At 68.8% G+C, this 55,725-nt stretch carries 54 protein-coding genes and 1 tRNA gene (2 of these 55 running past the window's edge); 25 read left to right on the top strand and 30 right to left on the bottom strand.

The annotated features are described in order from the left end of the window. On the top strand, positions 1–500 hold the 3' end of the coding sequence (locus WAE60_RS12945) for a cadherin domain-containing protein (protein ID WP_337686888.1). The gene continues 3,562 nt to the left of window position 1, outside the view; the window shows 500 of its 4,062 coding nt (coding positions 3,563–4,062); its start codon lies beyond the left edge, outside the window; its stop codon occupies positions 498–500. A 73-nt stretch (positions 501–573) separates the two neighbouring features. Here the strand turns inward: WAE60_RS12945 and WAE60_RS12940 are convergent, their stop codons facing one another. Further along, on the bottom strand, positions 574–1,104 hold the full coding sequence (locus WAE60_RS12940; RefSeq protein WP_029910899.1) for a hypothetical protein: 531 nt from the start codon (positions 1,102–1,104) through the stop codon (positions 574–576). A gap of 215 nt (positions 1,105–1,319) precedes the next feature. On the opposite strand from WAE60_RS12940, the gene WAE60_RS12935 reads away from it, so the two are divergent. Continuing rightward, a complete protein-coding gene (locus WAE60_RS12935; RefSeq protein WP_337686887.1) occupies positions 1,320–2,186 on the top strand; it encodes a hypothetical protein in 867 nt (288 codons plus the stop codon). A gap of 85 nt (positions 2,187–2,271) precedes the next feature. Here the strand turns inward: WAE60_RS12935 and WAE60_RS12930 are convergent, their stop codons facing one another. The 10 genes from WAE60_RS12930 to WAE60_RS12885 all read right to left on the bottom strand — a co-directional run bounded on the left by WAE60_RS12930 (position 2,272) and on the right by WAE60_RS12885 (position 10,495). Then, the gene (locus WAE60_RS12930) at positions 2,272–2,532 is read right to left on the bottom strand and encodes an ATP synthase F1 subunit epsilon (RefSeq protein ID WP_029910888.1); all 261 of its coding nucleotides are present in this window, start codon (positions 2,530–2,532) and stop codon (positions 2,272–2,274) included. Next, a complete protein-coding gene (locus tag WAE60_RS12925; RefSeq protein WP_029910885.1) occupies positions 2,532–2,780 on the bottom strand; it encodes a hypothetical protein in 249 nt (82 codons plus the stop codon). Before WAE60_RS12925 ends, WAE60_RS12930 begins: the two co-directional genes overlap by 1 nt. After that, positions 2,780–4,402, bottom strand: coding sequence for a F0F1 ATP synthase subunit beta (gene atpD, locus WAE60_RS12920; protein WP_337686883.1), 1,623 nt, complete (start codon positions 4,400–4,402; stop codon positions 2,780–2,782). Before atpD ends, WAE60_RS12925 begins: the two co-directional genes overlap by 1 nt. A gap of 55 nt (positions 4,403–4,457) precedes the next feature. Beyond that, positions 4,458–5,333 carry a F0F1 ATP synthase subunit gamma gene (locus tag WAE60_RS12915; RefSeq protein ID WP_337686882.1) on the bottom strand — a complete coding sequence of 292 codons (876 nt, stop codon included), beginning with the start codon at positions 5,331–5,333 and terminating at the stop codon, positions 4,458–4,460. A gap of 7 nt (positions 5,334–5,340) precedes the next feature. Next, positions 5,341–5,949 (bottom strand): pseudaminic acid biosynthesis-associated methylase, encoded by a 609-nt coding sequence (locus tag WAE60_RS12910; protein WP_231499433.1) that lies wholly within the window; start codon positions 5,947–5,949, stop codon positions 5,341–5,343. Between the two features lie 28 nt (positions 5,950–5,977). Beyond that, a complete protein-coding gene (gene atpA, locus WAE60_RS12905) occupies positions 5,978–7,510 on the bottom strand; it encodes a F0F1 ATP synthase subunit alpha (protein WP_029910875.1) in 1,533 nt (510 codons plus the stop codon). A gap of 48 nt (positions 7,511–7,558) precedes the next feature. Further along, complete coding sequence (locus WAE60_RS12900; RefSeq protein ID WP_337686879.1) at positions 7,559–8,113, bottom strand: F0F1 ATP synthase subunit delta; 555 nt, start codon at positions 8,111–8,113, stop codon at positions 7,559–7,561. Positions 8,114–8,324: 211 nt separating this feature from the next. Continuing rightward, positions 8,325–8,567, bottom strand: a complete 243-nt coding sequence (locus WAE60_RS12895) for a PaaI family thioesterase (RefSeq protein ID WP_029910869.1) — start codon at positions 8,565–8,567, stop codon at positions 8,325–8,327. A 133-nt stretch (positions 8,568–8,700) separates the two neighbouring features. Beyond that, complete coding sequence (locus WAE60_RS12890; RefSeq protein ID WP_029910866.1) at positions 8,701–9,036, bottom strand: hypothetical protein; 336 nt, start codon at positions 9,034–9,036, stop codon at positions 8,701–8,703. A 268-nt stretch (positions 9,037–9,304) separates the two neighbouring features. After that, entirely contained in the window at positions 9,305–10,495 is a 1,191-nt protein-coding gene (locus tag WAE60_RS12885) for an FAD-dependent oxidoreductase (protein ID WP_337686878.1), read from the bottom strand. 147 nt (positions 10,496–10,642) lie between these two features. Here WAE60_RS12885 and WAE60_RS12880 point away from each other — a divergent pair, with 147 nt between their 5' ends. Next, the gene (locus tag WAE60_RS12880) at positions 10,643–11,941 is read left to right on the top strand and encodes an acyl-CoA dehydrogenase family protein (RefSeq protein WP_337686877.1); all 1,299 of its coding nucleotides are present in this window, start codon (positions 10,643–10,645) and stop codon (positions 11,939–11,941) included. A 3-nt stretch (positions 11,942–11,944) separates the two neighbouring features. On the opposite strand, the gene WAE60_RS12875 is transcribed toward WAE60_RS12880, so the two are convergent. Then, positions 11,945–12,898 carry a DUF1254 domain-containing protein gene (locus WAE60_RS12875; protein WP_337686876.1) on the bottom strand — a complete coding sequence of 318 codons (954 nt, stop codon included), beginning with the start codon at positions 12,896–12,898 and terminating at the stop codon, positions 11,945–11,947. A gap of 266 nt (positions 12,899–13,164) precedes the next feature. Here WAE60_RS12875 and WAE60_RS12870 point away from each other — a divergent pair, with 266 nt between their 5' ends. The 4 genes from WAE60_RS12870 (at position 13,165) to WAE60_RS12855 (ending at position 15,948) form a co-directional block, all read left to right on the top strand. After that, positions 13,165–13,809: a LemA family protein gene (locus tag WAE60_RS12870; protein WP_337686874.1), complete on the top strand. Its 645-nt coding sequence runs from the start codon at positions 13,165–13,167 to the stop codon at positions 13,807–13,809. 168 nt (positions 13,810–13,977) lie between these two features. After that, positions 13,978–14,772, top strand: coding sequence for a TPM domain-containing protein (locus tag WAE60_RS12865; RefSeq protein WP_337686873.1), 795 nt, complete (start codon positions 13,978–13,980; stop codon positions 14,770–14,772). Continuing rightward, positions 14,772–15,467: a TPM domain-containing protein gene (locus WAE60_RS12860; RefSeq protein ID WP_029910848.1), complete on the top strand. Its 696-nt coding sequence runs from the start codon at positions 14,772–14,774 to the stop codon at positions 15,465–15,467. The genes WAE60_RS12865 and WAE60_RS12860 overlap by 1 nt, the downstream gene beginning before the upstream one ends. Before the next feature lie 64 nt (positions 15,468–15,531). After that, on the top strand, positions 15,532–15,948 hold the full coding sequence (locus tag WAE60_RS12855; RefSeq protein WP_337686870.1) for a DUF4440 domain-containing protein: 417 nt from the start codon (positions 15,532–15,534) through the stop codon (positions 15,946–15,948). A 109-nt stretch (positions 15,949–16,057) separates the two neighbouring features. On the opposite strand, the gene WAE60_RS12850 is transcribed toward WAE60_RS12855, so the two are convergent. Next, positions 16,058–18,445, bottom strand: a complete 2,388-nt coding sequence (locus WAE60_RS12850; RefSeq protein WP_337686869.1) for a TonB-dependent receptor — start codon at positions 18,443–18,445, stop codon at positions 16,058–16,060. Positions 18,446–18,781: 336 nt separating this feature from the next. Between WAE60_RS12850 and WAE60_RS12845 the strand changes: the two genes are divergently transcribed. From WAE60_RS12845 to WAE60_RS12835, 3 genes are all read left to right on the top strand, one after another. Continuing rightward, complete coding sequence (locus tag WAE60_RS12845) at positions 18,782–19,969, top strand: acetyl-CoA C-acyltransferase (protein ID WP_029910840.1); 1,188 nt, start codon at positions 18,782–18,784, stop codon at positions 19,967–19,969. 458 nt (positions 19,970–20,427) lie between these two features. Beyond that, positions 20,428–21,522, top strand: coding sequence for a glycosyltransferase family 4 protein (locus WAE60_RS12840; protein WP_337686867.1), 1,095 nt, complete (start codon positions 20,428–20,430; stop codon positions 21,520–21,522). Further along, entirely contained in the window at positions 21,522–22,655 is a 1,134-nt protein-coding gene (locus WAE60_RS12835; protein WP_337686865.1) for a glycosyltransferase, read from the top strand. The genes WAE60_RS12840 and WAE60_RS12835 overlap by 1 nt, the downstream gene beginning before the upstream one ends. Here WAE60_RS12835 and WAE60_RS12830 read toward each other — a convergent pair. Continuing rightward, the gene (locus tag WAE60_RS12830) at positions 22,622–23,209 is read right to left on the bottom strand and encodes an acyltransferase (RefSeq protein WP_337686864.1); all 588 of its coding nucleotides are present in this window, start codon (positions 23,207–23,209) and stop codon (positions 22,622–22,624) included. The two genes, WAE60_RS12835 and WAE60_RS12830, sit on opposite strands and share 34 nt — an antisense overlap. A gap of 258 nt (positions 23,210–23,467) precedes the next feature. Between WAE60_RS12830 and WAE60_RS12825 the strand changes: the two genes are divergently transcribed. Together WAE60_RS12825 and WAE60_RS12820 are read left to right on the top strand one after the other, a co-directional pair. After that, positions 23,468–25,525 (top strand): acyltransferase family protein, encoded by a 2,058-nt coding sequence (locus WAE60_RS12825; RefSeq protein ID WP_337686862.1) that lies wholly within the window; start codon positions 23,468–23,470, stop codon positions 25,523–25,525. Between the two features lie 30 nt (positions 25,526–25,555). Further along, complete coding sequence (locus WAE60_RS12820; RefSeq protein WP_337686860.1) at positions 25,556–27,016, top strand: lipopolysaccharide biosynthesis protein; 1,461 nt, start codon at positions 25,556–25,558, stop codon at positions 27,014–27,016. Between the two features lie 39 nt (positions 27,017–27,055). Here WAE60_RS12820 and WAE60_RS12815 read toward each other — a convergent pair whose 3' ends face one another. From WAE60_RS12815 to WAE60_RS12795, 5 genes are all read right to left on the bottom strand, one after another. Next, a complete protein-coding gene (locus WAE60_RS12815) occupies positions 27,056–28,195 on the bottom strand; it encodes a glycosyltransferase (RefSeq protein WP_337686858.1) in 1,140 nt (379 codons plus the stop codon). Between the two features lie 18 nt (positions 28,196–28,213). Continuing rightward, positions 28,214–29,593: a hypothetical protein gene (locus WAE60_RS12810; RefSeq protein ID WP_029910820.1), complete on the bottom strand. Its 1,380-nt coding sequence runs from the start codon at positions 29,591–29,593 to the stop codon at positions 28,214–28,216. 136 nt (positions 29,594–29,729) lie between these two features. Next, positions 29,730–30,524 carry a rhamnogalacturonan acetylesterase gene (locus WAE60_RS12805; RefSeq protein WP_337686855.1) on the bottom strand — a complete coding sequence of 265 codons (795 nt, stop codon included), beginning with the start codon at positions 30,522–30,524 and terminating at the stop codon, positions 29,730–29,732. After that, entirely contained in the window at positions 30,508–31,659 is a 1,152-nt protein-coding gene (locus WAE60_RS12800) for a hypothetical protein (RefSeq protein ID WP_029910815.1), read from the bottom strand. The genes WAE60_RS12805 and WAE60_RS12800 overlap by 17 nt, the downstream gene beginning before the upstream one ends. A gap of 19 nt (positions 31,660–31,678) precedes the next feature. Beyond that, on the bottom strand, positions 31,679–33,226 hold the full coding sequence (locus WAE60_RS12795) for an MBOAT family O-acyltransferase (RefSeq protein ID WP_337686853.1): 1,548 nt from the start codon (positions 33,224–33,226) through the stop codon (positions 31,679–31,681). Positions 33,227–33,563: 337 nt separating this feature from the next. On the opposite strand from WAE60_RS12795, the gene WAE60_RS12790 reads away from it, so the two are divergent. Next, positions 33,564–34,382: a hypothetical protein gene (locus tag WAE60_RS12790; protein WP_029910811.1), complete on the top strand. Its 819-nt coding sequence runs from the start codon at positions 33,564–33,566 to the stop codon at positions 34,380–34,382. A 1-nt stretch (position 34,383) separates the two neighbouring features. Here WAE60_RS12790 and WAE60_RS12785 read toward each other — a convergent pair whose 3' ends face one another. Continuing rightward, positions 34,384–35,367, bottom strand: coding sequence for an NAD-dependent epimerase/dehydratase family protein (locus tag WAE60_RS12785; RefSeq protein ID WP_337686852.1), 984 nt, complete (start codon positions 35,365–35,367; stop codon positions 34,384–34,386). Continuing rightward, complete coding sequence (locus WAE60_RS12780; RefSeq protein WP_337686850.1) at positions 35,364–36,674, bottom strand: UDP-glucose/GDP-mannose dehydrogenase family protein; 1,311 nt, start codon at positions 36,672–36,674, stop codon at positions 35,364–35,366. The genes WAE60_RS12785 and WAE60_RS12780 overlap by 4 nt, the downstream gene beginning before the upstream one ends. A 377-nt stretch (positions 36,675–37,051) precedes the next feature. Here WAE60_RS12780 and WAE60_RS12775 point away from each other — a divergent pair, with 377 nt between their 5' ends. Next, positions 37,052–37,192: a hypothetical protein gene (locus tag WAE60_RS12775; RefSeq protein ID WP_197026671.1), complete on the top strand. Its 141-nt coding sequence runs from the start codon at positions 37,052–37,054 to the stop codon at positions 37,190–37,192. Between the two features lie 8 nt (positions 37,193–37,200). Here the strand turns inward: WAE60_RS12775 and WAE60_RS12770 are convergent, their stop codons facing one another. Next, positions 37,201–37,650 (bottom strand): hypothetical protein, encoded by a 450-nt coding sequence (locus WAE60_RS12770; protein ID WP_337686848.1) that lies wholly within the window; start codon positions 37,648–37,650, stop codon positions 37,201–37,203. Between the two features lie 45 nt (positions 37,651–37,695). On the opposite strand from WAE60_RS12770, the gene WAE60_RS12765 reads away from it, so the two are divergent. From WAE60_RS12765 to vsr, 4 genes are all read left to right on the top strand, one after another. Further along, positions 37,696–38,841, top strand: a complete 1,146-nt coding sequence (locus WAE60_RS12765) for a DNA cytosine methyltransferase (protein WP_337686846.1) — start codon at positions 37,696–37,698, stop codon at positions 38,839–38,841. A 63-nt stretch (positions 38,842–38,904) separates the two neighbouring features. After that, positions 38,905–39,891 (top strand): cysteine synthase A, encoded by a 987-nt coding sequence (gene cysK, locus WAE60_RS12760; protein WP_029910796.1) that lies wholly within the window; start codon positions 38,905–38,907, stop codon positions 39,889–39,891. A gap of 26 nt (positions 39,892–39,917) precedes the next feature. Further along, the gene (locus tag WAE60_RS12755) at positions 39,918–41,120 is read left to right on the top strand and encodes an NAD(P)/FAD-dependent oxidoreductase (RefSeq protein WP_051695379.1); all 1,203 of its coding nucleotides are present in this window, start codon (positions 39,918–39,920) and stop codon (positions 41,118–41,120) included. Further along, positions 41,117–41,554 (top strand): DNA mismatch endonuclease Vsr, encoded by a 438-nt coding sequence (vsr, locus tag WAE60_RS12750; protein ID WP_337686841.1) that lies wholly within the window; start codon positions 41,117–41,119, stop codon positions 41,552–41,554. The genes WAE60_RS12755 and vsr overlap by 4 nt, the downstream gene beginning before the upstream one ends. Positions 41,555–41,665: 111 nt before the next feature. Here the strand turns inward: vsr and WAE60_RS12745 are convergent, their stop codons facing one another. The 3 genes from WAE60_RS12745 to WAE60_RS12735 all read right to left on the bottom strand — a co-directional run bounded on the left by WAE60_RS12745 (position 41,666) and on the right by WAE60_RS12735 (position 44,246). Further along, on the bottom strand, positions 41,666–43,312 hold the full coding sequence (locus WAE60_RS12745) for an ATP-binding protein (RefSeq protein WP_337686897.1): 1,647 nt from the start codon (positions 43,310–43,312) through the stop codon (positions 41,666–41,668). 297 nt (positions 43,313–43,609) lie between these two features. After that, entirely contained in the window at positions 43,610–43,912 is a 303-nt protein-coding gene (locus WAE60_RS12740) for a DUF167 family protein (protein WP_029910780.1), read from the bottom strand. Between the two features lie 4 nt (positions 43,913–43,916). Next, the gene (locus tag WAE60_RS12735) at positions 43,917–44,246 is read right to left on the bottom strand and encodes a YggT family protein (protein WP_029910775.1); all 330 of its coding nucleotides are present in this window, start codon (positions 44,244–44,246) and stop codon (positions 43,917–43,919) included. 124 nt (positions 44,247–44,370) lie between these two features. On the opposite strand from WAE60_RS12735, the gene WAE60_RS12730 reads away from it, so the two are divergent. The 4 genes from WAE60_RS12730 (at position 44,371) to WAE60_RS12715 (ending at position 47,726) form a co-directional block, all read left to right on the top strand. Next, a tRNA-Ala gene (locus tag WAE60_RS12730) sits at positions 44,371–44,446 on the top strand. Between the two features lie 140 nt (positions 44,447–44,586). Next, positions 44,587–46,803: a penicillin acylase family protein gene (locus tag WAE60_RS12725; protein ID WP_337686839.1), complete on the top strand. Its 2,217-nt coding sequence runs from the start codon at positions 44,587–44,589 to the stop codon at positions 46,801–46,803. 60 nt (positions 46,804–46,863) lie between these two features. Then, a complete protein-coding gene (locus WAE60_RS12720; RefSeq protein WP_337686838.1) occupies positions 46,864–47,316 on the top strand; it encodes a hypothetical protein in 453 nt (150 codons plus the stop codon). A gap of 23 nt (positions 47,317–47,339) precedes the next feature. Further along, positions 47,340–47,726 (top strand): hypothetical protein, encoded by a 387-nt coding sequence (locus tag WAE60_RS12715; RefSeq protein WP_029910765.1) that lies wholly within the window; start codon positions 47,340–47,342, stop codon positions 47,724–47,726. Between the two features lie 13 nt (positions 47,727–47,739). Here the strand turns inward: WAE60_RS12715 and WAE60_RS12710 are convergent, their stop codons facing one another. Next, the gene (locus WAE60_RS12710) at positions 47,740–48,498 is read right to left on the bottom strand and encodes a hypothetical protein (protein WP_029910762.1); all 759 of its coding nucleotides are present in this window, start codon (positions 48,496–48,498) and stop codon (positions 47,740–47,742) included. Positions 48,499–48,726: 228 nt separating this feature from the next. Here WAE60_RS12710 and WAE60_RS12705 point away from each other — a divergent pair, with 228 nt between their 5' ends. Next, complete coding sequence (locus tag WAE60_RS12705) at positions 48,727–49,677, top strand: hypothetical protein (protein ID WP_029910760.1); 951 nt, start codon at positions 48,727–48,729, stop codon at positions 49,675–49,677. 54 nt (positions 49,678–49,731) lie between these two features. Here WAE60_RS12705 and WAE60_RS12700 read toward each other — a convergent pair whose 3' ends face one another. The 3 genes from WAE60_RS12700 to WAE60_RS12690 form a co-directional block, all read right to left on the bottom strand. After that, complete coding sequence (locus WAE60_RS12700) at positions 49,732–50,961, bottom strand: argininosuccinate synthase (protein WP_029910758.1); 1,230 nt, start codon at positions 50,959–50,961, stop codon at positions 49,732–49,734. 128 nt (positions 50,962–51,089) lie between these two features. Continuing rightward, positions 51,090–51,452, bottom strand: coding sequence for a DUF1648 domain-containing protein (locus tag WAE60_RS12695; protein WP_029910756.1), 363 nt, complete (start codon positions 51,450–51,452; stop codon positions 51,090–51,092). A 3-nt stretch (positions 51,453–51,455) separates the two neighbouring features. Next, positions 51,456–53,414, bottom strand: a complete 1,959-nt coding sequence (locus tag WAE60_RS12690) for a potassium transporter Kup (RefSeq protein ID WP_337686835.1) — start codon at positions 53,412–53,414, stop codon at positions 51,456–51,458. A gap of 171 nt (positions 53,415–53,585) precedes the next feature. On the opposite strand from WAE60_RS12690, the gene WAE60_RS12685 reads away from it, so the two are divergent. Continuing rightward, on the top strand, positions 53,586–54,023 hold the full coding sequence (locus tag WAE60_RS12685) for an Rrf2 family transcriptional regulator (RefSeq protein WP_029910754.1): 438 nt from the start codon (positions 53,586–53,588) through the stop codon (positions 54,021–54,023). 127 nt (positions 54,024–54,150) lie between these two features. Here the strand turns inward: WAE60_RS12685 and WAE60_RS12680 are convergent, their stop codons facing one another. Then, complete coding sequence (locus tag WAE60_RS12680) at positions 54,151–55,362, bottom strand: MFS transporter (RefSeq protein ID WP_337686834.1); 1,212 nt, start codon at positions 55,360–55,362, stop codon at positions 54,151–54,153. A gap of 320 nt (positions 55,363–55,682) precedes the next feature. Here WAE60_RS12680 and WAE60_RS12675 point away from each other — a divergent pair, with 320 nt between their 5' ends. Next, positions 55,683–55,725, top strand: partial view of a flavodoxin family protein gene (locus WAE60_RS12675; protein WP_337686832.1) — the 5' end (the start) only. The gene runs 563 nt beyond the window's last position; the window shows 43 of its 606 coding nt (coding positions 1–43); the start codon lies at positions 55,683–55,685; its stop codon lies off the right edge, out of view.

Genomic DNA, 55,725 nt, shown 5'->3' with positions numbered 1-55,725 from the left:
CGGCCGAGAGCGCCAACGGCACCAGCCACACCGGCATGGGCTTCACCGATGGGGCCGACACCTTCGACTTCTCGGCCATCGCCGTGTCGGGCATCACCTTCACCGACCTGCGGGCCGGGGATGACGTCTTCATCGGCTCGTCCACGGGCGAACGCATCATCGGCGGACTGGGCCACGATGTGATCACCGGCGGCGGCGGGGCCGACGACTTCGACTTCAACGCCGTGGCCGAGATCAACCACGACATCATCACCGACTTCATCAGCGGCGTGGACAAGATCGACTTCGCTACGATCGACGCCCGGACCAACCTCAACGACGACCAGGCCTTCACCCTGATCGGGACCTCGGCCTTCACCGGCGTCTCGGGCCAGCTGCGCTACGACGTCTCCGGCGGAGAGGCCGTCCTGCAGGGCGACGTGAACGGCGACGGCCTGGCCGACTTCTACGTCCACGTCCTCGGGGTCACCTCGTTCACGACGAGCGACTTCTTCCTCTAGGCCGCGTCCCCTCGGGAACGCCGAACGGTCCGGACGCCCTCGCGTCCGGGCCGTTTTGCCTTCGACGATGGTCTCAGGGCTTGGCGGTGCTCAGCACGAAGGTCGCCGCGTCGGGGAAGTTGGCGACGACCACGTACATCTTCAGGTTCGGATAGGCGGGCGAGACATAGGTGCCCTTCTGGATCAGCTGGTTGTCCTCGGCGGTCTTCACGAAGCCCGACCCGACGGCGATGCCGGCGTGGATCATGATGTTGCGCAGCATGGTCGAGAAGGCGGCCGGGTCGCCGGTGACCGGCTGGGCGCCGTCGTAGTAGCCGACCTGGCAGTAGCCGTCCTGCGGCGACTGGGCCAGGTACAGGCGGGCGGTCTGGGGCGAGACCCAGACCTTGGTGGCCGGTCCCTGCCACATCGCCTTGATCGAGGCCGGCGCCGGCTGCCAGTTGAAGGTGGCGGCCGTCGAGGCGATCGCCGCGACATTGGTCCCGGCCGGCAGGCAGACGCTCTTGAAGACGTCGACGACCTGCTGCCGATAGGTCGGGACGGCCTGGGCCGAGCCGACGGCCAGGAAACCGGCCAGGGTCAGGATGGTGGCTAGGACGCGCATCGCGATTCCCCCGGCGCCGACGGGCGCGGCCCCCAGACTAGCCGCAATCCACCATCGGGAGAACATCGTTATCCCTTCAACTTCGCTCCCGGACCCGAAACCGGGAATTGCGGGGGCCGAACGAGGTCTTTGCCGTATGGCGGCGCGGGGTGGGCGACGGGAAACTGGGGGCGTTTCCGGCGCGCGAAGCCTGGAGCTCCTACGAGGAGGATTCGATGACCTTGGCGGAACTGGTTCCCCTGGGCGTCAAGATCAGCATCGTGACGATCGTCTTCGCGCTGGGCCTGAGCGCCCGACCCAGGGACCTTGTCCATCTGGTCCGGCATCCGGCCCTGGCGGCGCGATCGGCGCTGGCGATCATGCTGGTCATGCCGATCGTGGCGGTGCTGCTGGTCAAGTTCGTGGGCCTGTCCGCGCCGGTGGCCATCATGCTGATCGCCCTGTCGCTGGCCCCGACGCCGCCGATCCTGCCCCGCAAGCAGCTCAAGGCCGGGGGCGACGCCAGCTACGCCATCAGCCTGCTGGCCACCATGGGCCTGGTGTCGATCCTCTGGGTCCCCCTGGCCCTGGAGCTGATCCAGCGGGTGTCGGGCCTGCCGCTGGGCATCGCGACCCCCAAGGTGGCGTCCGTGATCGCCGTGACGATCCTGATCCCGCTGCTGGCCGGGATCGCCCTGGCCTATTTCGCGCCGGCCCTGGCCGCGAAGCTGGCGCCGATCGTCTCCAAGGCCGGCCTCCTGCTGCTGGTGGTGGTCGCCCTGCTGATCCTGGTCAGCCAGTGGCGGCACATGGCCGGCCTGGTGGGCGACGGGACGGTGCTGGCGTTCGTGGCCTTCGTGGTCGTCGGCCTGGCCGTGGGCCACGCCCTGGGCGGACCCGACCCCAGCGACCGCACCGTCCTGGCCCTGGCGACCGCGTCGCGGCATCCGGGCCTGGCCCTGGCCGTCGCCCACGTGAACTACCCCGACGCCAAGGCGCTGGTCGCCGCCGTGCTGCTGTTCCTGGTGGTCAACGTGATCGTGTCGATCCCGTACGTGGTCTGGCGCAAGCGCGCCGGCGCCGCCGGGGCGGTCGACCTCTGACGTCTGACGACCACGCCCCCGAACGCGAAACGGCCCGGACGCTCTCGCGCCCGGGCCGTCTTGCCTTCAGCGATGAAGCCGGCGCTTAGACCGCTTCGACCGCGTGTTCGGCCAGGATCGTGAAGCCGTCGGGACCGACGTCCGCGAAGCCGCCCTGGATGTCGAACAGGCGCACGGTCGAACCGTCGCGCACCGTGACCCGGCCTTCGCGCAGGGTGGTCATGAACGGCGCGTGGTTCGGCAGGACGCCGAAATCGCCTTCCGTGCCGGGGGCGTCGACCTGGTCGACGTCCGCCGAAAACAGTTCGCGCTCGGGCGCGACGAGGGAGAAGTGCAGCTTAGCCATCAGTCATGAGTCTCCACGGCGCCCAGGGCCGCTTCGATGTCTTCGTCGGTCTGGATCTCGGTCCCGCAGAACGGGCAGAAGCGGATGGTGGCCAGCACGACGCCGGTTTCACCACCCTCTTCCCGATGACCCAGATTGAGCAGGATCAACCCGCTGTCGTGCTCGATCAGCGCGTCTTCGGGATCCGAAGACACCGCATCCTCGAGCTCTTCGCAGCAGAAATTGATCAGCTCGTGTTCGTCGGTCATTACGCTTCGCCAGCCATCTTCTCGGCCTTGGCCACGGCTTCCTCGATCGGGCCGACCATGTAGAAGGCGCCTTCCGGCAGGTGGTCGTACTCGCCGTCCACGATGCCCTTGAACGAGCGGATGGTGTCCTTCAGCTGGACGAAGGCGCCCGGCGTGTTGGTGAACTGCTCGGCGACGTGGAACGGCTGCGACAGGAAGCGCTGGATCTTACGGGCGCGGGCGACCGTCAGCTTGTCCTCTTCCGACAGCTCGTCCATGCCCAGGATGGCGATGATGTCCTTCAGGGCCTTGTACTGCTGCAGCACTTCCTGGACCGAGCGGGCCACGTTGTAGTGCTCTTCGCCGATCACCAGCGGGTCCATGATCCGCGAGGTCGAGTCCAGCGGATCGACGGCCGGGAAGATGGCCTGGGCGGCGATGTCGCGCGACAGAACGGTGGTGGCGTCCAAGTGGGCGAACGAAGCGGCCGGGGCCGGGTCGGTCAGGTCGTCGGCGGGCACGTAGATGGCCTGGACCGAGGTGATCGAGCCCTTGTTGGTCGAGGTGATGCGCTCCTGCAGGTTGCCCATCTCGGTGGCCAGGGTGGGCTGGTAGCCCACGGCCGAGGGGATGCGGCCCAGCAGAGCCGACACTTCGGCGCCGGCCTGGGTGAAGCGGAAGATGTTGTCGACGAACAGCAGCACGTCCTTACCTTCCTCGTCGCGGAAGTATTCCGCGATCGACAGGCCGGTCAGGGCGACGCGGGCGCGGGCGCCCGGGGGTTCGTTCATCTGGCCGTAGACCAGGGCGCAGCGGCTGCCTTCGGTCGAGCCGTTGTTGGCCTTCGGGTCGACGTTGACGTTCGACTCGATCATCTCGTGATACAGGTCGTTGCCTTCGCGGGTGCGTTCGCCCACGCCGGCTAGGACCGAGTAACCGCCGTAAGCCTTGGCGATGTTGTTGATCAGTTCCTGCATCGTCACGGTCTTGCCGACGCCGGCGCCGCCGAACAGGCCGATCTTGCCGCCCTTGGTGTAGGGGCACATCAGGTCGATGACCTTGATGCCCGTGACCAGCACTTCAGCGGTGTTGGTCTGGTCGGCGAACGACGGGGCGTCGCGGTGGATCGTGCGGTAGATGTCCGACTGGATCGGGCCCTGCTCGTCGATCGGCTCGCCGATGACGTTCATGATGCGGCCCAGGGTGCCCGGACCGACCGGAACGCGGATCGACTCGCCGGTGTCGCGCACGGCCTGGCCGCGGACCAGACCTTCGGTGGCGTCCATGGCGATGGCGCGGACGGTGTTCTGACCCAGGTGCTGGGCGACTTCGAACACCAGGCGCTGGCCCGAAGCGGTGTTGACCGTCTCAAGCGCGTTCAGGATGGCCGGCAGCGGGCCTTCGAACTCGACGTCGACGACGGCGCCGATGACCTGCACCAGCTTGCCGGTGGCGGCGCCGATGGAGGCGGCGGCCTTCGGGGCCGAAGCCTTGGCGGCGGCCGGAGCCTTGGGCGCGGCGGCCTTCTTGGCGGGAGCGGCGGCGGCGGCCTTCGGAGCGGCGGCAGCCTTCGGGGCGGCGGGCTTCTTCACGGCGGCCGGCTTGGCGGCGGCGGCGGGAGCCTTAGCGGGGGTCTTGGCCATGGCGTTCAGGGTCTTTCGTACGGGCTCGTGCGGCGTTTTATGGTTGGGTTCAGGATCAGACGGCTTCGGCGCCGGAGATGATCTCGATCAGCTCCTTGGTGATCTGAGCCTGGCGGGAACGGTTGTATTCGAGGGTGTAGCGCTTGATCATATCGCCCGCGTTGCGCGTGGCGTTGTCCATCGCCGTCATCTGGCTGGCGTAGAAGCCGGCCATGTTGTCGAGCAGGGCCGACAGGATCTGGACCGTCAGGTTGCGCGGCAGCAGGGTCTCGAGGATGGCCTCTTCCGAGGGCTCGTACTCGTAGACGGCGGCCGGACCCGAAGTCGCTTCCGCGCCCTCGACCACGGCCGGGACCAGCTGCAGGGCGGTCGGGACCTGCTGCACCACCGACTTGAAGCGGCTGTAGAACAGGGTGACCACGTCGACCTCGCCGCTTTCGTAGGCGCGGATGACGACGTCGGCGATCGGCTGGGCGACTGACAGGGTGAACTGGCGATAGGCCGACAGGTCGAAGTTCTCGACCACCTTGTCGCCATAGGGGCGCTTCAGCTGGGCGGTGACCTTCTTGCCGACGCAGACGATCTTCACGTCCTTGCCGTCGCGGATCAGCGTGTCGATCCGCTCGCGCGCGGCGCGGACGATCGACGAGGTGAAGCCGCCGGCCAGGCCGCGGTCGGCGGCGGCGACGATCACCAGGTGACGGTCGTCACGGCCGGTGCCGGCCAGCAGGGCCGGAGCCCCGTCGCCGGACACGCCGGCGGCCAGGTTGGCGATGACGTTCGACAGGCGCCGAGCGTACGGACGGGCGGCTTCCGCCGCGTCCTGGCTCCGGCGCAGCTTGGCCGCCGCCACCATCTGCATCGCTTTCGTGATCTTCTGCGTCGCCTTGACGCTCGAGATCCGATTGCGCATTTCCTTTAGGCTTGCCATCCGCCTATCAGACCTTCCTAAACAACCACCAGGTGCTGTCGTCCATCACGGTCGTTCTTCTCCAGAAGAACCCGTAATCGACCAACTGCAGATCTGGGAACATATCCATGTAGAGCGAGCCAAAATCGTTCTTGAACAGAAGATCTTGTTCGCCACGGTAGGTAATCGTTTCGGCCTTCGGCGAAAAATACTCGGAGCAGAAGACGTACTTGGAAGCCACGCGGTGCACTTCGCGCATCGTCGCCTCCAGCTGGCTGGGATCGACGTGGATCAGGACGCCGGCCGTGAAGGCCATGTCCACCGCGCCGTCGGCCAGCGGGATGCTGTGACCGAAACCCTCGAACAGCCGCTCGGCCGGCAGGACGCCGTTCTCGATCAGCTGCTTGCGGGCCGAAGCGTTGGGCTCGATGGCCCATTGCTCCATGTCCGACAGGGCCTGGATGCCCAGGAGGTTGAGGCCGACGTTCGGCCCCACTTCCAGGACGCTCTTAGGCATGTCGCCGGTCATGCGCGAAAGCACCTCGCCCCAAACCCGGGTGCGGCCGCGGACGGCCTCGACGGTGGCGCCGCTACGTTGCGTGTAGCGGTCGCCGAACTCGCCGGACCATGCGTCCAAGGATTTGGGGTGATCAGCCATCGATCAGCTAGGCAAAGGTCGCCGAGAAGCTGTCGAGCACGCTCTTCAGCGTGTTCTCCAGGTCCTTGTCGAGGGCCTTCTTGGTGCGGATGCCGTCCAGCAGGTCCTTGTGGGCGCTGTGCAGGCGGGCCAGGAACTCGGTCTCGAAGCGGCGAACCGACGAGGTCGGGATCTTGTCCAGATAGCCGCGCGTGCCGGCGTAGATCACGCAGACCTGCTCTTCGACCGACTGCGGGGCGTACTGCGGCTGCTTCAGCAGCTCGGTCAGGCGTTCGCCGCGGGCCAGCATCTTCTGGGTCGAGGCGTCCAGGTCCGAGCCGAACTTGGCGAAGGCGGCCATCTCGCGATACTGGGCCAGTTCGCCCTTGATCGGACCGGCGACCTGCTTCATGGCCTTGATCTGGGCCGACGAGCCGACGCGCGACACCGAGATGCCGACGTTCACGGCCGGGCGGATGCCCTGGTAGAACAGGTCGGTTTCCAGGAAGATCTGGCCGTCGGTGATCGAGATCACGTTGGTCGGGATGTAGGCCGACACGTCGTTGGCCTGGGTTTCGATGATCGGCAGCGCCGTCAGCGAGCCCGAGCCGTTGTCTTCGTTCAGCTTCGCGGCGCGTTCCAGCAGGCGCGAGTGCAGGTAGAACACGTCGCCCGGATAGGCTTCGCGGCCCGGCGGGCGGCGCAGCAGCAGCGACATCTGGCGGTAGGCGACGGCTTGCTTGCTGAGATCGTCATAGATGATCAGGCCGTGCAGGCCGTTGTCGCGGAACCACTCGCCCATGGCGCAGCCCGAGAACGGGGCCAGGTATTGCAGCGGGGCCGGCTCCGAGGCCGAGGCGACGACGACGATCGTGTATTCCAGGGCGCCGTGCTCTTCCAGGGTCTTGACGATCTGGGCGACGGTCGAGCGCTTCTGGCCGATGGCGACGTAGACGCAGTAGAGCTTGGCGCTCTCGTCCTTGCCGGCGTTGGCGGCCTTCTGGTTCAGGATGGTGTCGATGGCGACGGCGGTCTTGCCGGTCTGACGGTCGCCGATGATCAGCTCGCGCTGGCCGCGGCCGACCGGGATCAGGGTGTCGATCGACTTCAGGCCGGTCTGCACGGGCTCGTGCACCGACTTGCGCGGGATGATGCCCGGGGCCTTGACGTCGACGCGGCGACGCTCGGTGAACTGGATCGGCCCCTTGCCGTCGATCGGCTCGCCCAGCGGGTTGACGACGCGGCCCAGCAGGCCGCGGCCGACCGGCACGTCGACGATCTCGCCCAGACGGCGGACTTCGTCGCCTTCCTTGATGGCCTGGTCCTGGCCGAAGATCACGGCGCCGACGTTGTCGCGCTCGAGGTTCAGGGCCATGCCCTTCACGCCGGCCTTCGGGAACTCGACCATTTCGCCGGCCTGGACGTTGTCCAGACCGTAGATGCGGGCGATGCCGTCACCGACGGACAGCACCTGGCCGACGTCGGAGACGGCGGCTTCTTCGCCGAAATTGGCGATCTGCGACTTGAGGATGGCCGAAATCTCGGCGGCGCGGATGTCCATGGCTGTCTTGGGCTCTCTGCGATCTATTTTTTGGGCGCGCTTATACGCTTAAGCGCGCTTGAGGGCGAATTTCAGGGAATCGAGCTTCGAACGGAGCGAGGCGTCGAACAGGCGGGAGCCGACACGCACCTTGATGCCGCCCAGGATGGACGGATCGACGCGGGTCGAGATTTCGGGGGTCTTGCCGACGGCCGTGGCGACGGCGGCCGACACGCCCTTCAGCTGGGCGGCGGTCAGGGCCTTGGCGGTGACCACTTCGGCGGTCACGACGCCGCGGTGCTGGGCCGACAGCTCGACGAAGGCGCTGATGGCGCCCAGCAGGTCGCCGGCGCGGCCGTTGCTGGCCACCAGGCCCAGGAACTTGGCGGTCAGCAGCTGGAACTTGGCCTTGGTCGCCACGGCCACCAGGCCCTTGGCTTTGTCCTCGGCCGAGAAGGCGGGGCTCTCGATCAGCCGGCGCAGGTCGGCGCTCTCGGCCGCCATCGCCCGCAGAGACTTCAGGTCGGCCTCGACCTTGGTCAGCTGGTTGCTCTCGATCGTCAGTTCGAACAGGGACTGCGCATAGCGCTGACCCGCATCCGTCGCCTTGGTTTCGTCCGCCACTTGTTCCGCCCGGTGCGTTGCAATCGCCGCGGACAAGAAGATTAACCCTCATCCCGGCTTAAAGGCTTGAGCGCGCTTGGAAAAAGCGCATGGACGGCCGGCGCTGACGCGCTGCCCTGTCCGAAGCCGCGCGCCTGATAACACGCAGCCTTCGCAGTCGCAACCAAGGCCAATGCGTAAGGAGCGACGGCTTTTCGTAAAACAGGTCCGGCTACGCTTGGGTGACCCTGCGGAACACCGCCGAGGCGGCGGCGACCAGGTTTCCGTCGTCGGTACGGAGCTCGGCCTGGGCGAAGACCAGGCTGCGGGTCGAGCGCTCGACCCAGGCCTTGCCGGCCAAGGGTCCGTCCGCGACGGACGCGCCGTAGTCGACGGTCATCGAGGTCGGCTCGGCGTCGGGCCCGGCGATCTCGCGCAGGGCGTCTTCCAGCAGGGCGGCGGTCGAGGTGCTCATGAGGGTCCCATAGTCCCAACCCGGACAAAGAAAAAGGGCGGCGGAACCGGTCCGCCGCCCCATAGGCGAATGCTCGAGGAAACAGCCGGACAGGGCGGGGCCCCAAAAGCGTCCGGGTAGATAGAGAGACGACTTACTTCGAAGCCGTCTGCACGCCGGCCTTGGCCGAGGCGTTGCAGCGGGTCAGGTCGTCGGCGTCCAGCGACTTGGTGTCGCCGCCGAAGGCGGCCACGGGGCCGACTTCCTTGGCGAGCGCCTTGCACGCCACGGCGGTCAGGGCCCGCGAAGGGGCGGCGGTCGAGACGCACTCGGCGCCGTCGCAGACGAAGACCGCGCCGCCGGCGACGACCTTGGTCTTGGCGGCGACCGGGTTTTGCAGGGCGACGGCGATGCGGCCGTCGGCGAAGGCCGAGCCGGCGAACAGGCAGGTCGTCAGGGCGGCGGCAGCCGCCAGGGATTGGAGCTTCATGAGAGAGCCCTCCAGCGAGTACAGGGGAGTGGAGATCGAATGATCGGCGATAAGCTGTACTGGTCGCTCCAACCCGGGGATGTCGGCATCGGTATCCCCACCGATGCTTCGGATCAGAACTAAGCACTGCTTAGATATCAGTGTTCAGAAATTGCGCAAGCGAAAATTATTTCGCATGAGCATTTTTTAATGAAACGGGGCGCCTTTTCCGGAAACGGCCCGGCCGCGCTGAGGAAACGGCGCGGTCCGGGAGAAAACGGCGCGGCGCTCACGCCCTTTCGTAGAGGCTCGCGATGGTCGTCACGGCGTTCTCCGCCTCGGCCCGGTCGGGTCGCTCGACCTCAATCCCGTAGCCCCACATGTCGCTGTCGCCGACATACTGCACCACGATCCCGTCCGGCCGCGGCAGCACCGAGACGTGCTTGTAGTAGACCCCGTAGTGGACCTCGGGCTGGGCGGCCAGCCAGGCGATCTGGCCGCGCACCGGGGTGATGGTCTCGTCCTTCCATAGCGCCCGCGCGCCGTAGCCGGTGCAGTTGACCACCACCGGCTCGCTCAGCCGCGCCAGGTCGGCGGGGGTGTCGAAGGTCATGGCCACGATCCGGCCGCCCTCGGCCAGGAAGTCGTTGGTCAGCATGTGGGCCAGGTCGCTGACGTTGAACTGCATCGAGGTCCCGTGCCGGACCCGCTCGACCGGGAACGGGTGCGACCCGGCCGGCAGGTCCTGGAAGCCGGGCACGATGTCGTGCAGCCGCTCGCCGTACTCGGCGAAATGGACCGACCCGGCGGGGCGGGGTCCGCGCGGACCGCCGGCCCCGCCGCCGAGCAGCGTGTAGCGGTCGCTCCACGACACCGGCTCGCCCGGCAGGCCCAGAAGGGTCTGGTAGGCGGCGTAGGACGTGCGGGCCATCTCCTCCCACAGGGCCGGGAAGCCTGGGGCTGCCTTGTCGGCGTCGGCGACGCGCGAGTCCGGCGACCAGGTGCCGGTGGCGCGGAACGAGCGGGTCTGGGGCGTGCGCTCCTTGGCGTAGATCGTCACCTTGGCGCCGGCCCGCTGCAGCAGCAGGGCCGAGGTCAGGCCCAGGGCGCCGCAGCCGATCACCGCGACCTCCTTGGTCCCGCCCTCCAGGGCCTTGCCGGCGGCGATGGTGCTGGAGCCCCACGACAGCGACCAGCCGCTGCCGCCGTGGCCGTAGTTGTGCACCACCCGCTTTCCGGCGACCTGCTCGACGTCGAGGCGGGGTCCGGCGGCTCGGAACGGGCGCAGGCAGACGGTGATCTTGGTGATGCGGTCGACGCTCATCCGCAGCGGGGCCAGCGGCGGCACGACGAAGGCGGGGCGGGACGGGGCGATCAGGCCGCTCGCGGTTCCGCCCTGGGTCACGCAGCCGGCCAGGCTGGTCGTGCCCAGCCCGCCCAGTCCCGCCAGCACGGCCCGCCGGCTGCTCGTCGTGATCATGGACGCCTCCCCTACCGACACGCGCCGACCCTAACCAGGGGCCCGGGCTCCCGCCAAGCGCGTTCCCCCACGTCACGGTTGTCGTCCGCCCGAAGGGGGGCGCATGCTGCTTTTCAAGGCTCACAGAAGCTTCGAGGAGACGCGGTCATGGACTTCAATCCGCCGGCGGAACTGACGGCCTATCTGGCGACTCTGGACGCGTTCATCGCCGACACCATCGCGCCCCTGCAGGCCGAGCACGACAACGAGCGCTTCTTCGACCACCGCCGCGAATGGGCCCGCACCGACTGGGACGGCGGCGGCCTGCCCCGGCGCGAGTGGGAAGAGCTGCTGGCCAAGGCCCGGGGCCTGGCCGACGCCGCCGGCCACTACCGCTTCGCCCTGCCCAAGACGTACGGCGGCCAGGACGGCTCGAACCTCTGGATGGCGGTGATCCGCGAGCACCTGGCGGCCAAGGGCCTGGGTCTGTTCAACGACCTGCAGAACGAGCACTCGATCGTCGGCAACAATCCGTTCGTGCTGATGATCCGCGACTTCGGCCGGCCCGACCAGCAGCACCTGATCCCCGACATGCTGGACCGCCACGCCTTCCGCCCGACCTTCGGCCTGACCGAGCCGAACCACGGCTCGGACGCCACCTTCATGGAGACCCGCGCCGTCCGCGAGGAGCGCCACGGCCAACCAGGATGGCGGATCGACGGCGAGAAGATGTGGACCACCGGCATGCACGTGGCCACCCACTGCGCCCTGTTCGCCCGCACCGGCGGCGAGGACGGCGACGCGCGGGGGATCACCTGCTTCCTCGTGCCGGCCCACGCGCCGGGCGTGAAGATCGAGGAGTACCTCTGGACCTTCAACATGCCCACCGACCACCCGCGGGTCAGCTTCACCAACGTCTGGGTCCCGGACGAGGCGATGTTCGGTCCCGAGGGCGGCGGCCTGGCCCTGGCCCAGCACTTCGTGCACGAGAACCGCATCCGCCAGGCGGCCTCCAGCCTGGGGGCGGCAGTCTTCTGCATAGAAGAGAGCGTCAAGTACGCGCGCACGCGCAAGCCGTTCGGCAAGGCCCTGGCCGAGAACCAGGCCATCCAGTTCCCGCTGGTCGAGCTGGCCACCCAGGCCGAGATGCTGCGCCTGCTGATCCGCAAGACCGCCTGGGAGATGGACCAGATGACCAAGCCGGAGGTCGAGAAGCGGCTCTCCGACAAGGTCTCGATGTGCAACTACTGGGCTAACCGCCTGTGCTGCGAGGCCGCCGACCGGGCCATGCAGGTGCACGGGGGCCTGGGCTATTCGCGCCACAAGCCGTTCGAGCACATCTACCGCCACCACCGCCGCTACCGGATCACCGAGGGCAGCGAGGAGATCCAGATGCGCAAGGTCGCCGCCTGGCTGTTCGGCTACATCGGCCCGCGCAAGGCGGCGTTCGCGGCCGAGGGGGTGTAGGTCTTATCCCGCCACCGGCTCGGGCTTCGGAAAGACCCATCGTCCCTCCCGCACTTCCGCGCGCGGCCGATAGAGGCGCACGAGGTAGTTCCAGCCGGGGGGAACCGAGAGGCAGTTGGGGCCACCGCCCTCGCATCCCCCGAACCGCACCGTGATGGAGCCGTCGGCGTCCTTGTCGGCGGTGATGCTGTTGATGGTGTAGCTGTCGCGGCTGTTGGGCTCGAAATAGCCGGCCGCATTATAGATGCTGATCGACCAGAAGCCGTCGACCGGCACGTCCTTGACCGTCAGCCGATGGACGGTCCGGCCGTCGTTGGCCTCCGGTTGACCGCCGATGTACATCGCCTCGGAGTCCGGATTGCCGCCCCAGCCCGCGGCGGCGCCGACCAGGCGGCGAAACGGATCCACCTCCGTCCGCGAACCGAACGCGTGCTCGAAGTTCGAGAGCCCCGAGCCCAGCACCTTCAGGGCGTCGCGAACCTGGGTCAGGCTGGCCTGGTCCCAATCGGGAAAATCGGCGGCTCCGACCCCGGCCTGGGTGACGGTCACCGCGTCCTGCAGCCGATGAACCGCCTTCACGTCGGCGTCGTCGGTCGGATCGACCAACGTCCGCACCAGCGCGGCGACATATCGCGTGCCGATGTCGGCCTTGGTCAGGACCCTGCGGGCCGGCGCGTGCTCGACGCCGTGCGTATAGTGGTCCTCGTCGATGAACTGCAGCGCCATGTACCGCGCGCCGGCGTCGGGCAAGGTGATCGTCACGTCGCCGGCGTCCAGGTCGAAGAGTCCCTGACTGTACAGCGTGTCGCGATTGAGCCGGACGACATCCTGCTTGTCGATCGCGGCCGGCTCCCTGACGTGGGAGAATTTCCCGAGCGCTCCGTTCCTGACGAAGCCGAGCATGTAGTTGTCGGTTTCGGCCCGGACGAAATTGTCGGCGTTTACAATCACGGACATGACGCGCCCTTCCTGTGGACCCCCACAGGATCAAGGGCGACGGCGACCGCCCGCAATCGGGGAGACCCCGGAGCCAGGGCGTGGAAACCCGTGGGGCCGCGCCTTGGACCGTCCCTACGCGCGTGACGTTTCCATGATGACAAGCGCGCGCATTGCGTGAAAATACAAGCTCAGGTCGTTATCGCGTTTGCATCGGCGGGACGCGCGTCGTTAGTGTGCCTGGAACGCCGCCATACTTGGATCCAACCCGGTTCGAAGGGACTTCCATGCGCATGCTCAGAACCCTCACCCGTCTCGCGCCTGTTCTAGCCGCCACGATCCTGCTGGCGGGCTGCGGGATCAACACCATCCCCACCCAGGACGAGGCGACCAAGACCGCCTGGGCCGAGGTGCAGAACCAGTATCAGCGCCGCTCCGACCTGATCCCCAACCTGGTGGCGACGGTGAAGGGCTACGCGGCCCAGGAGAAGGGCGTGCTGGTCGAGGTCACCCAGGCGCGCGCCAGCGCCACCCAGGTCAAGGTCGACGCCTCGACCATCACCGACCCGGCCCAGTTCGAGCAGTACGCCGCCGCCCAGGACAAGCTGTCGGGCGTGCTGGGCCGGCTGATGATGATCCAGGAAAGCTATCCGGAGCTGAAGTCCAACCAGAACTTCCTGGCCCTGCAGAGCCAGCTGGAGGGCACCGAGAACCGCATCTCGATCGCCCGGCGCGACTACAACAACACCGCCCAGGTCTACAACACCACGCTGCGGACCTTCCCCAGCATCATCTGGGCCAAGACCCTTTACGGCAGCCAGAAGCCGGCCCAGCTGTTCCAGGCCACGGCCAACGCCCAGTCGGCGCCCAGCATCGACTTCAGCGCCCCGCCGGCCCCGGCGGCCAGCACCCAGCCCGGCCCGGGGAACTAGGTGATCGCGCCGGGCGCATCTCTCCTCCCCCGTGAAACGGGGGAGGTGGCCGCGCAGCGGTCGGAGGGGGCGTCCCGCCGCCGCCGCGACGCGCCCGCTCGACGCGCCCTCCGTCACGATGCGTATCCGCATCGCGCCACCTCCCCCGCCGCGCGGGTGAGGAGCTATGTGCTCGCCTTCTTCCTGACGCTCTTCCTCTTCGCCCTCCCCGCTCTTCCCACGTCCGCCCTGGCCGCCGCCCCGAGCTTCCCGCCCCTGACCGGGCGCGTCGTCGACGGCGCGAACATCCTGTCGCCGCAGGTCGAGGCCGAGCTGACGACCAAGCTGGAGAACCTGGAGAAGACCAGCGGCCGCCAGCTGGTGGTGGCCACCGTGCCCAGCCTGCAGGGCTACGAGATCGAGGACTACGGCTACCAGCTGGGCCGCGCCTGGGGCATCGGCGAGAAGGGGACCAACACCGGCGCCCTGCTGATCGTCGCCCCGGCCGAGCGCAAGGTGCGGATCGAGGTCGGCTACGGCCTGGAGCCGATCCTGACCGACGCCCTGTCCAGCGTTATCATCCAGACGGCCATCCTGCCCAAGTTCAAGGCCGGCGACCTGGAGGGCGGGGTCACGGCCGGGACCGACGCGATCATCCAGCAGCTGGGCCTGCCCGACGAGGAAGCCAGGGCCAAGGCCGAGCAGGCGTTCAAGGTCTCGCAACAGGCCGAGCGCAACACCGGCCCCTCGCCGATCCTGGTCCTGATCGTGCTGTTCATCGTCATCGTGATCCTGAGCAACATGTTCAGCCGGCGCGGCCGGCGCGGCGGGCTGGGCTCGGCCCTGCCCTGGATCATCCTGAACGGCATGCTGAGCGGCGGCCGGGGCGGCGGCGGCGGTTTCTCCGGCGGCGGCGGTGGCGGCGGAGGCTTCTCCGGCGGCGGCGGCTCGTTCGGCGGCGGCGGATCTTCGGGGAGCTGGTGATGCACACGCTTTCGCAGACCGACCAGGAACGCATCGCCAAGGCCGTGGCCGAGGCCGAGAAGACCACCGCCGGCGAGATCTATTGCGTGCTGGCCCCCGAGGTCGGCGACGACCGCGCCGTGCCGCTGATCTGGGCGGCCAGCGCGGCCCTGCTGCTGCCGGCCCTGGCCCTGCTGGCGGGCTTCCGCCCCGAGATGCTGAGCCGGCTGTTCGGCGGCTGGAGCGTCGGCCACGAGGCCGCCCACGACGTGGCCATCCTCTCGGCCCTGCTGACCTATGTCGGCCTGCAGGCGGCGATCTTCGCGGTCACGGCCGCCCTGGTCTCGATCCCCGCCGTGCGCCGGGGCCTGATCCCCGGACCGGTCAAGACGGCGCGGGTCCGCCACGCGGCCATGGACTATTTCCTGGCCAAGGACCTGCACCTGACCCGCGAGCGGACCGGGGTGCTGATCTTCGCGGCCCTGGCCGAGCACCGCGTCGAGGTGATCGCCGACGCCGGCATCCACGCCGCCGCGCCGGCGGCGGTGTGGGACGCGGTGGTGGCCGACCTGGTCGCCGGCCTCAAGCGCGGAGCCGTGGCCGACGGCTTCGTGGCCGCCATCGCCCGCACCGGCGCGATCCTGGCCGCCCACGTCCCGCCGCGCCCGGGCGACGTCAACGAGCTGCCCGACGGTCTGACGGTGCTGCCACGATAGGACCGCCGCGCGGGCTACATCCGCCGCCGTCGCGCGTTCTGGGCGTGACGACCAGGAGGATCCGATGAGCGACCAGGACAACTTCACCGCCTTCCTCGACCGGCGCCGGGCCGTGGCCCAGGCCTATGTGAACGGCGACGCCGGGCCGCTGGGCGAGATCGCCGCCCAGGCCAATCCGGCCAGCTTCTTCCCGCCGGGCGGGGGGCGCGAGCAGGGGGCCGGCCACGTGACCGCCGTCAATGCCCGCGGCGCGCGCAGCATGGCGCCCGGCGGCGAGACGACCCTGGAGATCCTGCACAGCCAGGCCAGCGGCGAGCTGGCCTATTGGACCGGCCTGCAGCACGCCAGCGTGCTGTTCGCGGGCAAGGACCAGCCGGTGGAGATGCACCTGCGGGTGACCGAGATCTTCCGCCGCGAGGACGGCGACTGGAAGATGATCCACCGCCACGCCGACCTGCTGGCCGAACCGCAGCCGAAATAGGACCGGGGACGCGCCCCCCAACCGGGGACGCGCCCTTGCGGCGTGTCCCCAAGTCCTGGCCCCGTGGATGCTGATGGGGACACGCCCAAGGGCATGTCCCCGGCCCCACCTAGAACGACTTGCGGATCGTCAGGCCCGCCGTGCGCGGCTGGCCGATCGTGTAGCCCAGCCGCGCCCGCCCGCCGCGTTCGCGGTCGAACGACAGCAGGGCGTTCTCGTCGTTGACGTTGTTGACGTAGACGATGACGTCCAGGCCGTTGTCCATCTGCACGCCGGCGCTGAGGTTGATGATGTCGTAGCTGGGCAGCTTCAGGTTCAGGGTCGTGGCGTCGTCGCCCGAGGCCCCGCCGAACGGCAGGCCCGAGACGAAGTCGCGCGGGTTGTCCTCCTGGTCGCTGGGCTGGGTGTAGCGGCTGCCCACGTGCTGGAACGAGGCGGTGACGTAGCCGTCCATGGTCTCGGTCAGGCTGCGGGTATAGGTGGCGTTGATCGAGATCTGGAACTTCGGCACCGACGGCAGGCGGTTGCCGTCGCGGATGCCGCCGATCACCGCGCCCGTGCCGTCCGTGACCGTGGAGTCGAACTCGGCCTCCACCAGGCTGCCCGAGACACCCAGGTCGAAGCCGTTGGCCAGGCGGGCCGTCAGCTCGCCCTCGACCCCCATGGTGTGGGCCTTGGGCACGTTGAACACCACGCGCGACGAGCACGAGCCGGCGTCCAGGGTCGTCTGCAGGTTCTTGATGTCGGTGTAGAACACCGCGCCGTTGAAGCTGACGCGGCCCATCCGCGACTTCATCCCGCCCTCGTAGTTCCACAGGGTCTCGTCGTCATAGCTCTGGTAACCGCCGAAGATGGCCTCGTCCTGCGGCGAGCAGAGCGGCAGGTTCAGCGGGTCATTGACCCCGCCCAGCCGGAAGCCCTTGGACGCCTGGGCGTTGAAGGTCAGGTCGGCGTCGGCCTTGTAGCTGAGCAGTAGGCGCGGGGTGAAACCATCGGACGAGGTCTTGTCGGTCTGGTCGTCGCCGTTGGCGAACAGGCCGCCCGAGGTGAAGCGGCGCTCCTCGTTGAAGTCGTAGTAGCGGCCGCCGGCCGTCACGGTCAGCTTGCCGTATTCGTAGCTGGCCTCGCCGAACACCGCCTTCTGCTTGATGTCGTAGGGCAGCGAGGCGTTGTAGGGCGAGTTGGCCGGGAAGCCGTTGGCCACGGCGGCCGAGGTGCCCGCGCCCAGGGTGGCGTCGGTATAGGCGTCGTAGCCCGGCGTCGGCAGGCGCTGGTTATAGACCCGGTCGACCTTCGAATAGAACGCCCCGACCAGCCACTGCAGCGGGCTGTCGCTGTGCGAGCTGAGCCGCACCTCCTGGGTGAACTGCTCCAGGTCGGTGGTGTCGACCAGCTTGGACGGCAGGGTGACCGCCGCGTCAGGGAAGCCCAGGTCCACCGAGACGCTGCCGGTCAGGGCGCTGGCGTCGCGGTTCACGTCGATCTTGCGGTCGATGTAGCTGGTGACCGAGGTCAGCTCGACGGTGTCGAAGCCGAAGGTGGCGGTCAGGTCGCCCAGGAAGGTCTTGTCGCCGAAGCTCTCGTCCAGCAGCAGGTACTGCTCGCGCTCGCCCATCGTGATGGCCGGGCGGGTGGTGGTGAACGGATTGGCGAACAGGTTGAACGCCTCCTGGCGGTTGAAGCCGCCGGCCTTGATCTCCTGATAGACCAGGCGCGGGGTGATGCTGATGGTCTCGGTCGGCTGCAGCAGCAGCGAGACCCGGCCGCCGCGACGGGAACCGTCGTTGACGTTCTTCTTCTTCGTCCCGCCCTCTCCCAGGGCGTCGACGAAGCCGGCGTATTCGGTGTCGTAGCCGACCACCCGCAGGGCGGCCTTGTCCGACAGGGGCAGGTTGACCACGCCCTTCAGGTAGCCGCCGACGTCGCCGCCCTGCAGCACGTTGAAATTGGCCTCCACCGTGCCGGCATAGGCGCCCAGCTTGGGCTGGTTGGTGATGTAGCGGATGGTGCCGCCCACCGAGCCCGAGCCGAACAGCGTGCCCTGCGGCCCGCGCAGGGTCTCCACCCGGTTCAGGTCGAACAGGTCGACGTCGGGCGTGAACAGCGACAGCGAGATCACCGACTCGTCGAGATAGACCCCGACCTGCTCCTTCACCCCCGGCTGGTCGCGGACCACCTGGCCGGCCGAGACGCCGCGCACGGCCACCTGGCTCTGGCCCGGCCCCAGGTTCTGGATCGTCAGGCCGGCCACGTTGCGCGACAGGTCCTCCAGCGTCACCGCGCCGCTCTTCTGGATGTCGGCCTCGGTCTGGGCGTTGATCGAGAAGGGCACGTCCAGGATCGTCGCGTCGCGCTTGGTGGCGGTGACGACCAGCTCCTCGACGGTGTTGTTGGTGTTGGACTGCTGGGCCAGGGCGGCCACGGGCGCGGCGATCGACGCCGCCGCCAGCGCGGACGCGGCCAGCCATGCCTGCCGCCGGTGCTTTACAGAACGCATGAATTCCTCCCGCTTTCGGTTTTCAGCGGCCATTTAAAATTATAATTTTCGGCCACAACCTAAGCGTTCTTGCTCGAATCATTGAAAGTCAACGCCAAACCAGACCATTGCCGAGGCGCAATGATCTTTCCCCGTGCGCGTGGATTACGGGCAACAATGTCCAATGAGTTCTTGGCGAGCGGGATCACGCTACAGTCAAGCTCGGAGCCTTTTCCTGCCAAGCGTTACCGCTATCGGCGCGTCGCCCGCTTTACGTTCGCGTGACCTTTCGCCGGCGGAAATCCCGGTCTAGGGTGGCCGCCAATTCAAACTAACGTTTAAAGGGGAGTGCGCCCAATGCGCGAAGCGGTCATCGTCTCTTACGCCCGGACGGGCCTGGCCAAGTCCAACCGCGGCGGGTTCAACAACACCCACGGCGCGGCCATGGCCGGCCACGCCATCCAGCACGCCGTGTCGCGCGCCGGCCTGGAAGGCCCGGAAGTGGAGGACGTGGTCCTGGGCTGCGGCGGTCCCGAAGGCGCCACCGGCATGAACGTCGCCCGAAACGCGGCCATCTGGGCCGGCCTGCCGGTCACCACCTCGGGCCAGACCGTCAACCGCTTCTGCTCCTCGGGCCTGCAGGCCATCGCCACCGCCGCCAACTACGTGCGCAACGACGGCGCCCCGGTCGCCATCGGCGGCGGGGTGGAGTCGATCTCGCTGGTCCAGGGCGGCGGACACATGAACCGCTTCCACATCACCGAAGACAAGCTGATGAAGGAAAAGCCGGCCCTGTGGATGGCGATGATCGACACCGCCGACATCGTGGCCAAGCGCTACAACATCAGCCGCGAATACCAGGACGAATATTCGCTGCGCAGCCAGCAGCGCATCGCCGCCGCCCAGGCCGCCGGCCTGTTCGACAACGAGATCGTCCCGATGGCCACCAAGATGAAGGTGGTCAACAAGGAGACCAAGGAAGAGAGCCTGGTCGACTACGTGGTCACCAAGGACGAGTGCAATCGTCCCGAGACCACCCTGGAAGGCCTGGCCAAGCTGGAGCCGGTCAAGGGTCCGGGCAACTTCATCACCGCCGGCAACGCCAGCCAGCTGTCGGACGGCGCCGCCGCCGTGGTGATCATGGACGCCAAGGAGGCCGCCCGCCGCAACCTCGAGCCGCTGGGCCTGTTCAAAGGCTTCGCCATCGCCGGCTGCGAGCCCGACGAGATGGGCATCGGCCCGGTCTTCGCCGTGCCGCGCCTGCTGGAACGCCACGGCCTGAAGGTCGACGACATCGACCTGTGGGAGCTGAACGAGGCCTTCGCCAGCCAGTGCCTCTACAGCCGCGACCGCCTGGGCATCGACCCGGAGAAGTACAACGTCAACGGCGGCTCGATCGCCATCGGCCACCCGTTCGGCATGACCGGCGCCCGCTGCGCCGGCCACCTGCTGCTGGAAGGCAAGCGCCGCAAGGCCAAGCTGGGCGTGGTGACCATGTGCATCGGTGGCGGCATGGGCGCCGCCGGCCTGTTCGAGATCTTCTGATCCCGAACAGGCCGGACGACGGCGCCCATCACTTGAGGACGCCGAAATCGGCAAGCCGATTTCGGTGGGGCGCCGCCGGTCTGTTCGAGATCTTCTGATCCCGGATTGATCCCTACGGAGCTATCAAGGCGCGTCCGGCTCGGACGCGCCTTTTTTCGCGCGTGATCTCGCCCCAAAAAAGCGTCATCGAGGCGGGCGATAGTACGTTCCACAAGACCGCTCCCCCGTCGCGGCGCCGGCCATGAACAACCTCATGGCCATCCGGCGCGAATGCTTCTAAAAGCGGCAAAACTGGCAATTTCACTTCAGGCCGTGGGGCGCTGTCCTCTTGGCGTTGACAGTGAAGGGGCCGGTTGACTACCTCGTGATCACCCTTGGACTTGATGCTCGGCGCTGGTCGTCGGGCTCGAAAGACTTGAGCCGCAATGACACAATCCAAGCGGCGCTTGCGCATCGCGATGCTCGGGCTCCGGAGCCTTCACGGCGGACACGGCGGCGTCGAGACCCATATCAAGCACCTCGCCCATCGCCTGGCTGAAGGCGACGCCGAGGTGCTGGTCCTGGAACGCGCGCCCTACGTCACGCCCGACGACCCGGTCGACCCGGCCAACGTCAAGCGCTGGTCGCTGCCCGCGCCCAAGGACAAGCACCTGGAGGCGCTGATCCACTCGACGATCGGGGTGTTCGCCGCGGCCTGGTGGCGCCCGGACGTGCTGCACGTCCACGCGATCGGCCCAGCCCTGGTCACCCCGCTCGGCCGCCTGATGGGCATGCGCGTGGTCGTCACCCACCATGGCGACGACTACAATCGCGAGAAGTGGAGCAAGTTCGCCAAGACCATGATCCGCCTGGGCGAACAGATGGCGGGCCGCTTCTCCAACGGCATCATCAGCGTCTCGGGCCTGGCGGCCAACCGCCTGCGGACCGACTATCCGCGCCAGCGCGTCGAGCACGTGCCCAACGGCGTGCCGCCGACGCCCGCCCCGCGCAAGACCTGGCCCAACGGCGTCGACCCCGGCCAGAAATACATCCTCAACGTCGCCCGCCTGGTGCCCGAGAAGCGACAGATCGACCTGGTGCGCGCGTTCGAGAAGGTGCGCGACAAGCATCCGGACTGGTCGCTGGTGCTGGTCGGCTCGGCCGTCACCGCCTCGCCCTACGAGGCCGAGATCCTGCAGGCCGCCGCGCCGGGCTCGCGCATCCAGTGCCTGGGCCACCAGACCGGCGACGACCTGGCCGCCGCCTTCGCCGGCGCCGACCTGTTCGTCCTGCCCTCCAGCCACGAGGGCAATCCGATCGCCATGCTGGAGGCGATGTCCGCGAGCCTGCCGATCCTGGCCAGCGACATCCCGCCCAATCTCGAGATCGAGCTGCCGGCCGCCTGCTACTACCCGCTGGGCGACACCGACAGCCTGGCCAAGGCGCTGGACGCGGTGATGGGCGGCCAGGCCGAACGGCGGATCGACTGGAGCGACAAGCTCCAGAAGTACCGCTGGGAGGAGGTCACCCGACGGACCGCCAGCTTCTACAACCAAGTGTGCGGCAGAACCTGATGGCGTCCCAATCCGAGGTCGCGGCCCAGCCGGGACCGCTGATCGCCCTGCACATCAACAGCATGGCCTCGGGCGGCGCCGAGAAGATGCGCCTGGTGATCGCCCGCGAGCTGCTGCGGCGCGGCTACCGCGTGGACCTGGTGCTGTGCCAGACCAAGGGCGAGTACATGGCCCAAATCCCCGAAGGGGTGCGGGTCGTCGATCTGAAGGCGCCGCGCACGGTCAACAGCCTGCTGCCGATGGTCAAATACCTGCGGGAGACCAAGCCCGACCTGATGATCTCCAGCCTGGGCTACCACAACACCGTCGCGGTGTTGGCCAATCGGCTGGCGGGCAAGCCGACCCGGGTGTTCGTCACCCAGCACAACAACCTCAGCTCCCAGTCCAGCCAGACCGGCCAGGCCAAGCTGGGGCTGGTGCCCCTGCTCTACCGCTTCGTGCTGCCAATGGCCGACGGCGTGCTGGCGGTGTCCAAGGGCATCGCCGACGACATGGCCAAGGTCGCCGGCTTCCCGCGCGAGCGCATCAACGTGCTCTACAATCCCGCCGCGCCCGAGAACCTGGAGGCTCAGGCCGCCGAGCCGGTCGATGACCCGTTCTTCAACACCGACGAGCCGGTGGTCCTGGCGATCGGCCGGCTACATGCCCAGAAGGGTTTCGACACCCTGATCGCCGCCTTCGCGGAACTGGCCGCCCGGCGTCCGGCCCGGCTGGCGATCTGCGGCGTGGGGGCCCTGGAGGCGCCGCTGAAGGCGCAGGTCCAGGCCCTGGGCCTGGACGACCGCGTGAAGTTCCTCGGCTTCCAGGCCAACCCCGCCAAGTACCTGCGCCGCGCCGACCTGTTCGTGCTCAGCTCGCGGTTCGAGGGTTTCGGCAACGTGCTGGTCGAGGCCCTGGCCTGCGGCACGCCGACGGTCAGCACCGATTGCCCGCACGGCCCGGCCGAGATCCTCGACAACGGCCGCTACGGCCTGCTGCCGCCGGTCGACGACGTCTCGGCCCTGGCCAAGGCCATGGCCGACACGCTGGACAATCCGCTGCCGAGCCAGCTGCTGGTCGACCGCGGCCTGGAGTTCTCGCCGGAGAAGGTGGTCGACCGCTACCTGGCCGTCGTCCGGCCGCGGGCGGCCTGAGGCGTCTCGGGCGCCACGGCGATCGGCGGCTTGAAGCTCTCGTCCATCACCGCCCGCACGCGGGCCTCGTAGTCGATGTCCTTGGGCAGGTCGGCGTCGGCCGGCCAGTCCTTCAGCACCCGCGCCTCGAAGGCGTCGTAGGTGGTGATCAGCCGGGCGGGGTTGCCGGCGACCACGCAGCCGTCGGGGATCGACCGGGTGACCACGCTGCCGGCCCCGACCACCACCCGATTGCCGATCGACACGCCCGGCAGGATGATCGTGCCCGCCCCGACGAACACGTCGTCGCCGATCCGGATCCGGCGATAGGTGAAGCGGCGGCCGCGCTCGTCGCGCATCAGCCAGCCCGAACCGTCGTGGTTCACGAAATTCACGTAGCCCGAGATCGTGACCCGGTCGCCGATCTCGATCAGGAACGGCTCGGTCCCGAAATTGTGGCTGAGGATCCGGCATCCCTGCCCGACCTTCACCCCGCAGCGCCGCGCATAGACGTCGCCCTTGAGCACGACGGACAGCACCCGATCGTAGAGCTTGGCGAACACCTTCTTGATCATCCGATCCTCTTACCCGTCGAAACTCTACCGTACGGACCGAACCCGATGGTCGTCGCGAACGCCGCGCGCCGCCGCCGTTCGGTCCAAGTCTGGCGATAAACAGCGTCGCACGGTTTGGCGACAGCTGATGCATTGATGATCACGTTCACACGTCCAGCAAATCTCTTTGGCCGTTGTTTTAGCTTCACTTGACCCGGTTTGGTGCGAGCCTCTATCTGGGCTCGCAAGTCGCCTCCGGCTATTCGAGCGTACCCACACATGACCAGCTCAGGCGCGGCCGCGCCGTCCCCGCACGACAAGCTGGCCTTCCGGCACGACATCAACGCCCTTCGGGCCATCGCCGTGACCTCGGTGGTGCTGTACCATTTCCACCTGCCCTACGCCTGGGGCGGCTTCGTGGGGGTGGACGTCTTCTTCGTCATCTCCGGCTTCCTGATGACGCAGATCGTCACCAAGCGGCAGGCCCAGGGCAATTTCAGCGTCTGGACGTTCTACGCCGACCGGTTCTATCGGATCGTGCCGGCCCTCTGGACCGTCTGCTTCGCCATCCTGATCGGGACCTCGATCTGGCTGGACCCGCTGAGCCTGCGCGGCGTGGCCCGCAGCGTGGCCAGCTCGATCACCTTCCTGTCGAACTTCGACTACGCCACCCAGGGCGGCTATTTCGGCGGGGCGTCCGAGGCCAACTGGCTGCTGCACACCTGGTCGCTCTCGGTCGAATGGCAGTTCTACCTGCTCTATCCGCTGCTGTTCGTGATCATCGCCGCCTGGGCGCCGCTGCGGGGGCGCAAGATCGCGGTGCTGGTCGCCATCGGCCTGTTGTCGCTGCTGCTGTGCGCGGTCGTGCCCCTGACCCGCTACGACGCCCTGCTGCGCACCAGCTTCTTCCTGCTGCCCGCCCGCGCCTGGGAGCTGATCGCCGGCGGCCTGGTCGCCCTGGCGCCGTGCGACCGCCTGGGCCGCCGCGCCAAGGCCGCCGCCCTCGTCGTCGGCCTGGCCCTGATCCTGGCCTCGGTGCTGGCCTTCAACGGCGGCACGGCCTGGCCCAACCTGGCGACCGTGATCCCCGTGGCGGGCGCGGCCCTGGTCATCGCCGCCGGCCACGGCTCGGCCGGCTGGACCCGCCTGCCGGGCGTGCAGCCGCTGGGGCGCTGGTCCTATTCGATCTATCTCTGGCACTGGCCGGTGATCGCCGCCTTCACCTATTTCGCCGTCGAGAACACCGCCCTGGCGATCGTCGCGGGCGTCGTCCTGTCGATCGCCCTTGGCTGGCTCTCCTACGTCCTGATCGAGCAGAAGCTGACCCGCCGCCTGTTCGACCGGCGCAGCCCCTCGGCCCGGCCCGGCGTGATCCTCAACGGCGCGATCGCCGCCCTGCTGGTGCTGACCGCCGGCGTCTTCGCCACCCATGGCCTGGAAGCCCTGAAGTTCCCGCGCAGCGAGCCCACGGTGGTGGCCGCCGCCGACCGCATCAAGGTGGCCGCCGGCGACTGGAGCTTCCCCAAGTCCTGCGCGACCTATCACGTGACCCGCACGGGGCTGCGCATCTGCCGCCAGGGCGGCGGCGGACCGGTCGAGACCTTCGTGATCGGCGACTCCTACAGCGAGGAGATCGCGCCCCGCTACCGCACCCTGCCGCGCGGCCCCGCCGACCCGGCCGTGGTGTTCGTCACCCGCCCCGGCTGCGCGCCCCTGCCCGGCGTCCAGCTGCGCGGCTCGATCAAGAACTGCGGCGCCTCCACCGACGAGGCCCTGGCCATGGCCAAGACGGGGAACTATCCGCGCGTGGCCATCGTCGCCTCGTGGCTGGGCAGCTTCAACAAGGCCGAGGGCGAGCCCTCCCGCGGCCGGGTGTGCTTCGAGCGCGGCCTGACCTGCCGGGCCAGCGGCGACGAGACGGTCTATCTGCAGGACGCCACCGCCGCCTTCGGCCGCCTTGGCCTGGTGATCCGCGACCTGCGGGCCAAGGGCGCCGAGGTGATGGTCACCAAGACCTTCCCCCAGGCCTCCGAAGCCGACCCCAAGCGCCTGTTCGCCCGCCTCTACCGGACCCGGACGCTGGACGACTTCGGCGTGCCGACCGACCAGATGCGCCAGACCGCCGCCTATCCGAACCAGCTGGTCGACAGCCTGGGCGGCCCGGACGGCGCGGTCCTGGTGGATCCGCTGGACCACCTGTGCGGCGCCGACTGCCCGCTCGTCACCGACGGAACGCCGCTCTACTACGATGTCAGCCATATCCGGACCAACACCGTGTCCAGCCCGGCTTTCGCCTTCCTCGACCCCTACATCCTGCCCCGCGGCGCCCAGCGCTGATCCTTCGCCTCTCGAGCGCCCCAGGTTTCGATGATCATCAAGTCCACCGTCCTCTACGCCCCCGCCATCATGGCGCCCCGGGCCGCGGCGTTCATCCTGGTCCTGCTGCTGACCCGGCGGCTGGGACCGGCCGAGTTCGGCCTCTACGCCCTGGTGACCCTGGTCGGCGAGATGCTGGACATGGGATCGTCCAACTGGATCCGCTTCTCCCTGCTGCGCAGCGACATCTCGACCCCCGCGGTGTGGCGCGACGGCCTGGTCAAGTCGGCCCGGCTGAGCGTGGCCTTCATGAGCCTGGCCTGCCTGGTCGGCCTGGGCGTCGCCTACTGGATCGCGCCCGGCCGCGCCCTGACCTTCGCCGTCGCCGTCGCCGCCTATGTCGTCTCGAACTCGGCCCTGCGCCTGGGCCTGGCCACCCTGCAGCTCCAGGGCCGCAAGCTTGAGCAGAGCGCCCTGGAGACCGCCCGGGCGGCCGGCTTGCTGTGCTCGGGCTGGATCGCCAGCGGCCTGCATCCGGACTTCGCCTCGGTGGCCCTGGCCAACGCGGCCGTGACGGGGGCCTTCGCCGCCATCGTCCTGACCCGCGGCGCCCTGACCCTGCCGGCCGGCGGCGCGGTCGGCGCCAGCTATCGCAGCCGGATCGAATACGGTCTGCCGATCGTGGCCCTGACCTTCGTGTCCTACATGGTGGCCAGCTCCGACCGGGTGTTCCTGAAGCTGCTGGGCGGCGCGGCCAGCGTCGGCATCTACGCCGCCTCCTATTCGATCGCCCGCACGCCCAGCGACATCATCGGCAACGCCATGAACCAGGGCGGCTTCCCCGAGCTGATGCGCCGCCACGACCAGGCCGGCGTCGACGGCGCGGCGCAGTTCGTCCGCAACGCCTTCGAACTGATGACGGTGCTGCAGTTCACCGTGCTGGGCTTCAGCGCCGGCCTGTCGCACGCGATCGCCAACGCCGTCCTGCCGCCGGCCTATCGCGACGCGGCCATCCACCTGCTGCCGATCATCACCGCCGGCGCGGTGTGCATCAGCCTGAAGGCCTATGTCTTCGACAACATCTTCCACGCCACGCGGAAGAACTGGCTGCAGTTCTCGACCTACGCCCCGGCGGGCCTGGTCACCGTCGCCGCCTCGCTGCTGCTGATCCCGCGCCTGGGCGCCCTGGGCGCGGCCCTATCGTTCCTGCTGGGATCGTTCTGCGGCCTGATGTCCAGCTACCTGCTGTCGCGCCGGTTCATCAACGCCCGCCTGAACATGGTCGAGCTGGCCAAGGCCGTGGCGCTGGGCGTGATCGGCGGCGGCGTCGGCCACCTGACCTGGATGGCCCTGCCGACCCATCTGCCGGCCCTGGCGGTGTTCGCCGCGGCCGCGACCGCCGGCCTGACCGTCTGGGCGGTCGCCGCCGTCCTGCTGCGCCCCAAGCTGATTCGCGGCCCGGTGGACAAGCTCACCCGCAAGCTGCTGAAGCGCGCCCCGGCCCAGGCCTGAGGCGAAGGGGCCTGACGCGAAGGGGCCTGACGCCGGACGTCAGGCCGTCGGAGCGTCCGGCTCGAGCACGGCCCAGTAGCGGCTGGTGGCCATCTCCGGCGAGTACATCCGGGCGCGCTGTTCGGCCAGGGCGCCGTAGCGCCGCCGCAGCTCGGGGTCCTGCAGCAGTTGCAGGGCCGAGGCCATGGCGTCGACCCGGTCGACCGGCGTCAGCACGCCGTAGGTCGCGGCGACCTTGTCCTCGAGCGGGCGGCGCGGCTCGTCGGCCAGCACCTCCGACGGTCCCGAGGCGCAGTTGGTCGAGATCACCGGCACGCCCAGAGACATGCCCTCCAGCAGGCCGTTGGGGAAGCCCTCGGCGTTGGACGGCAGCACGAAGATCTCGGCCCGCGAGACCACGGCGAACGGATTGGCCGCGAAGCCCGGCAAGGCGATCCGGTCGGTCAGGCCCAGCTCGGCGATCCGCTGGACCAGCGCCGGCCGCTCGGGCCCCTCGCCCAGGATCACCAGCTTGCCGGGCGCGCCCGAGGCGGCGAAGGCGTCGATCAGCAGGCGGAAGTTCTTGTTGGGCACCAGGCGGCCCACCCCCACCACGAACGGCGGCTCCAGCGGGATCGACGGCGCTTCGGCGCCCTTGGCCCGGATGGCCTCGACGTCGACGGGGTTCTCGATCACCACGATCTTGTCGCGGGCGATGCCGAAGTTCTCGACCAGGCTGTCGGCGACGCCGGCCGAGACGGCGATGATGCGCTCGGCCAGGCGGTAGGCCGTGCGCACGGTCAGCATCTTCACCGCCTTCAGGCGCGTGGTGCTGAAGTGCGAGGCGGTGTCGACCCGTTCGCTGATCACGCAGCGCACGCCCGTCAGCCGGCCCACGGCCACGGCGGCGACGTTGGCCCGGGTCAGGAAGCTGAGCATCAGCCTGGGCTTCAGGGTCCGGACCAGCTTCAGCAGCTGGCGGATGCTGGCCAGCTGGCCGCCCCGCGCGTCCAGCTGGTGGACGGTCACGAAATCGGGCGGGGTGTAGGCCGCCGGCTCGTTGTCCAGCAGGGCCAGGTGCAGACGCCCGTCCGGCGCGCGGTCCTTCGACCGCGCCAGCAGGGTGGTCATCACCCGCTCCGCGCCGCCGCCCGCCAGGGAGTTGATCACGAAGAGGTAGTTCGCGTCGGTCTTCGCCACAATGGAGCCTGTGCTGGATTAGATCGACGAGCGGGGAGGATCCCCGCCGGGCAAGGTCCGGGAACCGAGGTCGCGGCTGTGCTGGGCCGTCATCAGGTCCGGCGGCTGTTCGGTCACCAACCACGGCATCCGCAGCCTGGGCAGGCGCCGCACCGCATGGGTCATGGTCGATCCCGCGAACATCAGGAAATAGAACACCGCGGGATTCTTGGCGCCGAGCGTGTTGTTCGACATCGCCGCCGTCAGGAAGATCACCGCCGACAATTTGACCAGGGTGTCGCCCCGCAGGGCGAACCACGCCACGATCACCACCACCATGCCGAGGTAGAAGATCGTGAACGGCATGCCGTACATGAACACGCCCAGCACGAAGGCGCTCTCGACGCTGGGGGTCTGGAACAGGCGCACCGACCAGTCGGCGGCCGTCGTGTTGCCGATCCCGAAGATCAGCTGGTGCGGGCTCAGATACTGGATCATGCCGAACTGCCAGACCCGGGTGGCCGCGCTCTTGTCGTAGAGCCCGCCGCCGATGCGATCCAGCGCCCCGCTGGCGATGGCCACGATCACCACGATCGGGATCAGGGCCGCGATCAGCAGCGACTGGCTGACCAGCCAGGTCTGGCCGATCTGGCTCTTGGGCTTTTCCTTGCCCAGGGCGATCAGCGCGGCCGGCACGAAGGCCGCGCCCGCCAGCACCGTCGAGACCCGCGCGCCGGAGAAGAACACGCACAGCACGAACAACAGCGACACCCCGGCCTTGACCAGGAACGGCTTGCGCCAGCGCATGACCAGCGGCGCGGCGGTGGCGTACATCAGGCCGCTCATCAGCGGGTGATTGAGCAGGGCGGCCGGACGGAAGATGCCGCGGGCGCCTTCCAGCGGCGCCGGGACGAAGCGCCGCTTGAGGATGAATTCGGGGAACAGCAGCAGGGCGTTGAACAGCAGGGCCCAGATCAGGGCTGCGTACACCTTGGTCCGCCCCTCCGCGCCTACCTTGCCCAGGATGAACAGGCCGGCCGCCGCGACCGCGTAGGAGTCGACCAGATAGCCGACCGCCACCGCCTGGCCGGTCACCATCGCCCAGGCCACGCCGCCCACCACGATGGTCATGACCATCGAGGCGGCCAGCTTGAAGGTCTCCATGCCGGGCGGGCTCTTGCGGTTCCAGGCCCGGCAGAAGACGATCATGATGATGTAGGTGCCCGGCGAGATCTTCATGAGCGGGTTACCGCCCTGCGCGCCGTAGCCGTAGAACAGGCTCAGGAAGTTGGCCTGGCCCAGCACCCGGACCACCGTGCCCAGCACCAGTCCCCAGACGAGGTCGGCGTTGGGTTCGGCGGCGGCGATCCTGTCGGCCAGCTTGCGGCCGCCCCGGCGAACGGCGTCGATGGCGGTCATGTCAGGCTCCCCTCGTCGCGCGGGAAGCGGGCCGTCCGAACACTGTGCATGACGATCGCCGATCCTTCCGAGTCCGCCGCGCCCTCCCCTAGCAGAGAAAGTCCGACGGCTTCCATAACGCGGGCGAGAGATGCGCTCATCGGCCGTCCTCGAGATAGGGCGACAGGCGCGGCTCGGCGCGCGCCAGTTCGCCGGCGACCATCTTGGCGAAGGTCGCCGCGCCGTCGGGTCCCAGATGCGTGTAGTCGATCCGAGGCCGGCCCTTCGGCGCGGGTTGGCCGTCGGGCTCGGGCGGCGAGATCGTTCCCGCGCCGAGCGCGAGGGACGCCTCGGGGCCCATGCCGCGCACCGCCCGGCAGCTGTCGGCGTGCAGGTCGATGACCGGAACGCCCGCTTCGGCCGCGACGCGGCGGGTGGCGTCGGCCCAGGGCGTCAGGGTGTCCTGGAGCTCGCCCTCCTTGAACATCCGCCGGCACAGGGGCGTCACCAGGATGGGGCGCGCGCCGGCGGCCCGGATGTCGGCGACGTAGCGGGCCATGTTGGCGGGGAAGGTGGTCGCCACGTCCGTCGAGCGGCCCGGCCGGCCGGGCTGGTCGTTGTGGCCGAACTGGACCAGCACGTAGGTCGCGGTCCAGGGCCCGCGTCGGCCGAGCAGGCGGGCCACCCTGTCCCACGACCCGTCGGCGCGGAAACTGGCCGAGCTGCGGCCGCCCCGCGCGGTGTTCACGCACGTGGCCTCGACCGCCATCCGCGCGCACAGGGCGTCGCCGTAGCCGGAATGGGGCGCGACCGTGGAGTCGCCGACCAGGATCATCCGGATCGGCGCGGGCGAGGCCGCCGCCGATCCCGCCGCCAGTCCCACTGTCAGGCCCATCGTCAGGCGCAGGAGCAGGCCGGCGGCGCGGGCGACGATGTCAGGACGGGTCGCCATGGCACCTTTGCAGTCGGGGATCGCTGGCGATCCGGTCGAGGGAGGCGGCGAGGATCACGCCGACGCCGTCGGGCGACAGGTGCTGCGCGCCATGCTCCAGATAGAGCTTGCGATCGGGCCGGCCGGCCGCGGTCAGCTGCGGCGTCGGTTGGATCAGGTTCAGCGTGCCCAGGAATTGGGGCGACATCTGGGTGATCGACGGCTCGAACTGGGTCCGCGACACCGGACGCGGGATCTCCATCACGTAGAAGCCGGCGCCGTCGCGGGCCGCCGAGGCCTTGGCCTGGTCGAGCAGCGCCTGGGACAGCGACACCGCGTAGGGCGAGGCCTTGGCGTAGACCGCCGCCCCGAGGTTGCCGGCGCCGCCGCCTTCCTCGTCGCCCGCCGCCTTGGCGTTGACCACCTTCAGCGCCCGCTTGGCGTAGCGCGCCAGGTTCTCGCGCAGGAAGTTGTAGAGCTGGCTGTTGTCGGCCAAGAAGCGATAGGCGCTCGACTTCATCAGCTTGTTCTGCACGCTGATCGACGGCAGGAACGTGGCCCCTCCCGGCTGCAGCTGGCCGTCCTTCAGGCGATAGAGGCCCGAGCGGACGTTGTCGTCGAAGTCGGTCAGGTGCCACTCGTAGAGCACCAGGTCCGGCGAGAACTTCCTGGCGAAGCCTTCATAGGTCCGGTTGTGCTCGGCGGTGCCGAAGCCGCTGACCGCGAAGTTCAGGACCTCCACCTTGTAGCCGCGCTGGCGCAGGGCCTCTTCCAGGCGATGGGCGTAGGTGTCGGGATATTTCAGCTCGAAGCCGGCGAAGTAGGAGTCGCCGAACAGGGCCACGCGGCAGACGCCCGCCGGCTTGGCCAGCGGGAAGACCCGGTCGTCCCGCATGCCCTGGCTGTTGTAGTGGAAGGCGGCCGTCACCTCGGAGGTGCGCTGCCAGAACCGCGCGTTGGGGATGTTGCCCCGCACGCCCCAGGGGGTGTCGGTCACGTAGCGCGGCAGGATCGGCTGGTGCACCACCAGCCGGATGAACAGCTCGGCGAACAGCAGGGTGTAGACGACCAGTCCCACGACCTTCAGCGCGCCCAGCGCCAGGCGCGCGGCCAGGGGACGGTCGGACGCGGCGGGCGATGCGGTTTCTTGCGACACGGAAGACACCTGGCGCCCCTCAGAAGTTGAAGTAGATGAAAGGCTGGGCCTGGCTGGCGCTGAGCGCGATGATCGCCAGCAGCGTCGCCATGGTCGTGGTGTAGCGCACGATGAACGGCCCCGCGTTCAGGAACTCGATGTTCTTCTTCCAGCGCTGCCAGGCCTCGACCAGCACCAGCGGGAAGATGAACGAGATCACCGGCCCGAAGGTCGCCCAGCTGTAGCCGTCCAGCCCGCCGACCGCCTGCTGCAGGACGCGCGTCGCCTCGCCCAGGTTCTGGGCGCGGAAGAAGGCCCAGGCCAGCACGACCAGCAGCATGGTCGCCGCCCACAGGCCGATGTTGATCACCCAGCCCTTGGGACCGTTCGGCGCGTCCTTGGCCACGTCGTCGATCTTGAAGAACCGGAAGATCACCAGGATGCCGCCGTGGATCGCGCCCCAGACCACGAAGGTCCAGGCCGCGCCGTGCCACAGCCCGCCCAGCAGCATGGTCAGCATCAGGTTGCGATAGGTCTTGGACACCCCGGCGCGGTTGCCGCCCAGCGGGATGTACAGATAGTCGCGCAGCCACTGCGACAGGCTGATGTGCCAGCGCTGCCAGAACTCGGACGGGGTGCGCGAGAAGTAGGGCAGGTTGAAATTGACCATCAGGTCGAAGCCCAGCATCCGGGCCACGCCGCGGGCCATGTTCGAATAGCCGGCGAAGTCGCAATAGATCTGGAAGGTGAAGGCCAGCAGCCCGGCCATCGCCGCCCCGGCCGACCCGTCGCTGTGGCCGGCGAACACCTGGTTGGCCACCGGCGCGATGTTGTCGGCGATGACGAGCTTCATATAGAGGCCCCAGATGAACACCCGGAGGCCCGACCAGACCATGTTCATGTCCAGGGGCAGGATGCGTTCGAACTGCGGCATCAGGTGCCAGGCGCGCTCGATCGGGCCGGCGACCAGCTGGGGGAAGAAGGCGTGGAACGCCGCGTAGTTGACCAGCGAGTACTGCGGGTCGTAGCGGCCCTGGAAGCTGTCGATCGTCCGGCTGATGGCCTGGAAGGTGTAGAACGACAGGCCGACGGGCAGCACGACCTCCAGGCCCAGGCGCGGGATGTTCAAGCCGGCCAGGCTGATCGCGTCGTGCAGGGACTGGTAGAAGAAGTTGAAATACTTGAAGAACGCCAGGATGCCGAGGTTCGTGAACAGCGACAGGCACAGCCAGGCGACCCGGCGGCGACGCTCTTCCATGCGGTCGAACAGCGCCGTCACGCCCAGCACCGCGGCGGTTCCGCCGAACGCGGCCGGCACGATCCAGAGATTGCCGGGCGGCGAGAACAGCAGCGACAGCAGGGTCACGCCGATCAGCCAGGCGGCGGCCTTCCAGCGGTCCGTCCAGGACACCAGCTTACCGGCCGCGCCGAGCGCGGCCATGTAGTCCACCGAGGTGGAGACGGCCACCAGGATCAGGAAACGCGGGTCCCACCAGCCGTAGAAGACGTAGCTGAACAGGCAGAGGACAATATTGCGCAGTGTCAGATGGCGCCGCACCACCAGGAAGGCGGGATAGGCCACCAGCATAAAGAAGAAGAACGTCCAGCTATTGAATAGAATAACGGACGCTTCATTCGGGTCGCGATGAGGAATGGAAATATGCTGAAAAAATGACATAAATCCAGTCAAGTCACCGCCCCCGAAGCTGTCAGCACTGAGGCCCCTCATCCCCCATAACCCGTCGCCGGGTCAACTTCTTTCCGGCGCCCCGACGAGGGGGGCTGAAATGGACATCGTTTCGGGCCGTTTTATCGTCTTGATGATCATCGATGCTGCAATGCACCCAACGCCACGCGCCTTAGCACCTTTGTGTGACGAAGCTTGGCGGATTCGTCGTTGTCTCGGTTTTCATCAGGAGCTCGCCATGCGTTCGTTCGTCATGACACTCGGCCTGCTGGGCCTTTTTTGGGCAGGCGCCGCCCAGGCCCGGCCCGGCGACGCGACCTGCCCGGAAGCCGCCAACGACGTCGACACCGTGCTCAGCGACATGAAGCTGCACAGCGAGACCCTGCCGCACGGCGCCAAGCTGATCTGGACCGACAAGAAGACCGGCCGCTCGTACCCCACCTACGCGGTCAAGCCGCGCATCTTCTACGGCAGCAAGCCGCCCCCGCGGTACGGCGCGGTCCAGGGCTGGGGCCAGCTGTGGCAGAGCGTCGATCCCAGCACTTCCAGCCACACCCTGGTCGAGCTGCGCCGCTACCGCACCTATCTGCTCGACAGGACGACGGGCCGCTGGGAACAGGTGCAGGCGTCGGAGAACGTCGCGGGCCGGGCCTTCCCGGAGGACTTCCACTCCAAGCCCGCCATTGCCGCCGACGCCAAGCCGGCGCCCGACGGCGGGACCCTGGTGCGGATGATCCCCGACCGGAACTTCCACTTCTGGCCGACCAGCGGCAAGAAGCCGTTCGACCACGACAGGCTGGGCGGGGTGTTCGTCACCGTGCAGGCCCGGCTGGTGCCCGACGAGTCCGGCGTCGACGACCGCGACAAGGCCAACTACCTGCTCAGCGCGGGGCTGGACTACTGGACCGCGACCCACTCGGCCTACAAGGGCGACAAGGTCTCGAACGGCGACGCCGGCATCGGCCGCTTCAAGCGGGTGGGCGCCTGCTGGCGATCCTACAACATGACCACGGTTCCGGCCGAGGTGTTCCGGGCCAATCCGCCGCCGCTGGACTAGGTCAGCGCGACTTCCACCACGCGGCGAACCGGCCCAGACCTTCCCCCAGCTTCACCTTGGGCTTGTAGCCGGTCAGGGCGTTGAGCTTGGTGATGTCGGCGTAGGTGGCGGTGACGTCGCCCGGCTGCATGGGGCGCATGATCTTCACCGCCTCGCGGCCGATGGCCTTCTCGAGCGTGGTGATCATGTCCATCAGGCCGACGGGATCGTTGTCGCCGATGTTGTAGATCTCGTGGCCGCCCTGGGCCGGCGGACGGTCCAGCACGCCGACGATCCCGTCGACGATGTCGTCGATATAGGTGAAGTCGCGGGCCATCCTGCCCTCGCCGTAGACCTCGATGGGCTCGCCCTTCAGGATCTTCTGGGTGAAGCCGTAATAGGCCATGTCGGGGCGTCCCCACGGGCCGTAGACGGTGAAGAACCGCAGGCCCGACATCGGGAAACCGTAGAGCTTGGCGTAGCTGATGCTCATCAGCTCGTTGGCGCGCTTGGTCGCCGCATAGAGCGACACCGGCGCGTCGACCGCGTCGGTCTCCTTGAAGCCCGCGCCCTCGCCGCCGGCCAGGGACTGCGGGCGATCGCCGTAGACCGAGCTGGACGAGGCGTAGACCAGGTGGGTCACGCCGTTGTGGCGCGCGGCCTCCAGGATCGACAGGTGGCCGGCCAGGTTCGAGCGTTGGTAGGCGAACGGGTTTTCGATCGAGTAGCGCACCCCGGCCTGGGCGGCCAGGTGGACGATCCGCTTGGCCCCGCTGGACCGGACCAGCTCCATCACCGCCGCGTCGTCGGCGATGTCGAGGCGGACCATGGTGAACCCCGGCCGCCCGTCGAGACGGGCGGCGCGGGCGGCCTTCAGGGTCGGGTCATAGTAGTCGTTGAAGACGTCGACACCGATCACCGTCTCCCCGCGGTCGAGCAGGCGCTCGGCCACGTGCATGCCGATGAAGCCGGCGGCGCCGGTGACGATGACCGGCCCCTGACTCATGCGCCGCGCCCGATGGAGGCGTAGGTGAAGCCGGCGCGGACCATTTCGGCCGGCTTGTAGACGTTGCGCAGGTCGACGACGACCGGGGCGTTGAGCAGGCCCTTCAGGCGCGTCAGGTCCAGGGCGCGGAACTGGTCCCACTCGGTGAGGATCAGCAGCACGTCGGCGCCCTGGGCGGCCTCGTAGGGGCCCGAGACGAAGGTGACGCCCGGCATCATGTGCGAGGCTTCCTTGGCGCCTTCCGGGTCGAAGGCCTGGACCTTGGCGCCCTTGGCCTGCAGGGCCGGCAGGATGTCGAGGCTGGGGGCGTCGCGCATGTCGTCGGTGTTGGGCTTGAAGGTCACGCCCAGGACCCCGACGGTCTTGCCGGCCAGGTCGTCCGTGCCCAGCACGGCGGCGACCTTCTCGGCCATGGCCTTCTTGCGGGAGTCGTTCACGGCGACCGTGGTCTCGATCAGCTTGGTCGGCGCGCCGTACTGCTGGGCGGTGCGCACCAGGGCGATGGTGTCCTTCGGGAAGCACGAACCGCCGTAGCCGGGGCCGGCGTTCAGGAACTTGCTGCCGATCCGCTTGTCCAGGCCGATGCCCTTGGCCACCTGCTGGACGTCGGCCCCGACCTTTTCGCAGAGGTCGGCCATCTCGTTGATGAAGGTGATCTTCATCGCCAGGAAGGCGTTGGCCGCGTACTTGATCAGCTCGCTGGTGCGGCGGCCGGTGAAGACGATCGGCGTCTCGTTCAGCGACAGCGGGCGGTACAGCTCGCGCATCACCGCCTGGGCGCGCTCGTCCTCGGTGCCGACCACGACCCGGTCGGGACGTTTGAAGTCCTCGATCGCGGCGCCTTCGCGCAGGAACTCGGGGTTGGAGACCACGGCGAACTGGGCGTCCGGACGGACCTTCTTGATGATCGCCTCGACCTCGTCGCCGGTGCCGACCGGCACGGTCGACTTGGTGACCACCACGGTGAAGTCCTCGATCAGGCCGGCGATCTCCTCGGCGGCCGCGTAGACGTAGGTCAGGTCGGCGTGGCCGTCGCCGCGGCGGGTGGGGGTGCCCACGGCGATGAACACCGCGTCGGCTTCCTTGATCGCCTGGGCGCCTTCCAGCGTGAAGAACAGGCGGCCTTCGCGGACGTTGCGGGCCACCAGGTCGTCCAGACCGGGCTCGAAGATCGGGATCTCGCCCTTCTCAAGGCGCTCGATCTTGCTCGGATCCTTGTCGATGCAGGTCACCACGTGACCGAAATCGGCGAAACACGCCCCAGACACCAGACCCACATAGCCGGTGCCGATCATCGCTACGCGCATGATATCCCCACGTTATGGTTCCCGATCCAAGTTGATCGGACAAGAGTTTCTCGGGCTGCTATCGCCCGCTTGGCCTAGAGGTGCAAGTGCATTCACGTGACATTTGTGCACAGCCTCCAAATGGTCAAAGTCTCGGCGAAATCAGCCGTGGCGCTCTACAGAAGCGTGGAACTCTCCGGCCCGCCGGAGCGCCGGTAGCCGCAGAACTGGGCGAACAAATGTTCTCCCGCGGGGCGTCTTGCTCCGCTTGCCGACCAAGGCCCGGCGGCGGCGGCCGCGGGCGACGCCGCCCCTCTTGAACGCCGACAAACAGCAACCATCTTTGTTGCCGATCGGCCGCCTATCCCGGTGGAGATCGCAACCAGGACCCCGCCGCCATGGCCTCCACCGTCAAGGCCCTCTTCGCCCTCGCCACCGTCGCCGCCGTCTCGATCGGCCTGCTGCTGCCCGTGCCGGGCGGCGTGCATCAGAATCTCGACGCGCGTGGTCACTACGAGCTGATGGACGTCGGGAACTAGCCTTCCCGTCAGGGCCTCGGCTGGTCCTCCAGCCCCAGCGGCGGCGACGCGCAGCCCCTCAGGACCTGGCCGTTGATCGTCACCTCGGCGCGGTAGTCGTACTTGCGATCCGACATGCCGTCCGTGCAGGGCTCGGGATGCAGCCGGAACACGAGGCCGCCCACGCCCCACACCCCGACGTCGCCCTCGACCTTCACGCCGGCGTTGGCGGCGCTGACGTCGGGCTGGCCGGCGCGCGACAGGGTCAGGCCGTCTTCCTGGATCCGCCCGCCCCAGAACGGTTCGGTCCCGACCAGCTGGAAGTCGCCGGAGAAGTCCGGTCCGGGCGGGGTCGAGGCCGGCGCGTCGGCGGGCGCGGTCGAGGCGCCCTCGGAGGCGCCCATCGGCGACTCCCCGCATCCGGCGAGGGCCAGGACCAGGCTCAGGGCAAAAGGGGCGGCGGCGAGGGTTCGAAGCATGCGGCGCTATCCTCCGGAGGGCGGCTCACGCTAGACTCCCCCGCGATGAATCGGAACGCCTCTCCCCTCTCCTTCTTCGAGTTCTTCGCCGGCGGCGGCATGGCCCGCCTGGGCCTGGGCCAGGCCTGGGACTGCGCCTTCGCCAACGACTTCGACGCCGTCAAGGCGGCGACCTACGCCGACAACTTTCCCGGCCTCGGCATGAAGGATGGAAAGGGGCACTTCCACCAAGGCGACGTCTGGGACCTGACCGCCGACGACCTGCCGGGCCGCGCCGACCTGGCCTGGGCGTCCAGCCCCTGCCAGGACCTCAGCCTGGCCGGCGCCCGCAAGGGCCTGGCGGGCGAGCGATCATCGGCCTTCTTCGGCTTCTGGAAGCTGGTCGAGGCGCTGGACGACCAGGGCCGCGCGCCCGACACCGTGGTGGTCGAGAACGTGGTGGGCCTGCTGACCTCGCACCGGGGCGACGACTTCACCGCCCTGTGCGGCCTGCTGGCGGCGCGCGGCTATCGCTTCGGCGCCCTCGAGATCGACGCCTCGCACTTCGTGCCCCAGTCGCGGCCCCGCGTCTTCGTGGTGGCCACCCGCCTGCCGGTCGACGGCCTGGAGGGCCAGAGCCCGTTCCACGGCCGGGCCGTGCGCGAGGCCGCCGCCCGCCTGCCGGCCGATCTGAAAGAGCGCTGGATCTGGTGGGGCCTGGACGCCCCGCCCGCCCGCAACGCCGACCTCGCCGCCGTGCTGGAGCCCGACGACCAGGTCGAATGGCGCGGCGAGGAGGCCACCGCCGCCCTGCTGGACCTGATGGCCCCGTCGCACCGCGCCTCGGTCGACGCGCGCATCCGGAGCGGCGAGCGCGCGGTCGGCGCGGTCTTCCGGCGCATGCGCGGCGGCGACCAGCGGGCCGAGGTGCGTTTCGACGGCCTGGCCGGCTGCCTGCGCACCCCGCGCGGCGGCTCCTCGCGCCAGACCCTGCTGGTGATCGACAAGGGCCAGGTGCGCTCGCGCCTGGTCACCCCGCGCGAGGGCGCCCGGCTGATGGGCCTGCCCGACGGCTATCGCCTGCCCCGCAGCGCCACGGCCGGCCTGCACGTGATCGGCGACGGGGTGGCCGCCCCGGTGGTGCGCTGGCTGTCCGAGCGGCTGCTGACTCCGCTGGCCTTAAGGAAATCTGCGCCTCTGGCGGCCGAATGAGCCGCTGACACGTCAAAACCCACGGCCTAAGGTGGGTTAAATCCTTCTCAAGCGAGACTTCCCATGGACGACGCCTCCTCGATCTACGACGCCGCGCGGTTCAAGCGCGCCGGGCGCGGCAAGATCTTCGACTCGATCCTGGACACGGTCGGCGACACGCCGCTGGTCCGCCTGCCCAACCTGACCGCCGAGCTGAAGCCCAAGGGCACGGTCGTGGCCAAGCTGGAGTTCTTCAACCCGCTGGCCTCGGTCAAGGACCGCATCGGCGTGGCGATGATCGAGTACCTGGAGGCGAAAGGTCTCTTGAAGCCGGGTGGCGTGATCGTCGAGCCGACCTCGGGCAACACCGGCATCGCCCTGGCCTTCGTGGCCGCCGCCAAGGGCTACAAGCTGACCCTGGTCATGCCGGAAAGCATGTCGATCGAGCGCCGCAAGATGCTGCTGCTGCTGGGCGCCAAGCTGGAGCTGACCCCGGCCGAGAAGGGCATGCGCGGCGCCGTCGCCCGCGCCCAGGAGATCATCGAGGCCATCCCCGGCGCGGTGATGCCCCAACAGTTCGAGAACACCGCCAACCCGCTGATCCACCGCGTCTCGACGGCGGAAGAGATCTGGAACGACACCGCCGGCGCCGTGGACGCGGTGGTCTCGGGCGTGGGCACCGGCGGCACCATCTCGGGCGTCGGCCAGGTGCTGAAGGCCCGCAAGCCGTCGGTGAAGATGGTCGCGGTCGAGCCGGAAGCCTCGGCCGTGCTGTCGGGCGGCGCGCCCGGCCCGCACAAGATCCAGGGCATCGGCGCCGGCTTCGTGCCGGGCATCCTGGACCGCGGCGTGATCGACGAGGTCATCCAGGTGTCGAACGACGACAGCTTCGCCATGGCCCGCAAGGCGGCCTCGACCGAAGGCCTGCCGGTGGGCATCAGCTCGGGCGCGGCCCTGACCGCGGCCTTCGACCTGGCCATGCGCGACGAGTACGCCGGCAAGCTGATCGTGGCGATCATCCCCAGCTTCGCCGAGCGCTACCTTTCGACCGCCCTGTTCGAAGGCCTCTGACCCGGACCTAGGCGGAACGCGGGGGCGTGCGCGTCGGGATCGTCGGATGCGGGGTGGGCGGCATGGCCGCCGCCCTCGCCCTGGCGCGCGCCGGCCACGCCGTCACCCTGCTGGAGGCCTTCGAGGCCCCGCGCCCGCTGGGTTCGGGCCTGCTCCTCCAGCCGACGGGCCTGGCGGCCCTGCGTGCGCTCCAGCTGGACGAACAGGTCCGCGCCGCCGGCGCCGTGGTCGGTCGGCTGGAAGGCCAGGACAGCCGCGGCCGCAAGGTCATGGACCTGGACTACAACGACTGGCGGCCCGGGGGGCATGGCGTCGGCATCCATCGCGGCGTGCTGTTCCAGACCCTGCACGACGCCCTGCCCGGCGCGGGCGTCGAGGTGGTGACCGGGGCCCGCATCGTCCGGATCGAGCACCCCGCCCGCCCCATCCTGCACGACGAGCGCGGCCGGTCCTGGGGACCGTTCGACCTGGCGGTGGTCGCCGACGGCTCGGCCTCGCCGCTGCGGCCGGTCCTGCGCCCCGGCGCCCGGGCGCCGGTCTATCCGTGGGGCGCGGTCTGGACCCACGTGGCCGATCCCTGCGACCGGTTCGGCGGGGCGCTGCGCCAGATCTACCATCGCGCCGAGGTGATGGTCGGCGCCCTGCCCGTCGGTCGCGATCCGGACGGCCTGTCGCCCACCGGTCTGGCGATGTTCTGGTCCGTGCCGGTCGCCGGCCTCGACGCCTTCCTGGCCGGCGACTTCGCCGCCTGGCGCGACCAGCGCCTCAAACCCCTGTGGCCCGACCTGGCCGCCCTGCTGGCCGAACGCGACGACTGGAACGGCTTCTCCAAGGCGCTCTATCGCGACGTCTCGGTGGGCCGCTGGAACCATCAGGCCTGCACCCTGCTGGGCGACGCGGCCCACGGCACCAGCCCGCAGCTGGGACAGGGCGCGAACCTGGCCCTGATGGACGCGGTCGAGCTGGCCGAGCGCCTGGGCCGCGACAGCCGCCCCGTCGCCGTTTCGGTTGGTGCCTGGCAGGCCGACCGCCGCCGCCACACGGCCCTCTACCAGGTGGCGTCCAAGGCCCTGACCCCGCTGTTCCAGTCGCACGGCGGCTTCTGGCCCGCGGTGCGCGACTGGATCTTCACCCCGATGTCGGGCTTGCCCGGCGTCAAGCAGGTGGCGGCGCGCCTGCTGACGGGGACCCTGCGCCTGGGACGGTTCCCGCGCGTTACACGGCCATGACCGCCCCCAAGTCCACGGACGTCTTCGACCCCGCCAAGCGCTCGGCCGTGATGGCCCGGGTCAGGAGCCGGGACACCAAGCCCGAGCTGCTGCTGCGCCGGCTGCTGACCGATCTCGGCGCGCGCTACCGCCTGCACCGCAAGGACCTGCCCGGCTCGCCCGACGTGGCCATGCCCGGCCGCCAGCTGGCGATCTTCGTCCACGGCTGCTTCTGGCACGGCCACGACTGCCCGCGCGGCTCGCGCGTGCCCAAGGCCAACCGCGACTATTGGCTGGCCAAGGTGGCCCGCAACGTCGCCCGGGACGCGCGCAACCGCACCGACCTGGCGGCGGGCGGCTGGCGGGTGGAGACGGTGTGGGAGTGCGAGATGAAGGATCGGGAGGGGTTGAAGGGGCGGTTGGCGAAATTGTTGGACGAGACCCCGCGCGCGTAGACCCCCTCAGTCGCTTCGCGACAGCTCCCCCAGAGGGGGAGCATCTGGCGCGGCATAGATCCTCCCCCTCTGGGGGAGGTGGCCCGGAGGGCCGGAGGGGACTGGCTCCGCCTAGGCCGCCGCCCGCGCCGTCCCCGTCGGCAGCACCTCGCTCAGGGCCGCGTGCAGCTGGCTGGGGTCGATCGGCTTGGCGACGTGGGCGTTCATCCCGGCCGCGTGGCAGGCTTCCCAGTCCTTGGCGGTGGCCGAGGCGGTGACGGCGATCACCGGGATGTCGCGGTTGGGCCCCTCGGCGGCGCGCAGCTGACGCGTGGCGTCGCGGCCGTCCATGCCGGGCATGTAGACGTCCATCAGCATGACGTCGAAGACCTCGGACTGCAGCAGCTCCAGGGCCCGCTCGCCGGACTCGGCCAGGGTGGGCTGGATGCCGAACGACTGCAGGACCAGCTCGATGGCCCGGCGGTTGACCACGTGGTCGTCGACCACCAGCACCCGCGCGCCCTCGACCACCACGCCGCCGGCCTGGGAGCCCGGGGCCTCGGCCGCCTCGACGCACACCTCCAGCCGGAAGCGCGAGCCCTTGCCGGGCTTGCTGATCACCGTCAGGTCGCCGCCCATCAGCCGGGCCAGCTCGCGGCTGATCACCAGGCCCAGGCCCGAACCGCCGTGCTCGCGGGCGACGTTGGACGCCAGCTGGTCGAAGGGCGTGAACAGCCGCGCCAGCTGGTCCTCGGTCAGGCCGCGCCCGGTATCGGCGACCACCGCCTCGAACACCAGGTGATCGTCGGCCTCGCGCGCCGACAGGCGCACGGTGACCGCGCCGCGGTCGGTGAACTTGATGGCGTTGGACAGCAGGTTGTTGAGCACCTGGCGCAGGCGCATGGCGTCGCCGGCCACCCACCTCGGAAGATGCGCCGCGCCCTCGACCCGCAGGCGCAGGCCCTTCTTGTTGGCGTCGGGCCGCCACAGCCGCAGGGTGTCGGCCATGGCCTGGCGCAGGTCGAACGGGGCCTGCTCGACCGCCATCCGCCCGGCGTCCAGGCGCGACAGGTCCAGCAGGTCGTTGAGCAGGGTGCGCATCATCGCCCCGGCGTCGCCGATCAGCTGGGCGTGCAGCTTGGAGGCGGCCTCGGGCACGTCGCTGTGCAGGCGCGCCGCCCCGGCCAGGATGGCGCTGATCGGCGTGCGCAGCTCGTGGCTGATCATGGCCACGAAGGCCGACTTGGCGGCGACGGCCTCCTCGGCCTCGTGACGACGGCGCTCGGCCTCCTCCTTGGCCGCGGCCTCGGCGCGCAGGGCCCGCTCCAGGGTGCGGGCGGCGACGAACACCGAGACGATCAGCAGGGCCACCCCGAACCACAGGGCGTTGGCCAGCGGGGCGTGCGGATTGGCCGCCCGGGCCACGAACGGCACGATCAGCAGATAGACCACGTGGGGCGCGGCCGCCGAGATCGTCGCCGACCTCAGGCTGGAATTGACGACGATGACGTTGAGCAGGGCCCCGGCCAGCAGCATGCCGCCCAGGGTGGGGGCGAACCGCACCGACGAGGCGAACAGCGGCAGAGACAGGAAGCCGAAGATGACCGAGGTCACCGCCGGCATGGCGGCGACGGCGAACCGCAAGGCGCGGCCGGGATTGGGCCGGCGCACCATCCGGCGGATCAGGACCAGCTCCAGCAGCTGGGCGGCCGAATAGGTCCCCGCCCACAGCCAGGTCCAGCTGGCGCCCATGAAGACGTGCAGCATCAGGGCGATCATCACCGTGGCGACGACGCGCAGGTACAGGTTGCCGCGCCGCGCGAGCGCCGCCCTCACCTCAGCAGACTGATGCCGTCCGTCGTCCACACAGCCCCCCGTGTCACGTGGTCCCCACCACGCGCGGAATGCCCATAGCATGAAACATCGTCGCTAAGAGGGGGTGAAAGACCCTGATTCGTTCGCGGGGTTTTCGACCGACCACGGACGGAACCTGCCCGCATTCCCGCCCTGAAGGGGCATTTTCAACTCGCGGGCGATGGCGGGATGAGATTCGTGATCACGGCTTGCCTGGACGTATCAGGAAACGCCGTCCGGCGGCCGCCCCAGGACCCGCTCCAGCGACAACGCGTCGCAGCCCTCGATCTCGACCAGCTTCAGCCGCGCCCCGGCGCCCGAGGCGATGGACAGGGACGACTTGGCCAAGCCCAGGGTCTTGGCCAGCAGGGCCAGCAGCGCCGCGTTGGCCGCGCCCTCGACCGGCGGGGCGGCGACCCGCACCTTCAGATAGGGCCGCCCCTCGCCGTCCACCGCCCAGCCGTCGACGGCCTCGCGCCCGCCGCGCGGGGTGAGGCGGACCGCCAGGCGGACCTTGGACGACATGGGATCAGTAGTAGCTGCCGCCGGTGACCAGGCCCACCAGGGCGTCGTGCAGGGCCGGCAGCAGATAGACCCGCACGCCGGTGATGATCAGCAGCACGATGATCGGGCTGATGTCGACGCCGCCCAGCGGCGGGATGATGCGGCGGAACGGCCGCAGGACCGGATCGGTCACCCGGTCGAGGAACTCGGCGATCTGGCGGAGATAGGGATTGCGCAGGTTGATGATGTCGAACGCCACCAGCCAGCTCAGCACGGCCGAGATGATGATCGCCCACCACAGCAGGCTGAGCAGCGCGCCGGCGATGAAGAAGACGAAGTTGATGATGGCGACCATGGGCTTCCCGTCCGAGTGTCCCGCTTCATTGCCGCGCCTTGGCGGCCCTGGCAAGCAAAGGCCGCAGATCGGCCAACCGGGCGCTTGACGAGGCCGCCGCCCCAACGTATCTCCGCGCTTCCTTGGGGCCGTAGCTCAGATGGTAGAGCGCCTCGTTCGCAATGAGGAGGTCAGGGGTTCGATTCCCCTCGGCTCCACCAAGGACCTTCCAGACATCCTTTGACGCCGACCCGCCCGCTTTTCGCGCGGGGTCCGCCGGATCGCGTCCCGCGCCCGCGCGGACCTGGACAAGGGTCGCGCGGCGCCCGACGTTCCGCGTCCTGGATCGGGAGGGCGTCTCTTGCGTATCGGAAAACTGCTTCTGTTGTCGGCCGCCTGCGCCGCGCTCTCCGGGCCGGCCCTTTCCTCGACGGCCCTGGACCAGCCCGCCGGCGACCTGGCCCGCCAGCAGGCCACGGCGCAGCGGGTCCAGATCACCCGCGACGACTGGGGGATCGCCCACGTCCACGGCAAGAGCGACGCCGACGCGGTGTTCGGCATGATCTACGCCCAGGCCGAGGACGACTTCCCGCGCATCGAGGCCAACTACCTGACCAATCTGGGCCGCACGGCCGAGGCGGAAGGCGAGAAGGCGGTCTGGCAGGACCTGCGGATGCGGCTGTTCGTCGATCCGGCCGACCTGCAGGCCCGCTACGACAGGAGCCCCGCCTGGCTGAAGAGCCTGATGGACGCCTGGGCCGACGGGCTGAACTACTACCTGGCCACCCATCCGGACGTGAAGCCCAAGGTGCTGACCCGGTTCGAGCCGTGGATGGCGCTGAGCTTCACCGAGGGCAGCATCGGCGGCGACGTCGAGCGGATCTCGCTGGGCGAGCTGGAGGCCTTCTACGGCAAGCCCCGTATGCAGGGCTCGGCCGAGGTCCGGGCGCGGGAGTTCGCCCAGGCCGTGGCGTTCCGCGAACCCACCGGCTCGAACGGCTTCGCCATCGCCCCGTCCAACACCAAGGACGGCCACGCCCTGCTGCTGATCAACCCGCACACCTCGTTCTTCTTCCGCTCCGAGCTGCAGGTGACCAGCGACGCGGGGCTGAACGCGTATGGCGCGGCGACCTGGGGCCAGTTCTTCGTCTATCAGGGCTTCAACGCCCACGCCGGCTGGATGCACACCTCCAGCACGGTCGACGTGGTCGACGAGTTCGCCGAGACGATCCAGAGCCAGGGCGGCAAGCTCTTCTACAAATACGGAGCCGAACAGCGGCCGGTCGAGACACGCGCGGTCGAGATCGCCTATCGCGCCGCCGACGGTTCGCTGGCGAAGAAGAGCTTCACCACCTACCGCACCCATCACGGCCCGATCGTGCGGGCGGCGGACGGCAAGTGGGTGGCCTTCGCCATGATGTACAAGCCGGTGGAGGCGCTGGAGCAGTCGTTCCTGCGAACCAAGGCCGTGGACTACGCCAGCTTCCTGAAGGTGGCCGAGCTGAAGGCCAATTCCTCGAACAACACCCTGTTCGCCGACGACAAGGGCGAGGTGGCCTATCTGCACCCGCAGTTCATCCCCCGGCGCGACGACCGCTTCGACTACACCAAGCCGGTCGACGGCGCGAACCCGGCCACCGACTGGAAGGGCCTGCACGCCCTGTCCGAGGCGCCGCACCTGAAGAACCCGCCCAACGGCTGGCTGATGAACACCAACAACTGGCCCTATTCGGCGGCCGGTCCCTACAGCCCCAAACAGGCGGACTATCCGCGCTACATGGACAGCGTCGGCGAGACGCCGCGCGGGATCCACGCCACGCGGGTCCTGAGCGCGCGCAAGGACTTCACCTTGCCCACCCTGATCCAGGCCGCCTACGACCCCTACCTGACCGCCTTCGCCGATCTGATCCCGACCCTGTCCAAGGCCTATGACGCGACGCCCGACGGCGATGCGACGAAGGCGCGGCTGGCGGCCCAGATGGCGGCGCTGAAGGCCTGGGACCTGAAGTGGTCGGCGGCCTCAACCGAGACCTCGCTGGCGGTGTTCTGGGGCGAGGCCCTGTGGGCCAAGTCGGCGGCCCAGGCCCGGAAGGAGGGCGTTTCGGTCTACAAGTACATGGCCGAGCGCACGACCCCGGCCCAGAAGCTGGAAGCCCTGGCCGAGGCTTCGGATCGGCTGAGCGCCGACTTCGGCGACTGGCGCACGCCCTGGGGGACGATCAACCGCTTCCAGCGCAACGACGGCGCCATCGTCCAGACCTTCGACGACGCCAAGGCCTCGATCCCTGTGCCCTTCGCCTCGGGCCAGTGGGGGTCGCTGGCCTCGTTCGGGGCCAAGCGCTATCCGGGCACGAAGAAGTACTACGGGACCAGCGGCAACAGCTTCGTGGCCGTGGTCGAGTTCGGGCCGCGGGTGAAGGCCCTGGCGGTGTCGGCGGGCGGCGAGAGCGGCGATCCGAAGTCGAAGCACTTCCTGGACCAGGCCCAGCGCTACGCCGACGGGAACCTGCGGCCGGTCTATTTCTATCCCGACCAGCTGACCGGTCACGTCGAACGCAACTACCGGCCGGGCGAGTAGGCAAGGCGGCTTGAGCGGAACGCGATTGCAGCCCATGGTTGGCTTTCGGGGAGACACGACATGAACCTGGCCCAAGCCATCCGCACCGTGGGCGTCGCCGGCCTGGCGTTGGCCTTGAGCGCCTGCGCGCTGTTCGCCCCGCCCTACGACGCCACCCTGGATGAGAAGACCACCAGCGCCTACGAGAGCGTGGCCAAGCTGGCGGCCCAGGCCGAGATGGGCCTCTATCAGGACAAGGCCACCTATCCCGGGACGGTCGACACCTACGCCACCATCCAGGGCGCCCTGGCCGTGGTGGCCGTGCGCGCCGCCTCGGCCCCGGTGGCCGGCAAGCGGGCCGAACAGGCGCGCGACATGACCGTCGGCTTCATCAAGGGCTGCAGCGCGCAGGTCTCGGGCCTGGCGAAGCTGCACCAGACCTACGGCGTGGTCCCGAACACCGGCGCCACCCAGGCCATGATGGTCAGCTGCGACCAGGCGGCCAAGGCCGTCGGCGCCATGAAGAACAATTAGAGGCCCCGGGGGGAGACTGACAGATGCTGGATTTCGCCAACCTGCGGATCGACAACGTGGACCAGTTGGTCTCGACCCTCGAGGACGAGCTGGGCGGGGTGTCCACCCAGTGGTGGAACGCCAACAAGTCGGTGGTGGCCGGCTACCTGCGCAGCCTGGCCGAGGCGACGCTGCAGACCCAGGTCGCCCTGACCAACCAGCAGATCCCGGCCGAAGCGGCCGACATGATCATGCGCAACCAGCAGCTGGCCTTCAACCAGACCCTGCAGTTCACCAAGTTCATGACCCTGGTCCTGGCCCAGCAGCTGCTGGATGCGACGTTCCGGGTGATCGGCTGGGTGATCTACAACAAGACCGGCGTGAACCTGGCGCCCAGCCTGGTGCAGCCGGCGGGGACTGCGGCGAGCTGACGAACGGCCGGACCTAGGCCTCGGCGCCGATGCCGATCGGCCGGAAGTCGATCTCCGGATAGTAGCCGGCCATCCGCTCGATGGCGGCCCGGTTGGCGGCGCTGAGCAGCTGGGCGCCCCGGCCGCTGACGCCGACGTTGAAGCGATTGTCGGGACCACGCGCCTGGGCCACCCGCTGTTCGAGGTCGGCGGCCGCGAAGGTCTGGGGTTCACGCGCCAGCAGGCCGGATCGATCCAGCACATCGCGCACCCCTTCGGCGCCGCCCAGCACGATGTTCTCGTAGTGGAAGACGTTGGCCGGACGGGTGCTCATCCAGGACGCGTAGAACTTCAGGTACCAGGCGGCGACCAGGTCGACGACCGCGTCGACCCGGTAGTGGAAGTCCCGCTGGCAGATGCTCTGATCGAAGTAGGCCCACGGGATTTCCGGGCTTTCCGTGGCGATGTGCTCGGCCAGGCTGACCATGCAGTCGTGGATGTCGCGCACGAGCACCAACGTGGTGATGGCGTAGCCGTCGATGACCCGCAGGCTGTATTCCGACGCGCAGGTGTGATGCTGCGCCACCAGGTTCTGGCCCGCCAGGCTCTCGATCAGGCGATGGGACAGCTCCTGCTCGCGGCGGCTGGAACTGGGCAGGCCGTCGGGCGCGACCAGCGGCAGGGTGCCAGCCCAGTCGGCGAAGGTGGCGCGACCGAAACCCGGCAGGGAAGCGATCACCGAGGACAAGAACGTCGATCCGCTCTTGGGAAAAGCCGTGATCAGAACCAGCATGCACACCTCGCGCGTGTCATCGTTCCGTGTCCGGATGGTTTTCCCGCACGCCGGCCTCCCCGCCGACCGTGCTTGTCGGGCGATCCTATCACGGACTGTTCCCCTCGATCCAAGGCTTAGGTTCGAAACTAGTTGCCTTTTGCGAGAGTTGGAACGGTACTGTTCCCAACGGTTGAGCTTGAAGATCGTTCACAGGCGAGACGATCGTTGCCAATCGGGGAGGCGATCATGAAAATATCCGCTCTATCGATACTCGGCGCCGCGAGCCTGGCGCTCCTGATCCACGTCGCGCCGGCCAGCGCCCAGGCGACCCGAACCTGGGTCTCGGGCGTCGGCGACGACGCCAACCCCTGCAGCCGCACGGCCCCCTGCAAGACCTTCGCGGGCGCTATTTCGAAAACGGCGGCCGGGGGCGAGATCAACACCCTGGATCCGGGCGGCTTCGGCGCCCTGACGATCACCAAGGCGATCACCATCGCCAATGACGGCGCCGGGGAAGCCGGCGTGCTGGCGGCGGGCACCAACGGCTTCGTCATCAACGCCGCGGCCACCGACAAGATCACTATTCGAGGGATCACGTTCAACGGCGTGGGCACCGGGGTGAACGGTATCGTGTTCAATTCCGGCGCTTCGCTCAGCGTCGAGAACGTCAGCATCTCGGGCTTCTCGAACTACGGGATCCTGGTGCAACCCAGCACGGCCGGTCGCGTGAACATCCAGGACACCACGGTCGAGAGCAACGGATCGGGCACCACCGGCGGCGGCGTGCTGGTGCGTCCCACCGGGACCGGGTCGGCGGCGGTCGACTTCAGCACCACGCGGCTGGTCAACAACGTGCTGGGGCTGCGGCTGGAGAACTCCATCGCGGGGACCGGCGCCATCACCGCCGCGGCGGTCGACACCACGGCGGCCGGCAACGTCTATTCGGGCTTCGTGGTCGCCCAGACGGCGGGCAGCGGCGCGGTCTCGCTGAACATCGACCGCTCGGCGTCGGTGAACAACGGCGTCGGCGTCAACCTTTCGGGAACCGGCGCGGTCATCCGCGTGGGCAGCTCGATGGTCACCGGCAACGGGGTTGGCATCAATTCGTCGACCACCAACCTGCTGTCGTATGGCAACAACCACGTCGACGACAACACGTCGCCGGGCACCGCCATGCCGGTCATCCCGCTGAAATAGGACGCCGGACGGCCTGGCGTCCGCTCGGGAACGCCAGGCCGATTTGGACGCGCCTTAGCCTTGGCGCTTGTCGCGCTTGGCCAGGACGCGCAGGCGCAGGGCGTTCAGCTTGATGAAGCCGCCGGCGTCGCGGTGGTCGTAGGCGACCTTGCCTTCCTCGAAGGTGACCAGGTCCTGGTCGTACAGCGAGTAGGGGCTGGTGCGGCCGATGACGGTGACGTTGCCCTTGTAGAGCTTGACCCGCACCTGGCCGGCCACCTTGGCCTGGCTGTAGTCGATGGCGGCCTGCAGCATCTCGCGCTCGGGCGAGAACCAGAAGCCGTTGTAGACCAGCGACGCATACTTCGGCATCAGCTCGTCCTTGAGGTGCATCGCGCCGCGGTCCAGCGTGATGCTCTCGATGCCGCGGTGGGCGGCCAGCAGGATGGTGCCGCCGGGGGTCTCGTAGACGCCGCGCGACTTCATGCCCACGAAGCGGTTCTCGACCAGGTCCAGGCGGCCGACGCCGTTGTCGCGGCCCAGCTCGTTCAGCTTGGTCAGCAGGGTGGCCGGGCTCATCTTGACGCCGTCGATGGCGACCGGGTCGCCCTTCTCGAAGTCGATGGTGATGATGGTCGGCTTGTCCGGCGCGTCCTCGGGCGAGATCGTGCGCATGTGGACGAACTCGGGGGCCTCGACCGCCGGGTCCTCCAGGACCTTACCTTCCGAGCTGCTGTGCAGCAGGTTGGCGTCGACGCTGAACGGGGCCTCGCCGCGCTTGTCCTTGGTGATTTGGATCTGGTGCTTCTCGGCGAAGTCCAGCAGGGCCTCGCGGGACTTGAAGTCCCATTCGCGCCAGGGGGCGATCACGGTGATGTCGGGCTCGAGGCCGTAGTAGCCGAGCTCGAAACGGACCTGGTCGTTGCCCTTGCCGGTCGCGCCGTGGCTGACGGCGTCGGCGCCGGTCTTGCGGGCGATCTCGATCTGCTTCTTGGCGATCAGCGGACGGGCGATCGAGGTGCCCAGCAGGTACTGGCCCTCATAGACGGTGTTGGCGCGGAACATCGGGAAGACGTAGTCGCGCACGAACTCCTCGCGCACGTCCTCGATAAAGATGTTCTCGGGCTTCACGCCGGCGGCCAGGGCCTTGGCGCGGGCCGGCTCGATCTCTTCGCCCTGGCCCAGGTCGGCGGTGAAGGTCACGACCTCAGCGCCGTATTCGGTCTGCAGCCACTTGAGGATGATCGAGGTGTCGAGGCCGCCCGAATAGGCGAGCACGACCTTCTTCACGGACTTGTCGGCCATGAGGGGGTCCTTCCGAGGAAACACAAAGTCGCAAGCGTCTCTCCTTCGGAGAAACACCGGGTCGCGGGGCGTTTAGCGCGGTTTCACGACGATTGAAACGGCGTGTTGGCCGATCCCAAAGATCGGCCCTAGAGATCGCCTTCGTCGCTCAAGGTCTCCATGACCTTGCGCAGGTGCACCAGCTGGCTCAGCGCCAGGGCGGCGGCCAGGGTGGCGCGCACGCACAGCACGATCACCGCGCTGGCGCCGTCCACCCGATAGGTGAGCTGGGTCAGGGTGAACGACAGCAGGATCAGGATCGCGAGGACCGGGATCGCCAGCAGGCCCACGCCCTTGGACGCCCGCCAGGTCGGCCGGCCGTCCAGTCCCCATTGCATCGGGATGCGCGCGCCCTTGGGGATGCGCTTCCAGGCGCTCTGGGCGGTGGAGGCGATGATCGCCAGGGCGGCGATCGACAGGCCGTCGCCCAGGATGCGCAGCGCCGCTTCCATGGCCTAGACCGTCACCTGCGCGCCCAGTTCGACCACGCGGCCGGGCGGAATCTTGAAGAAGTCGGTCGGGTTGGTGGCGTTCTTCATCAGGAAGATGAAGATCCGGTCCTGCCACAGCGGCATGCCGCTGTTGGCCGACGGCACGATCGAGCGGCGGCCCAGGAAGAAGCTGGTGGCCATGATGTCGAACTTCAGCCCCTGCTGCTTGCGCAGGATGGCCAGGGCCTTGGGCACGTTCGGGCTTTCCATGAAGCCGTAGAAGATCTCGACCTTCTTGAAGTCGGCGTTGATCGCCTGGGTGCGCACGCGGTCCTCGTCGGCGACACGCGGGGTCTCGGCGGTGCGGACGGTCAGCACCACGTTGCGCTCGTGCAGCACCTTGTTGTGCTTGAGATTGTGCATCAGGGCGACCGGGGTCATGTCCGGGTCGGAGGTCAGGAAGATCGCCGTGCCGGGGGCGCGGTGCGGGGCCCGGGCGCGCAGGATCTCCATCAGGTCGACCAGGGGCACGCTGTCGCGGCGGGTCTTGTCGGTCAGGATCTGGGCGCCGCGCGTCCAGGTCCACATGATCAGCACCAGCACCGCGCCGAACACCAGCGGCAGCCAGGCGCCGTCGGGGATCTTCAGCGCGTTCGAGGCGATGAACACCAGGTCGATCATGGCCAGCGGCACCAGCAGGGCGGCGGTCTGCCAGAGGCTCCACTTCCACACCAGGCGCAGCACGACATAGGCCAGCAGGGTGTCGACGAACATCGCGCCGGTCACGGCGATGCCATAGGCGCTGGCCAGCTTGTGCGAGCTCTGGAACATGATCAGCAGCACCAGCACGCCGATCAGCAGGAAGGTGTTGACCGCCGGGACGTAGATCTGGCCGGCCTGGGTCTCGGAGGTGCGCTTGATGTCCAGGCGCGGCAGCAGGCCCAGCTGCACCGCCTGCTGGGTCATCGAGAACGCGCCGGTGATCACCGCCTGGCTGGCGATGACCGTGGCCACGGTGGCCATCAGCAGCACCGGCCAGTAGGCGAAGGTCGGGACCATGTCCCAGAACGGATTGTGGCGCGAGGCCGGGTGGTCCAGCACCAGCGAGCCCTGGCCCAGATAGTTCAGGGCCAGGCAGGGGAAGGCCAGGTAGAGCCAGGCAGCCTGGATGGGCTTCTTCCCGAAGTGGCCCATGTCGGCGTACAGCGCCTCGGCGCCGGTCACCGCCAGGAACACGCTGCCCAGGATCACGAAGCCCAGGAAGCCGTTCTCCAGCAGGAAGCGCACGCCGTACCAGGGATTGAAGGCGCGCAGGATCGACAGGTCGTCGACCAGGTGGAACAGGCCCAGCCCGCCCAGGATCAGGAACCAGGCGGCCATGACCGGGCCGAACAGGGCGGCCATGCGGTGCGTGCCCTTGGCCTGCACCAGGAACAGGGCGACCAGGATGCCGGCCGAGATCGGCAGGACGTAGGCCGACAGGGCGTGGCCGACATGCGGCGCGTCCTTCATGCCTTCCACCGCCGACAGCACCGAGATGGCCGGGGTGATGATGCCGTCGCCGTAGAACAGCGCCGCGCCGATCACGCCCAGGAAGAACACGGCGGTCGAGCGCTTGCGCGCCGCCTTGCCCAGGGCCTTCTGGGCCAGGGCCATCAGGGCCAGGGTGCCGCCCTCGCCCTTGTTGTCGGCCCGCATGAAGAAGATCACGTACTTGATCGTGACGAACAGGGTCAGGGTCCACAGCACCAGCGACACCACCCCCAGCACGGCGTGCTCGGTGGCGGTGGTGCTGCGCGAATGGGCCAGGGCCTCGCGCATGGCGTACAGCGGGCTGGTCCCGATATCGCCGAACACGACGCCCACGGCGCCGAGCGCAAGCGCCAGGAAGCTATGCCCTTTCAGGTCATGGCCGGCTTGCGGAGGGACATCACACGGGGCGGCGCTGTCTGCAGCAGGAGCGCCAGAGGCTTCGGAAGCCATTCAATCCCTCCGGGGTCGCCCTCGCAAAACGCGGTGCGGAGCCCCATATCGATCAAGCGGGGCGCGATACACCCAATCCTGCTCCGGTTCAATCGCGACCTGAAGCGGGATAACAACGATAGTTTTTGGTTGAACGCACGAACGACGCCCTTAGGGTCCTGCCACGGAAAAATGTCAGACAGTCAGAAATTCCCCGTCGCCGCGCACGCCCTGGCCTATCTGGCGCACAAGAGCGCCTTTTCGGCCGATCGCGCCGTGGCCAGCGCCGAGCTCGCCGCCTCGGTCCCGACCAACCCGGTCGTGGTGCGTCGCGTGACGGCCATGCTGGGCAAGGCGGGGCTGATCGGCGCGCGCGCCGGCGCCAACGGTGGGGCCTGGCTGCTGAAGGCCCCCGAGACCATCACCCTGGACGTCGTGCTGCGGGCCGTGAACGGCTGCGCCCACCTGGGCGTCGCGCCCAAGGGCGTGAAGGGCTGCCCGGTGGGCGAGAAGATCCCCGACGCCGTCCGCGGGGCGATGATCGCCGCCGACACCGCCGTGGCCGAGCGCCTGTCGACGATCTCGGTGGCCGACCTGCTGAACGGCGCGGCGACCGAGGCCGCGGCTTAGCGGCTTAAGGTCCTCCCCCTGTGGGGGAGGTGTCGGCGCAGCCGACGGAGGGAGGCGTGATCAGGCTTCCGCCGCCCTTATCCCCCCCACCGGCCTTCGGCCGCCTCCCCCACAGGGGGAGGGTGTCTTACTCCGCCGCCGCCAGCGCCATGCGTTCGCGCCGCACGTCCAGCGCCGCCACGACCCAGATCGCGAAGCCGCCCAGGGCCAGGGCCGCGCCGACATAGCCGGTCGAGGTCCACCCCATGCCGGCGGCGATGGCCAGGCCGCCCAGCCACGGGCCCAGGGCGTTGGCGAAGTTGAAGGCCGAGTGGTTCAGGGCCGCCGCCAGGGTCTGGGCGTCGCCGGCCACGTCCATCAGCCGGGTCTGCAGCACCGCCCCCAACCCGCCGCCGCAGCCGATCAGGAAGACCACGGGGATCAGGGTCCACAGGCTGCCGGTCGCCATCGGATAGAGGGCCAGGGCGGCGGCGCTCCACAGCAGCACCCCGCCGATGGCCGGCATCTGGGCGCGGTCGGCGGCCCAGGCGCAGGCCAGGGTCCCGACGGTCATGCCGGCCCCGAACACCGCCAGCACCACCGGCAGGGCGGCCGAGGCGTGGGTCACCTCGCGCATGGTCGAGGCCAGGTAGGTGTAGACGCAGAACATGCCGCCGAAGCCGATCGCCCCGATGCCCAGGGTCAGCCACACCCGGCCCTTGGCCAGGGCGCCCAGCTCGCGCAGGGGGCTGGCCCCCGCGTCGGCCGGGGCGCGCGGCGCGAAGACATAGACGGCCGTCGCGGTCATCGCGGCCAGGACGGCCACGATCACGAAGCCCCAGCGCCAGCCGATCCACTGGCCGACCACATTGGCCATGGGCACCCCGACGATGGTCGCCACGGTCAGGCCGATCATCACCATGGCCACCGATTGGGCTCTCCGCTCCGGAGGAGCGACGCTGGCGGCGACCAGGGCCGCGACGCCGAAATAGGCCCCGTGCGGTAGGCCGCTGAAGAAGCGGAAGGCCATCATCCAGCCGAACGTCGGCGCCAGGGCGCTGAGCAGGTTGCCGACCGCGAACACCGCCATCAGGGCCACCAGGATGATCCGGCGCGGCAGGCGCGCGGCCAGCACGGCGATCACCGGCGCCCCGACCACCACGCCCAGGGCGTAGGCGCTGATCGCGTGCCCCGCCGTCGGCGCGTCGACGCCCAGGCCGGCGGCGAAGTCCGGCAGCAGGCTCATCGAGGCGAACTCGGTGGTGCCGATCGCGAACCCGCCCAGGGCCAGGGCCGCCAGCACCACGCCCGGCGCATGGACCTTCACCTGCTGGACGTCAGGGACAGGATTGGAGCTCACGATCGCCGCCTTTCGATACACACGCCGCAGGACGGCCCGGGACGCGCCCCAAGGATGCCTTGGGACGGCGCGCCTTCAGCTGATGCTGTTGTCTGGTTATCGCGCTAGATAAGATAATGACAACGTTGTCACAAGGTTGAAGCATCGATCAGCCCCCAGATTCCGCCGTTCGCCCGAAACCGACCCTACCGGCGCTGAATCGGCTTGCAGAATAACTGCATCACCTTCTGTTGCCGATCCCCTGGAAACCGCCCGAGACGATCATACGTAATCGTCACGGTTTCAGTTGCGAAACCAACCATCAACTAGGGCTCATTCCAATGACCAAGGTCGCCATCGTCTACCATTCGGGCTACGGCCACA

It is taken from the genome of Caulobacter sp. CCG-8 (assembly GCF_037402475.1).
In the GTDB taxonomy this organism is placed as follows: Bacteria; Pseudomonadota; Alphaproteobacteria; order Caulobacterales; family Caulobacteraceae; genus Caulobacter.
Note: the sequence above shows the minus strand (reverse complement) of the source record. Positions and strands in the feature narration are given on the sequence as shown.

Bases quoted from the DNA above. Each gene is read 5' to 3' on its own strand.
- WAE60_RS12890 (WP_029910866.1), bottom strand. From the start codon at position 9,036: ATGAAGCTCCAATCCCTGGCGGCTGCCGCCGCCCTGACGACCTGCCTG.
- WAE60_RS12740 (WP_029910780.1), bottom strand. From the start codon at position 43,912: ATGTCGTCCAAGGTCCGCCTGGCGGTCCGCCTCACCCCGCGCGGCGGG.
- WAE60_RS12935 (WP_337686887.1), top strand. From the start codon at position 1,320: ATGACCTTGGCGGAACTGGTTCCCCTGGGCGTCAAGATCAGCATCGTG.
- WAE60_RS12845 (WP_029910840.1), top strand. From the start codon at position 18,782: ATGCGCGAAGCGGTCATCGTCTCTTACGCCCGGACGGGCCTGGCCAAG.
- WAE60_RS12700 (WP_029910758.1), bottom strand. From the start codon at position 50,961: ATGGCCGACAAGTCCGTGAAGAAGGTCGTGCTCGCCTATTCGGGCGGC.
- WAE60_RS12825 (WP_337686862.1), top strand. From the start codon at position 23,468: ATGACCAGCTCAGGCGCGGCCGCGCCGTCCCCGCACGACAAGCTGGCC.
- WAE60_RS12705 (WP_029910760.1), top strand. From the start codon at position 48,727: ATGAAAATATCCGCTCTATCGATACTCGGCGCCGCGAGCCTGGCGCTC.
- atpD (WP_337686883.1), bottom strand. From the start codon at position 4,402: ATGGCCAAGACCCCCGCTAAGGCTCCCGCCGCCGCCGCCAAGCCGGCC.
- WAE60_RS12885 (WP_337686878.1), bottom strand. From the start codon at position 10,495: ATGATCACGACGAGCAGCCGGCGGGCCGTGCTGGCGGGACTGGGCGGG.
- cysK (WP_029910796.1), top strand. From the start codon at position 38,905: ATGGACGACGCCTCCTCGATCTACGACGCCGCGCGGTTCAAGCGCGCC.
- vsr (WP_337686841.1), top strand. From the start codon at position 41,117: ATGACCGCCCCCAAGTCCACGGACGTCTTCGACCCCGCCAAGCGCTCG.
- WAE60_RS12925 (WP_029910885.1), bottom strand. From the start codon at position 2,780: ATGACCGACGAACACGAGCTGATCAATTTCTGCTGCGAAGAGCTCGAG.
- WAE60_RS12775 (WP_197026671.1), top strand. From the start codon at position 37,052: ATGGCCTCCACCGTCAAGGCCCTCTTCGCCCTCGCCACCGTCGCCGCC.
- WAE60_RS12745 (WP_337686897.1), bottom strand. From the start codon at position 43,312: ATGATCGCCCTGATGCTGCACGTCTTCATGGGCGCCAGCTGGACCTGG.
- WAE60_RS12790 (WP_029910811.1), top strand. From the start codon at position 33,564: ATGCGTTCGTTCGTCATGACACTCGGCCTGCTGGGCCTTTTTTGGGCA.
- WAE60_RS12805 (WP_337686855.1), bottom strand. From the start codon at position 30,524: ATGGCGACCCGTCCTGACATCGTCGCCCGCGCCGCCGGCCTGCTCCTG.
- WAE60_RS12710 (WP_029910762.1), bottom strand. From the start codon at position 48,498: ATGCTGGTTCTGATCACGGCTTTTCCCAAGAGCGGATCGACGTTCTTG.
- WAE60_RS12810 (WP_029910820.1), bottom strand. From the start codon at position 29,593: ATGACCGCCATCGACGCCGTTCGCCGGGGCGGCCGCAAGCTGGCCGAC.
- WAE60_RS12795 (WP_337686853.1), bottom strand. From the start codon at position 33,226: ATGCTGGTGGCCTATCCCGCCTTCCTGGTGGTGCGGCGCCATCTGACA.
- WAE60_RS12720 (WP_337686838.1), top strand. From the start codon at position 46,864: ATGAACCTGGCCCAAGCCATCCGCACCGTGGGCGTCGCCGGCCTGGCG.
- WAE60_RS12690 (WP_337686835.1), bottom strand. From the start codon at position 53,414: ATGGCTTCCGAAGCCTCTGGCGCTCCTGCTGCAGACAGCGCCGCCCCG.
- WAE60_RS12870 (WP_337686874.1), top strand. From the start codon at position 13,165: ATGCGCATGCTCAGAACCCTCACCCGTCTCGCGCCTGTTCTAGCCGCC.
- WAE60_RS12850 (WP_337686869.1), bottom strand. From the start codon at position 18,445: ATGCGTTCTGTAAAGCACCGGCGGCAGGCATGGCTGGCCGCGTCCGCG.
- WAE60_RS12685 (WP_029910754.1), top strand. From the start codon at position 53,586: ATGTCAGACAGTCAGAAATTCCCCGTCGCCGCGCACGCCCTGGCCTAT.
- WAE60_RS12735 (WP_029910775.1), bottom strand. From the start codon at position 44,246: ATGGTCGCCATCATCAACTTCGTCTTCTTCATCGCCGGCGCGCTGCTC.
- atpA (WP_029910875.1), bottom strand. From the start codon at position 7,510: ATGGACATCCGCGCCGCCGAGATTTCGGCCATCCTCAAGTCGCAGATC.
- WAE60_RS12840 (WP_337686867.1), top strand. From the start codon at position 20,428: ATGCTCGGGCTCCGGAGCCTTCACGGCGGACACGGCGGCGTCGAGACC.
- WAE60_RS12895 (WP_029910869.1), bottom strand. From the start codon at position 8,567: ATGAGCACCTCGACCGCCGCCCTGCTGGAAGACGCCCTGCGCGAGATC.
- WAE60_RS12765 (WP_337686846.1), top strand. From the start codon at position 37,696: ATGAATCGGAACGCCTCTCCCCTCTCCTTCTTCGAGTTCTTCGCCGGC.
- WAE60_RS12940 (WP_029910899.1), bottom strand. From the start codon at position 1,104: ATGCGCGTCCTAGCCACCATCCTGACCCTGGCCGGTTTCCTGGCCGTC.
- WAE60_RS12780 (WP_337686850.1), bottom strand. From the start codon at position 36,674: ATGCGCGTAGCGATGATCGGCACCGGCTATGTGGGTCTGGTGTCTGGG.
- WAE60_RS12930 (WP_029910888.1), bottom strand. From the start codon at position 2,532: ATGGCTAAGCTGCACTTCTCCCTCGTCGCGCCCGAGCGCGAACTGTTT.
- WAE60_RS12880 (WP_337686877.1), top strand. From the start codon at position 10,643: ATGGACTTCAATCCGCCGGCGGAACTGACGGCCTATCTGGCGACTCTG.
- WAE60_RS12830 (WP_337686864.1), bottom strand. From the start codon at position 23,209: ATGATCAAGAAGGTGTTCGCCAAGCTCTACGATCGGGTGCTGTCCGTC.
- WAE60_RS12770 (WP_337686848.1), bottom strand. From the start codon at position 37,650: ATGCTTCGAACCCTCGCCGCCGCCCCTTTTGCCCTGAGCCTGGTCCTG.
- WAE60_RS12785 (WP_337686852.1), bottom strand. From the start codon at position 35,367: ATGAGTCAGGGGCCGGTCATCGTCACCGGCGCCGCCGGCTTCATCGGC.
- WAE60_RS12695 (WP_029910756.1), bottom strand. From the start codon at position 51,452: ATGGAAGCGGCGCTGCGCATCCTGGGCGACGGCCTGTCGATCGCCGCC.
- WAE60_RS12855 (WP_337686870.1), top strand. From the start codon at position 15,532: ATGAGCGACCAGGACAACTTCACCGCCTTCCTCGACCGGCGCCGGGCC.
- WAE60_RS12860 (WP_029910848.1), top strand. From the start codon at position 14,772: ATGCACACGCTTTCGCAGACCGACCAGGAACGCATCGCCAAGGCCGTG.
- WAE60_RS12820 (WP_337686860.1), top strand. From the start codon at position 25,556: ATGATCATCAAGTCCACCGTCCTCTACGCCCCCGCCATCATGGCGCCC.
- WAE60_RS12915 (WP_337686882.1), bottom strand. From the start codon at position 5,333: ATGGCAAGCCTAAAGGAAATGCGCAATCGGATCTCGAGCGTCAAGGCG.
- WAE60_RS12835 (WP_337686865.1), top strand. From the start codon at position 21,522: ATGGCGTCCCAATCCGAGGTCGCGGCCCAGCCGGGACCGCTGATCGCC.
- WAE60_RS12715 (WP_029910765.1), top strand. From the start codon at position 47,340: ATGCTGGATTTCGCCAACCTGCGGATCGACAACGTGGACCAGTTGGTC.
- WAE60_RS12875 (WP_337686876.1), bottom strand. From the start codon at position 12,898: ATGTCCGTGATTGTAAACGCCGACAATTTCGTCCGGGCCGAAACCGAC.